This window comes from Kineothrix sp. MSJ-39 (assembly GCF_018917935.1).
Classification (GTDB): Bacteria; Bacillota; Clostridia; order Lachnospirales; family Lachnospiraceae; genus CAG-194.
The window spans coordinates 1-57,671 of sequence record NZ_JAHLPN010000011.1 but is presented as its reverse complement, the minus strand read 5'-3'; the positions used below and the strand labels follow the sequence as shown (position 1 = coordinate 57,671).

The following is a 57,671-nucleotide window of genomic DNA, read 5'->3' as shown; positions in this document are numbered from 1 at the left end:
GGGTAAAATTTTTTTCTTCCGCAACAGCCTTAAAATACCGAATATGTCTCAGTTCCATCGTATATTCCTCTTTTCTTCCGTACCATATGCTTACGGATTACAACGCTTACACGGATCATCATAGCCTGCTGCCACCGCTTCTTCTCTTGTTGCGAACGGAACCTGATTCTGTGGATCCGGCAGATAACTGCAGGAAGCCTTATGCAGCTTGCCGTTATTGCGGTTACCAATATAATTGCCAGCCTGCGGTGTTTCTTCTACCACAACCGGTTTCTGTTCCTGTGCTGGAAGTGTTACTGCATCTGATTGCTGCGTTGCAGGCGTATCCTGCACAGCTGCAGTATCTGTCTCCTGCATGGTTGTCTCATTTGCTGGCTGTATTTCAGCCTCTTCTGCACCGGTCTGCGCATTTTTAGTCCGTTCTCCTGCCTGCCATGTCTCGGAAGGTGCACAGTTCCATGTGATCTCGGTTCCATCGCTCTTAGCTACCACAGATCCCTGCTCGTCTGTCCGGAATACCTGAATGCCCATGCTGCGGAACCGGTTCAATACTTCCGCATGCGGATGTCCGTAGCTGTTTCCTTCGCCGCAGCTGATCACTGCATAAGTCGGGCTGACTGCATCCATAAGTATCTGTGATGATGCCGTGTCACTACCATGATGGCCTGCCAGATAGACGTCTGCCTGCAGGTCTGCCTGAGACGCCACCATATCCGCTTCTGCTTCTGACTCACAATCTCCCGTAAATAAAAATCTGTTATTTCCGTTTTGTACCATAAGTGCAACGGATGCATTATTGGAATCCGCATATTCTTTTACAGGTCCAAGGATCGTAAAAGAAGCATTTCCAAGTGCAAATGTATCTCCAACCTTATAATCCGCTGCTGTCAGATTTTTATACTGCATGGCATCATTGACCTTTTGTATTGTCTGATTGTCCTTCTCATAATTGGAAAGGAAAATCTGTCCGATATCATATTTTGTGATAATGACCGGTGCACCGCCGATATGATCCGCATCCGGATGCGTCAGTACAAGATAATCCAGATTTTCCACACCCTGTTTTGTCAGATAAAGCTGTACCTTCGTACCCTGATTACTGTTGCCCGCATCAACAAGCATGGCATGTCTGCCGCTCTTGAGCAGAATCGCATTTCCCTGTCCGACGTCTATGTAGTGCACCTCCAGAGGCTCCTGCCCCTGATCGGCTGCATCTGTTTTTTCTTCTTCTGCATCCCCGGAAGGCTGCATAAGTGCATCTCCTGCAAGCTGTCCATCCTGTGCACTGGATTGTGACTGTTCTGTCACAGCCGCCTGTTCTGTCTGCGCAGCCGGCTGTGACGTATCTGCCTGTTTTGTATCGCTGCCCTGCGAGCTGCATGCTGCCAGCAATATGATCAGTGCCAGGATCGGTGCCAGTAACCTGCCGTTTTGCTTCTTTCTCTTCTTCATAAGTTTCCCCCGTTTCCGTATTTTTTCTTCAGACACATTGGTACTTTCTAGTGTAAGCTATTTTTCGGATAATTTCTATAACTTTCCGTCTTATTCTCCGCTTTTACAGGCTTGCCCTGCTCCGGAGCCTGCCCAGTGTTTTCTTCTCCATCCTGCTTACCTGTACCTGACTGATCCCCATTCTTTTTGCTGTTTCTACCTGCGTCAGATTATCATAATAACGGTACCGGATCAGATCCTGCTCCTCCTCAGACAGTTTTTGCAACAAATCCTGCAAAAACACATGATTGACGAGCTGCTGCATATCATCCCTTTCATCTGCCAGCTTTTCATACAGACATATCTCATTGCCATCTCCCTGATAGACAGTCCGCGACAACGATTCCACCTCGATTTCTGCCTCCATTGCCTGTACGATCTCTTCCACAGACAATTCTGTCTGTCTGGCAATCTCATCCACAGTCGGTTCTCTTCCGAGCTTTGCCTCCAGCATTGACCTCGTCTGTCTGATCCGCCAGCCGTTTTCCTTCAGGCTTCTGGAAACCTTGATCATGCCATTATCCCGCAAAAAACGCTTGATCTCCCCCATGATCATGGGCACGGCATAAGTTGAAAATTTCACATCATATCCGGTATCAAAATGATCTACCGCCTTCATCAGCCCGATACAGCCGATCTGGAACAATTCTTCCGCATCATATCCCCTGTTTAAAAAACGCTTTACAATATGGTGCACAAGCCCCATATTTTCCTCTATGATCGTATCTCTGCTCTGTTTGTCCCCCTGCCTTGCCTGCTGTATGAGCGTCAGCCAGTCCATAGGCTAGTCCTCCAGCCGGGCAAAACCTATTGCCTTTTCCATGATGATCGTCGTGCCTTTTCCGGGCTGCGACCAGACCTTCAGTTCATCCATAAAAGCTTCCATAAAGGCAAATCCCATACCGGATCGTTCCTGCTCCGGCTTTGTTGTATACAGAGGTTCCATCGCCTTCTGGATATCCGCGATCCCAACGCCGTGATCTTCGATCTCCACATGAAAAATATCTTTTTCGCATCTGCATGTTATGTAAACTTTTCCATCCGCAGGCGTTCCATGTATGATCGCATTGGTGATCGCCTCCGACACGGCTGTTTTTACATCCTCCAGTTCCTCCAGTGTCGGATGGAGTCTTGTCAGGAACGTCGCAATACAGATCCTGCCGAGTGCTTCATTTTCCGATATGGCATCCATACTCAGTTTCATTTCATTTTTCATCATTTTCACTCCTTTATATTTCATCCATGATACATACCTGATCCTGCAGACCGGCGATCTGCAATAATTTCCGGATCCTGGTATTAGCATTGATCACGATCGTTCTGCCGCCAAAGCAGGTTATTTTGGCATTTCTGCCTGATAACAGTCCGATCCCGGAGCTGTCCATAAACATCGTGTCCGCAAAATCAAATACGATCTGCTGCACCCTGTTATCGAGCAGATAATGATCTGCCAGACGCCGGATCGACTTTGTCGTATGATGATCCACCTCCTCAGGCATGTGCACCAGAAGACAATTCTCCCTGATCTCAAAAATTCCCGTTTCTTCCATTTTTCCCATCCTTTCTACTTTTTATGCAACAGAGACGAAACACGCTTCGCGAGTTTCGCTCTGATTAGCGGTCGTCAAATGCACCGCATAAATGCATGCATTTTCCTCGTCGCCATAACAAAAAAGAGAACCTGGAATTTCCATGTTCTCTTTCGTAAAATATCTGATTCAGTTTTCGCTGCCGCTACTGTGTCTGCTGATCTGCCTGTCCATCAACCGGCTGCTGGTCCGCGGTCTGTGTATCCGCTGCCTGCTGATCTGCCTGTCCATCAACCGGCTGCTGGTCCGCGGTCTGTGTATCCGCTGCCTGCTGATCCGCCTGCTGATCAGTTGTTGTATTTGTATCTGCCACATTCTGATTATCGCTGCCATCTCCAAGCTCTGTCAGACGCTCTGACGCCTTACCCGCCGTCTGCGACTCTGCATACTCCTGCAGGATCTGATTATAGGCTTCCTTCGCCTTATCGGTCTCACCCGCCATCTGATATGCCTGCGCCAGCTCATATAATACTTCCGGATCCGGCGTTTCCATATTCTGGGTAAAGTACCATGCCTTCTGCAGCGTGGAAATTGCTGTCGTATAATCACTCTGGTTGATCGCCGCACTGCCATCCTTGTACATCTGATCCGCCACCTGACTGCCTACAAGCTCCATCAATTTGTTATAGAGCTGCTTATAAGCATCTGTCGCAGAATTCTGCACATAATCGGTATCTACATTATAAAGGGTATCTGCTATCGCCTCATAATCCTGCGGATTATTCAGATAATCGGTCGCAGTCTGCAACAGGCTTTCTACCTTGTGGCTTTCTCCGTTGACACCGGTATACCCATCCACTGCATCCTGCAGATCCTTTTTTTCCTGCTGCAGATCAGATACTGTCTGCTCCAGCTCTGAGATCCGTGCGGATTTGACATCTGCATTCTCACTGACTACCTTCAGCTCATCTTTCATCTGGTTGCGCACAACCTGCACACGCGCAGGCAAAATCAGGAAATACGATGCTGCAATACCGATCAGTACACCGATCACAATATTCAAAATAGAGGCAGTTCCTCTCGGTTCTTTGACATTTAACGGCTGAATGATCGTCTCATTGCCGCTCTGGTAGGTAATTGCCTCTTCCGCTACCGCTTTTTTCTTTTTCGCAGAGCTTCCTGCAGCTTCTTCCCCGATACCAAGCATTCTGTTGACTTCTTTTAAGTAGGTCAGCGTTGTCGTGTTATTTGCATCGATCTTACTGCACTTTACAAGCTCTTTTCTTGCCTTTTCCCATTCCTCCGCATCCATATAAAGAAGTGCCAGAAGCTGGTGTCCCTGCACCAGGCGCGGATTTAAAGAAAGAACCTTTTTCAACTGGATGATCGCCAGATCTTTGCTGTCCTGCTGACAGTAGCGCAGTGCCAGATTGTATTTCTTGACGGTCTGGTTGATCGTATCAAGACGCGTCGGATTGCTCTGGATCGCATCGATATAATCATCTGCCAGATTTTTCTTGGCACGCAGATTTTTGCTGATGACCCATTCACTGAGCGCAGCAACTACTTCACCCATCTCAAAATAAACAAGTCCTAACAGATTTCTGGCTTCTATATTATTTTTGTTAAATTTTAAACTCTGTCTCAGGCTGACGATCGCACCGGAAAGATCTCTGACATTTGCCTTTTCCAGTCCGTCATTATAATACCGGTTGGAAATATGCATGATTTTTTTATACAGTCCGACATCAGCACCACAGCCCGTACAAAAGTCTTTCTCAGACAATTCACAGCCACAATTAAAACATTTCATGGTTTCACCCTTATCCTATTCTTCTTCCTTTGCTTCCTTCAGCATACCTACGAGAACATCTGCCATGTCCGTCAGATCCTGGTTATATATCGCATCTGCTGCATCCTCGATCTCCAGACTCGGATGAAACTTCTTTAATTCTTCTTCAAAGTTGATCATTTTTTCCTCCTTCGGCTTCCTCCAGACAGGCTTTGATCTCCCCTGCCAGATACAAGGAGCCTACAATAAACACCGCATCCTCCGGCCTTTTTCGTAAAAGCGCTGCTGAAAAAGCCGCTGATGCATCCGCAAAGTCATATACCTGCTCTGCGCTGTACTTTGTAAATATATCTCGAAGCTGCCGATCGTCCACACCTCTTTTATCGTGGATACCGGCGATCATATATGTCGTAAATAATCTTGCACTGACCAGCTCATGGATCATCTCTGTATAAGCCTTATCGTTGACAACGGAAAAAACAAGGATCCGTTCTCCCTTTACCGGCAGATGACGCACACTGTCAAGGAACGCTTCTATGCCGTCCGCATTGTGTGCACCGTCCAAATACACCCGGTCAGCGATCTCTTCCATTCGTCCTTCCCAGATGCTCTCTGCGACCGCCTGCTGCATGACAGAAGGCTGCACCTTTTCTTTTGGTAATAAATGCTCCAGTGCCAGAAGCGAAGCTGATGCATTTTCCATCTGATAGATGGCATGTGTGGATAAATGGAAACTAATAGTATTATAATACCTAGATTTATAGGAAAAATCAATGCCTTTATCGGTTATATTTGTTTCCATAAAAAGACTTTTATCGACCGCAAATGCCTCTGCTTTCTTCTCTTTTGCCGTATCCAGCAGTACCTTTTCAGTCTCCGGATCCCGTCTGACATAGACCAGAGGAACGTCTTCTTGTATAATGCCTGCCTTTTCCGCCGCGATCTTTTCTTTGGTATCACCCAGATACTGACAGTGATCCAGACCGATCTCTGTAATTATAGTTAGCGCAGGCTTACTAAAAACATTCGTTGCATCCAGTCTGCCGCCAAGCCCTGTTTCCAGCACCAGATAATCCGGCATTTTTTCTTTATAAACATACATCGCCATTAGAAACAGGAATTCAAAGAAAGTCGGATGATACCAGGCTTCCTGTCCGGTATGTGCATCGATCACCTGTCTGACGGCTTCGTAAGCCGTGACAAACTCTGCCTCTGAGATCATCCGGTTGTCCAGGCGGATCCGCTCCCGCATATGGACAAGATGTGGTGAGATAAAGGTACCCACATGAAACCCTTCCGCCAGAAGAAGGTTCGTCAGATAATTACAGACAGAGCCTTTTCCGTTTGTCCCCGCCACATGGACGATGCGTCCGGCAAAGGTTTCTTCGTCTATGCCCAGTGCCTGCAGATACATACGGGTGTGGGATAAAGTATTCTTTTTTGCAAATTTCTGGATCTCATTGATATATTGTTCTGCTTCGGTGTATGGTTGATTCATTTGAATTTCCTTCGATGCACGACAAGAGCCATCAGTCATACTTTTGTACAACTGATGGCTGTGTGATTTATTGCTGTGTTCTTTTATTTTAACTGTGCCAGACGCTCCTGTACTTTTTCCAGCATCTGTGTATACTTCGTCAGTTTTTCACGTTCTTCTTCTACCTTCTGTGCAGGTGCTTTACTCGTGAACTTCTCGTTGTTCAGCATACCGTTTGCTCTGGCGATCTCGCCGCCAAGTCTCTTTTCTTCTTTTTCCAGTCGTTCGATCTCCTGCTTGATATCAACAAGCTCTGCAAACGGAATGTACAGTGTTGCACCGTCGATCACAACGCTGACCGCATCATCAGCGATGCCTGTCTTGTCTGCCTGAATCAGAACTTCTGATGCATAAGCAAGCGGTGCAAAGAACAGCTTACCATTCTCGAAAATCGCTCTGATATCTGCATTTTCTGAAACAACATATACGGATGCCTTGCGGGAAGGTGCTACATTCATGGATGTTCTGACATTACGGATGCCACGGACAGCTTCCTTCATTGTCTCGATCTCTTTTTCTTCCTTTGCAAATGCATATTCTTCTTTATATACAGGCCATGCAGAGATCATGATGGATTCCTCTTCGCTCTGCAGTGTACAGAAGATCTCTTCTGTGATAAACGGCATGTATGGATGCAACAGCTTCAGTGCGTCGATCAGAACATGCTTGAGTGTCCAGAGTGCTGCATTCTGGCTGTCCGCATTGTCTGAATTGTACAGACGCGGTTTTACCATTTCGATATACCAGTCACAGAATTCATCCCAGATGAAGTCATATACCTTCTGAACGGCAATACCAAGCTCGAAGTTTTCCATATTGTCTGTCACTTCTTTGATCAGACTGTTGAGCTTGGATAAGATCCACTTATCAACCGGCTCAAGGGCAGGCTGCTCTGTAATCTCCTTGCCTTCCATATTCATCATAATGAAACGGGAAGCATTCCATACCTTATTGGCAAAATTTCTGCTTGCTTCTACACGCTCAATGTAGAAACGCATATCGTTACCCGGTGCATTACCGGTGATGAGTGTCAGACGAAGTGCATCTGCACCGTATTTATCGATGATCTCCAGCGGATCGATACCATTACCCAGAGATTTACTCATCTTTCTACCCTGTGAATCACGTACCAGACCATGGAACAATACTGTCTTGAACGGCTTTTCACCCATCTGCTCATAACCGGAGAAGATCATACGGATAACCCAGAAGAAGATGATATCATATCCGGTTACAAGCACGTCAGTCGGATAGAAGTATTTCAGATCCTCTGTCTGCTCCGGCCAGCCCAGTGTAGAGAACGGCCAAAGCGCGGATGAGAACCAGGTATCGAGTGTATCCGGATCCTGTGTGAAATGGCTGCCACCGCATTTCGGGCAGATCTTCGGCATTTCTTTGGCAACAACTGTTTCACCGCAGTCATCACAATAATAAGCCGGGATTCTGTGTCCCCACCAGAGCTGTCTGGAAATACACCAGTCTCTGATATTGTCTGTCCAGTTAAAGTATGTCTTTTCCATACGTTCCGGAACCAGCTTGATCTCGCCCTCTTTGACAGCTTTCACTGCCGGTTTGATCAGCTCGTCCATCTTAACGAACCACTGCTTTTTGATCATTGGCTCTACCGTTGTCTTACAACGGTCATGCGTACCAACATTGTGGCTGTAGTCCTCAATGCGGACAAGTAAGCCTTCTTTATCCAGTTCTTTTACGATCGCTTCTCTTGCTTCATAGCGATCCATGCCTTCGTAAATACCACCGTTTTTGTTGATCGTGGCATCATCGTTTAAGATATTGATCTCAGGCAGGTTGTGACGCTTACCGACTTCAAAGTCGTTCGGGTCATGTGCAGGTGTGATCTTTACAACACCTGTTCCGAATTCCATATCAACATAGCTGTCTTCTACAACCGGGATCGGCTTGTTCACGATTGGAAGCCAAACCTGTCTGCCATGCAGATACGTGTATCTTTCATCAGCCGGATTGACAGCAACTGCTGTATCACCGAGCATTGTCTCCGGTCTTGTCGTTGCAAACTCAAGGAACTCTGTCTTACTCGGCTGTCCGTTCTCATCTACGAGCGGATATTTGATATGCCAGAAATGTCCCTGCTGTTCTTCATACTGTACTTCCGCATCGGAAATAGAAGTATTGCAGACCGGACACCAGTTTACGATACGGGAACCCTTGTAGATCCAGCCTTTTTCATGCATCTTACAGAATACTTCCGTAACTGCTTTATTACAGCCTTCATCCATGGTAAATCTTTCTCTGTCCCAGTCACAGGAAGAACCCATTTTCTTCAGCTGTTCAATGATACGTCCGCCGTATTCCTTCTTCCAGTCCCAGGCACGTGCAAGGAAGCCTTCACGTCCGAGATCTTCTTTATCGATGCCCTCTTCTTTCAGCTTTTCAATGATCTTAACCTCTGTTGCAATGGAGGCATGATCTGTACCGGGCTGCCATAATGCATTATATCCCTGCATTCTCTTGAAACGGATCAGAATATCCTGCATGGTATTGTCGAGTGCATGTCCCATGTGGAGCTGTCCTGTGATATTTGGCGGTGGAATGACGATGGTAAAAGGTGTTTTACTGTGGTCTACCTCCGCATGAAAATATTTTTTATCCAACCACTTCTGGTAGATTCGGTCTTCCATTCCGTGGGGATCATAGGTTTTCGCTAACTCTTTACTCATGATCTGTCTCCTTTTGCTGTACAAATTTCCTGTCATATAAAAAGCCCTCTACCGCGTCTGTCAGTAAAGGGCATTTTATGCTACTGCATACGTATTTATATAATAGTATTGCAGCTTTTATTTGTCAAGATTGCCGCACAGGCAGGCGGATCTCAAAACACGGTCTCATCAAATATCCGAATTGACATTTTCTATATATTATAGTACTATCATATAGAAGAAATGGGTTTTTGTCGTGTACAGTCTTATGACTCAATCGGGGTGCTCGTTTCTTTTTTTATATCCAGAATATCATATAAGTATAATTTTTCATCTTCAGAATGTCTGACAATCAGTGATGCATGAAATACATTATACCTTTCTATCTCTCCATCCTTACCATAAACCGGTAATGCGAATCTTGAATCATATCTATACCAACCATATTTTGCATTTCTCCAATGTTTATCCGCGTTATTTTCACGAAAATGTTTTCCGACAGCAATCTCTATTAATTCAGGAATTCCTTGTGCTGCATTTGCTTTTGCCTTAGCATTGGCTCCTTTTATACTATGCGTATACTGGGAACCGCTATATTCATTCGGCAGATCTGCCCCAATGTAAATTGCATCCCCTGTAGCCGTAATTGTATAAAATTCTCCAACAAATTCTTTTAAATATTCCCTGACTTCTTTCCAGTTAATAGACCTTTTTCCCTTAAATCTAATATCATGAATTACTACAATATTATTTCCATCAACATCCTGAATAACCGAGACTTCTCTCTTTGTTTTCTTTAAATCATCATTAATCTCTCTGCATATCCTTACCAGATCAAAATAGCTGACCATTCTTTTTTTGCTTTCATAATCTGATGTTTTAAATAACTCAAGAATGTATTTTTCATCAATGAATCTATCCATTGCCATTCGTTCAGCATCATTTTCATCATCGCAAAGCAAATCCACAAGTGACATATCAAGTGCTTTACATATCGCTACCAGTTTATCAGCCTGTGGATTAATCTGCTTCTTTCTCCAGTCACTAATTGTACTGGTAGCAATGCCTGTTCTACGTGACAATTCAAGCTGGCTCATATGCAATTCTTCAAGTCTGGCAAAGATTTTTTCATATATATTCATGTATAATATCCCTCTCACATTTCCGATTATTCGGATATTTTAACATGAACCAGAAAAAGATACATCTATAATTCGCGGCCAGTAAACTGCAATGCTTAAATTTCATCCGCGTTTGGAATAATCGCCGCTGCAATAAAATAAACAAGCAGCCCGGTTCCTGTGCAGCCGAATATGGCAAACAGCAGACGAATGATCGTCGGATCCACACCGAAATACTCGCCAAGTCCGCCGCATACCCCACAGATCATTCTGTGTTCTCTTGATCTTGTCAGTTTCTTCATATTATTATCGTTCATCTTGATACACTCCTTTTCTTCTATTTATCTGAGGAAATCCACATTGACACTTCCCATGCCACAATCGATCTCCAGCTTTTTACCTGTTCCCTTGTCTTTGGTATATTCCTGTGATAGGCCACTGAAGTCATGGGAACCGCACTTTACATCACCGGCTCCGACAGATATATCTGTATCATAGTCCTCTTCACTGCCATTTACCGTAAGGTCTGCTTCTCCCATACCAACATCCACTGTCAGTTTTTGGGAGGCATCCACTGCAGTTTCAAGTGTTCCCATGCCTACTTCCAGTTCCACCTTTTCAGCCTGCAGCGTCATTTCTGATACGGCAGTTCCGGCTCCGATGGAAACTGCAATCTTTTTGTACGCCTGATCCGGCAGATAGATCGTTGCACTGCCTGCATTTGTGTCATGTACACCAAACAAGGTTATCGTCTTTGTTTTTGTCTGGATACTGAGCATGCCATTCTGTTTTTTAAACTGTAATCTGCTTTCGCCGGCATAACTTGCATAAAAGGAATTGTCCCCGCTTGGCTTAATCGTAAACTCTCCTGCATCAAGTGCCAGATCGATTTTTTCGATCTGATCGCTTTCGGAAGCTATCATTGTTTTTCCCGATTCTTCTGTGTCATCCCATGCATCATCTGTGGCTTCATCCGAATCGTCATCGGAAGCATCGTCGGATTCATTATCTGACGCTTCTTCAGCATCATCTTCATCCTCGTCCATATCATTCCAGTCCTCATCATCTACCATGCTGACATTGAGTCCTCCGTTTCCTGCACTTAGGCGGAGTTTTAAGCTGTGTGGAAACAGCACAACCGATACCTCTCCGTTTTCCCTGACATATTCCCTGTACTGTTTGTTACCGCCAAGCGCAACACTGATCAGTATCAGGAAGATTCCCACTGCGGCTAAAACCGCTGCGGTGATCAATACAATTTTTGTTGATTTTTTCATGCTTTATGCGCCTCCTTTTCGCGAAATAGCATACCGATCAGATGAATGCAGCCTTTGATCACTGCCGGTACAACGACCGCACAGAGCTTGATCAGTCCCCAGCCGCAAAGCAGGAACAGTCCCGCGCACAGGAAGGAGATGCCGATCATCATCAGTCCGACAAGCGGAAGTCCCATATTGGATATTCCCACTACAAACAAAAGGATCGCTGCTACAAAGAAAGCTGCTACGATACTGACAACCGCTACAACCACGCTTACGATCAATGCAACAATACATGCCAGAACCGCGATCACAACTGCCAGCAGTGCAATACCGATCGGAATCACTATCGGTGATACAAGCACACATACCAGAACGATAAATGCGATCTGCCAGCCGTTTCTTTCCTTTTTCTGTTTCTTCTCCGCCTGATAAGGTACAATGCCTTTGTCAGCCAGCTCTTTATGGATCGTCTCTGCTACCGTCTCAGGCGTTCCCAGTTCGCGGATCACTTCAGCTTCCCGCTCCGGTCCTGCCTCTTCAAAATATTCCACATAATACTCCATCGCTTCCCGGCGTTCGTCTTCCGGCAGATCCGATAGCAAGTATTCTAATTTTCGTAAATATTGATCTTTATTCATCCTTCTTGCCTCCCTCAAAAATCGAAGTTATTTTTTCGGCATATCCCAGCCATTCTTTCCTGTACTCGGAAAGCTGCGCCTTACCGATCGCTGTCGTCTTATAATACCGTCGGTTCCTGCCTGCACATTCTCTGTCATAAACTTCCAGAAATCCGCTTTTCTGCAACCGCCTCAGAACCGGATACAACGTGGATTCTGATATCTCGAGTACCTGACGGACATCCTGTGTGATCCGGTAGCCATAGGTACCGATCTCTTCTTTATCTACAACAGCAAGCACGATCGCATCTAAAAGCGCTGCTCCTGTATTGAATACCATATGCATTACTCCTTTCCATGTAGTATTATATCTTTTGTAATACTATACGTCATATAATATTATTTGTCAACACTATATTATATATTTAGTAAAAATTACGGATCACGCTGACAAAGTACTCTTTCTCATACACAGAGACGAGATACACTCTTCGAATCTCGCTCTGATTAGCGGTCGCCAAATGCATCGCATAAATGCGTGCATTTTCCTCGTCTCCATAACAAAAAGAGCACCTGTCTATCGACAGGTGCTCTCAAACACTTCTTATTTCTATTTCCTATTTTACCTTTTAAAGCTGCATGGAATCTACGAGACGCTTTTTCTCTTCATCGAACTCTGCCTGAGAAATAATACCGTTGTCCAGTAAGATCTTCAGCTTCATGGCTGCCTTCTGGAATTCATCCAATGACATTGTCTTTCCTGCGCCATCAGATGTAGATGCACTCTTGGCTGCTGCCTGTGATGCTGCTGCAGCAGCGGCTGCAGCTGCGGCTGCAGATGCGGTCTGCTGTGGTTTCTCGGCAGGAGCCGGAGCAGGTGCAGGAGCCGGTTTTGGCTGTGCCTGCGGCTGTCCCTGTTTCATGGCTGCTACTGCTGCGGCTGCGGCTGCATCTACTGTTTTAGCAGGTTCCTGTGCAGGAGCCTGACCCTGTGCTGCTGCCTTTGCAGCTGCTGCCTGCTGTTGTCTCTTTGCTTCTTCTTCATATTTGCGGAACTGAAGTGCTTCTGCTGCTTTTCTTGCCTTCTCAGCAGCTTCTGCCTTTTCTCTTGCTTCCTGTTCCTTGCGGCGTTTTTCTTCTTCTATTCTACGCTTTTCTGCTTCTTCTGCTTCTCTCTTTGCGCGCTCTTCTGCTTCTTTACGTGCTTTCTCTTCTGCTGCCAGTCTTGCCTTTTCTTCCTCTGCACGACGGATCTTCTCTTCTTCCATCTTTACAATAGCATCCTTGGCAAACTTCAAAGCTGCAGCAGATGCTTCTTTCTGAACATACTCTTCTACTGCACGTACATTCTTGGCATCCTCAGCCTTAGCTGCTTCCACTTCTTTTGCTCTTGCATCTGTGCCTGCCTTTGTCACTGCTGCTTCTACTGCAGCTGCTGCCTGCTCTTCTGCCTTCTTGCGTGTATCAGCAACCTGCTTCTGCGCTTCTTCTTCTGCCTTTGCCTTTGCAGCTTCCACCATTTTCTTGGCTTCTTCCTGTGCTTTACGCAGTGCTTCATCTACCATCTTCTTGGCATCTGCTTCTGCCTGCTGTACCTTCTCTGTTACCGTCTGCTTTGCTTTCAGATCAGCAGCTTTGACAGTTGCTTCTACAGCCTGCTTGCCTTCTGCCTCTGTCTTTTTGGCAACTTCTTCTTTCAGCTTCTTTACACGCTCATCAGATTGCTTTGCAAACTCCTGTGCTTTCTTGATATTCTCTTCGGAAAGCTTTCGGGCTGTTTCCTCTGCGATCTTTCTTGTGTGCTCACTGGCTGCTTTACGGATTGTCTCTTCTTCCAACGCTCTTCTTGTCGGATCTTTCTCGGAAGAAGTACTTTCTGTTACATCATGTGCTGCCTTTCTTGCTGCCTCATCCGCAATTCTGAAAGCGGACTCGATCGCTGCTTTCTTTGCATTCAGTCCGGCAGTCTGTCTGATCGCGTCCTCTGCTGATTTAATGCTGTTATCATCACCCGCAGCCTGTTCTTTCTTTGGTGCAGCCTGCTCCGGTGTATTTTTAATTGCTGCTGCAGCCGCCTTTCTTGCTGCTTCTTCTGCTGCTTTTCTTGCAGCTTCCATTCCTACATTTTCCTGCATGTCATTCGCCCCTATTTCCAGTATTTGTATTAACTGTCTCACAAAGAAATCTGCCTGTGGAAGTTTTACACTATTCAAAATACAGTATACCATAACATTTTAGAGATTTCTACTAATGAACAGAAACTTCTTTCGTACTTTTTTATGAAAATTTCATACATTTTTTGTGCATCTCGTCCTAGATACACTGTTTTTCCTTTCAAAATTCACAAGAAAGCTTGTTCGCAGCGACATCTACTGAAAACTTCATACATTTTCGCCGCGTCTTGCATTTTGAGGCGAAATATTCTTTTCAGCATTCAGCAAATTCATCCTTATACTACTATTTTCCCTCTTTTGGGCGAAATTTCCCCACACATGACAAATTACCCCGGAAAAAGAAAGAAACGACACCCAAGAAGTGTCGTTTCTTTCAGCCACGTATTGCGGTAACGCTGCTTAGCAGCCCGCCGCAGCCATGCACAACTTTCTACAGCTTCCAGATATCGCGATTGTATTCCGCGATCGTTCTGTCGGATGAGAAGAATCCTGCTTTTGCCGTATTGATGAGCATCTTCTTTGCCCATGCCATGCGGTCTTCGTAGTCTGTAAGCATCTGTTCTTTCTTTGCAATATAGTCTTTGATATCAAGAAGTGTCATAAACCAGTCTTTGTTGCAAAGCTCTTTGTATAAACGGCCCAGATTTTCAGGATCGCCGATCCGGATCAGCTCCTTGCTGACAATGAAATCTACCAGCTCTGCGATCTCAGGATCTGCATAGTAGTCCTGTGGATGATAGCCTGCTGTATCATACAGACGGATGACTTCTTCACTGGACTTACCGAAGATGTAAATATTGTCCTCGCCGACCAGATCATGGATCTCCACGTTTGCACCGTCCATCGTACCAAGTGTCACAGCGCCGTTTAACATGAATTTCATGTTGCCTGTTCCGCTTGCTTCCTTACTTGCCAGGGAGATCTGCTCGGAAATATCACAGGCAGGGATCAGGTGCTCTGCCTTTGTCACATTGTAGTTCTCTACCATGACAACCTTCAGATACGGGCTTACCTCAGGATCGTTGTCGATCAGCTCCTGCAGGCAGAGGATCAGATGGATGATGTCCTTTGCCAGGATATAGGCAGGTGCTGCCTTTGCGCCAAAGATCATGGTCACAGGTGTTTTCGGCTTTTTGCCCGCCTTGATCTCCTTATATTTATGAATGATATACAGCGCATTCATCTGCTGTCTCTTATACTCATGCAGTCTCTTGATCTGGATATCAAATACGGAATCTGCCGGGATATCAATGTTCTGTGTTTCTTTCAGGTAATTTTTCAGATCTGCTTTCTTTCCGTTCTTGATCTCTATAAAGCGGGCAAGTACCTTTTCATCCGCCTGAAAATCCAGCAGCTTTTCAAGTTCTGTCGCATCCTTCTTCCAGCCGTCACCGATCAGCTCCGTGATATAGGCAGCCAGTTCCGGATTGCAGTGCAGCAGCCAGCGGCGGAATGTAATACCGTTTGTCTTGTTGTTAAACTTTTCAGGATAAATATCATAAAACGGCTTGAGTTCAGAATTCTTCAGAATCTCTGTATGCAGCGCAGCAACACCGTTTACGGAGAAGCCGTAATGCATATCCATATGTGCCATATGAACTCTGTTTTCTTTGTCAATGATCGCTACACGCTCATCCTGATATTTTGCTTTTGCCATTTCATCCAGTTTGCGGATGATCGGCATCAGCTGCGGAACCACTTCCTCCAGATAAGAAACCGGCCATTTTTCCAGTGCTTCCGCGAGGATCGTATGATTGGTGTAAGCACAGGTTTTGGCTACGATCTGTGCAGCCTCTTCAAAGTCTACCCCCTTCTCCTGCAATAAACGGATCAGTTCCGGGATAACCATGGAAGGATGGGTGTCATTGATCTGGATCACCACATGATCACTTAAAGATCTGACATCATACCCTTTGTCTGCCAGTTCCTTTAAGATGAGCTGTGCACCGCTGCTTACCATAAAATACTGCTGGTAAATACGCAGAAGCTGACCTGCCTTATCACTGTCGTCCGGGTATAAGAAAAGCGTCAGGTTCTTTTTCACATCGCTCTTATCAAAGGAAATACCGTCTTTGACAAGTGATTCATCTACTGTATCGATATCAAATAAATGCAGTTTGTTGACACCACTGTCATATCCAGGTACATCAATGTCATATAATGTGGATTCTACTGTAAAGTCCTTAAACTGTACCGGAAAATGCAGGTCTGTCTTTGTGAGCCAGCTTTCCTTTTCGATCCACGGATTCTTTTCTTCGCGCTGCTTGTGATCCACAAATTTCTGCTGGAACAGTCCATAATGATAATTCAGTCCGATGCCTTCTCCATTCAGCCCAAGTGTGGCAATGGAATCGATAAAGCAGGCTGCCAGTCTGCCCAGTCCGCCGTTTCCAAGTGACGGTTCCGGCTCGATTTCCTCGATCTGTGCAAGTGACTTGCCGTTTTCGGCAAGCAGCGTCTTCACTTCCTCATAGACGCCAAGATTGATCAGATTGTTGGATAACAGTTTTCCGATCAGAAATTCTGCTGATATATAATAAACCTTTCTGTCTCCTTCATTTGGCTTCTTTTTGCTGCAAAGCTCTTTTGTCAGTCCGAGCAGAGCGTAGTAAAGTGCCTTGTCATCCGCTCCGGCGATCGTTGTGCCCAGGCGGTTTTCGATAGTTGTCTTTAAATCCATGCGTGCCTCCTCTTTTTCTGTTATTTTGCAGATTACCTCTGCAGTGTTATTCTTTCCCTGTTATTTCTGCTGTGTTATCTTTCTAATGTATCCTTTGTTGTTTTTGTTTCTTTCACTTCTTTGTCTTCTGTCTCTGCCTTCTGCTCCTTTGGCAGCCGTGCACAGATCTCCGTCAGTCGTCTGATTTTCTTTATCCTTGCCTCATCAAATGTCTTTTTCGGTAATCTGTACACCCAGTTCCCGCCAAGTGTGGATGGTGTATTGATCCGCGCTTCTTTTCCGAGTCCCAGATAATCCTGCACCGGAATGATACACGTATCTGCCACGCTGCGCATGGCAAGCGCAATGTAATCCCAGTAGATTTCCTTTTTCGGTGTATATCCGTTATGCAGATAATCAACCGCCAGCTTTTTATCCTCCGGTGTCAGTTCCTCATACCAGCCCATCACGGTGTTGTTATCATGTGTGCCTGTATATACCACACAGTTTCTCTCGTAATTATGCGGCAGATAATCGCTTTCCTCCCTGGAGTCAAAAGCAAATTGCAGCACCTTCATGCCCGGATATCCGCTTTCCGCAAGCATCCTTCTCACACTGTCTGTCAGAAAACCGAGATCTTCTGCAATAATCGGCAGATCGCCAAACTGCTTTCTGACCGTTTGAAACAGATCCATTCCCGGACCCTGCTGCCATTTTCCGTTTCTTGCTGTTTTCTCTCCGTAAGGAATTGCATAATATTCGTCAAAACCTCTGAAATGATCAATCCTGACGATATCATACAGCGAAAAGCAATGTGCGATCCGCCGCATCCACCACGCGTATCCTGTCTGTTTATGATAGTCCCAGTCGTAGAGTGGATTGCCCCAGAGCTGTCCATCTGCAGAAAAGCCGTCCGGCGGACAGCCTGCCACTGCAACCGGCAGATTGTCTACATCCAGCTGGAACTGTCTTGTGTCACTCCATGTATCCGCACTGTCAAATGCCACGTAGATCGGAATATCGCCGATGATCTGTATGCCCTGCGCATTTGCATACCCCTTCAGGGCATCCCACTGTCTGAAAAACTCATACTGTACAAATTCATAGAAACCAATGTCTACCTGCAGTTTCTGACGTGCCTCTTCCATGGCTTCCGGTTTCCGATCCCGGATCCCTTCTTCCCACTCACTCCAGCTCTTTCCGTGATTGGCATCTTTCAGTGCCATGAACAGTGCGTAATCAGGCAGCCAGCTCTCATGCTGTTTCACAAAATGCAGATATTCCTCTTTTTCGGTGATCCCGTTTTTTACAGCCCGCTGATATGCCATATGCAGGATCCGGTATCTGGTATGAAACATTTTTTCATAATCTATGGTGTTTCCTGTCCCAAAATCCGCACCTTCACATTCCAGTCTGCCTAACAGTCCGTCCTTGATCAGTGTTTCCAGATCGATAAAATACGGATTTCCCGCGAAAGTGGAAAATGACTGGTACGGCGAATCCCCGTAACCGGTCGGCCCCAGTGGCAGGATCTGCCACAGGGACTGCCCGCATTCTTTTAAAATATCTACAAATTCATATGCTTCCTTTGAAAAACAGCCGATCCCATAATTGGAAGGCAGGGCTGATATCGGTAAAAGCATTCCGCTAAGTCTCATTTCGTTATCCTTTCCCTAAAGAGCGCTTAGCCTTTGACTGCACCGTCAGCTACGCCCTTGATAATATATTTCTGTCCGAACAGGTATACAATGATGATTGGAATGACAGTCAGCATGATACTTGCCATCATCGGTCCCATTTCTACCTTTCCGTAGCTGCCTCTGAAATACTGGATCAGCATTGGGATCGTTTTGTATTTCTTGATATCCAGTACAAGTGTCGGCAGAAGGTAATCGTTCCATACCCACATCGCTTCGAGGACTCCGACAGAGATCATTGTCGGCTTTAAGATCGGAACAACCACAAGGAAGAAGGTCTGCAGTGGATTGCAGCCGTCGATCATGGCAGCTTCCTCGATCTCGATCGGAATGGATTTTACAAAACCGCAGAACATGAATACCGCAAGTCCCGCACCGAATCCGAGGTAAATCACCCAGATATTAAACGGTGTGTTCAGCTTCAGCTTATCTGCTGTCTGGGACAGGGTAAACATAACCATCTGGAACGGTACGACCATGGAAAGGACGCACATATAATAGATGATCTTGGAAAAAATACCGTTCAGTCTTGTGATGCACCATGCACACATGGAGCAGCAGATCAGAATGGCTGCTACTGAAGTAAGCGTAATCAGTGTACTGTAGCCAAGGCTCTTTAAAAATCCCTGGGATGTCAGAGAGCTTACATAGTTTGAAATACCTGCAAAAGTTTCTGACGTTGGCAGCGTAAATGCCGTACTTGTGCTGATCGCCGTCTCTTTCTTCAAAGAGTTAAACAGGATCATTACGATCGGGTATAACCAGAGAAGAGAGGCAACTGTCAATACTGTGATCCAGATGATATTGGATATTTTTCTTTTCTGTTTCATTACTGCTGCACCTCCTTAGATTTGGTAAGCTTCAACTGAAGCATGGAAATCGCAATGACTAAAATACAGAATATAACTGCCTTTGCCTGTCCGTAGCCCTTAAAGAGTGCACCTGCACGCGCATAGAACGTCTGATAGATGTTCAGGGCAAGCATTTCTGTGGAGTGGTTCGGATCACCGCCTGTGAGGGCCAGGTTCTGGTCGAACAGCTTAAAGGAGTTCGTCAGTGTCAGGAAGACACAGATCGTAACGGATGACATAACCATCGGTAATTTGATCTTCCATAAGATATCCCATGCGTTTGCACCATCGATTTCAGCTGCTTCCACAAGATCGGACGGTACATTCTGCAGACCCGCAATGTAGATGATCATCATGTATCCGATCTGCTGCCAGCACATCAGAATGATAAGTCCCCAGTAACCGGCTGAAGAATTCAGTGCCAGAAGCGGTTTACTTGCAAGTGACAGGATACAGTTGATCAGGATCTGCCAGATGTAACCAAGTACGATACCGCCGATCAGGTTTGGCATGAAAAATACTGTACGGAAAATATTGGTTCCACGCAGTTCCTTTGTCAGCAGGAGTGCCAGACCAAAGGCAATCACATTGATGAGTACAATGGATACCACTGCGAATACTATTGTAAATTTGAAAGAATTTAAGAATGAAGCATCCTTCAGGATGACATTATAGTTTGCAAATCCAACCCACTGTGCATTATCTACTGTTGTGAATTTACAAAAGGAAAGATACAATCCCTGTGCAAACGGAATGATGAATCCGATGATAAACGCAAGCAGTGTCGGCAGGACAAAAATGGGTGAATAACGTTTTAACGCTTTATGCATAGTACCTACCTCCAAAAAAGGGGCAGGCAGCTTATCCTGCCTGCCCTTTATTAACAATCTCTTATTCCTGAGAAACTAATTCGTATTCTGACTTCCAGCCGTCTACGAATGCAGATCTGACTGCTTCCCAGTTGTCATCTGTCTGATCAGCCGCATAAGCTGTCAGAGCCTGACCTACGCCGTTTTTCCACTCTTCTGATGGCATTGTAGGGAAGTTCCATGAAACAGGAGTCTTGCCTTCTGCTGTCATTTCCTTATCCTGCTTTACAAACAGGTTCTGAGATTCTACAGCGTTCTTGAAAGGAATAACGAATCCCATATCTTCGCCCATTGCCTTTGTGCCTTCGTCAGATGTTACACACCAGTCCATGAAATCAAGTGTTGCCTGGATGTCTGCTGCGTCTGCATCTTTGTTAACACACCAGTAGTTTTCTGTACCTGTGCAGAGACCCTGGTTTGCTTCGTCGCCTACACCGATGTAGATCGGGATCATAGCAAGATCATCATCCGTAAATGTACCGTCTGCTGTCAGATTGCCATATTCCCAGGAACCGTTCTGGAAGAATACTGCCTGGCTTGCTAAGAATTCATTTCTGGAGTCATCACCTGTCTTTGCTGCAAGTTCTGAAGGATCACATGTGCTGTTATTGATGTACAGATCCCAGATGTCACGATAGTTGTTAAGGTATGTTCCTTTGATCTCTTTTGTTGTGCCGATTCCGTCTGCCTGATATTCAAAGTAGATCGGAAGGTTTGCAAGGTGTGTCTTGAATCTCCAGTCGGAAGATCCGTCCATACCTGCTGATGTAAATGCTGCAAATCCAAGTTCATCTTTGCGGGCTGTGATATCTTCTGCAACCTTCTTTAAGTCTGCGAAAGACTTGATATCATCTACGGAATAACCTGCTTTGTCAAGTAATGTCTTGTTTGTGATAAGACCGTATGATTCGATAACGTATGCGATACCTGCAACTGCGTCGCCATCCTTTAATGCGAAATCATCGCTTGTCAGCTCGCCGTATACTGCGGAATCCTTGAGGTCGTAGCAGTAATCTTTCCAGTTTGCAAGACCTACAGGACCGTTTACCTGGAACATGGTAGGAGCACCGCTCTTGCCCATTTCACTCATCAGTGTTGTTTCATATTCGCCGGATGCTGCAGTTACAACTGTTACATCTACGCCTGTTTCCTCTGTGTATTTTGCTGCCAGATCCTGCCACTGCTGATCCTGCTCCGGTTTGAAGTTTAAGTAGTAAACAGAGCCGCCTTCTGCGCTTGCCTCTGTATCAGCCGCTGTATCTGCAGCAGCGTCTGTTGCATCTGTCTTTGCATCTGCATCTGCAGCTCCGTCATTGCTGCTGCCGCAGCCTGTCAGCATGGAAGCTGTCATGGTAACTGCAAGTCCGAGTGCCAGTAATTTTTTTACGTTTTTCATAAACTCATCTCTCCTTTTCTTATCTTTCAGAACTCTGTGTTCTTGTTGATGAACTTATCTTAGCAGAGAAGTTCCGGGGAGCATTAGCAATTTAAAAACGTAAACTATCAAAAATCATACATGCCCATCTATTCTTTTTTATACTTCTGTTTCTATTCCTCTTTCTTCGATTCCGTCACGCTTTCTCCAAGCATTCTGACAAAATCCGCCTGTGTGATCTTTTTCTGTGCCAGTGCGGGAAGCGCTTCTCCCAGCGTGCGCTCCTGCAGCACGGAATTCCATTTTACCTGATAATTCGGTACGATCTGTGGCTGCCCGCGATATGCCCGGATATAGTCCTGCAGCAGTCTGGATGCATCCGTATCCCGTGCGAACAGTTCTTCCTTCAATTTCTGGTTTTCTGCCGTACGGAATTTCAAAAACTCGATCGCACCCTGCTTCACTTCCTCGCTGTAGCTGTCCACAACCGCCCAGCCAAAAGTTTCCGGGGAAGAGACGAGTTTATTGCCCGGGAACGGGGAAAATCTGACTTTCTCCCTGAATTCCTCCGGGAGCTGGTCGATCATCCAGTAGCCGTTTGCGACCATAGCCACCTTTCCCGCCACAAAATTGTTATATGCCACGTCAAAATCCGCATTCATGGCATCCTTTGTCGTATATTTATAAAGCCTCTGCAGTGTATCTGCCATATGATAGATGCAGTCATTCTGATAGCTGCTCGGATACAGCTCATTCATAAAGGCTGCGCCTTCCTCACTGTCTGCCATTTCCGCAGTTGCCAAAAGCATCGCCGACCAGCCGGTTCCTTCCGTGTGCAGACCGAGCGGTGTGATTGCTTTTGCCTGCAGCTTTTCACAGCAGCTCCAGAACTCCTCCCATGTCTGTGGGAATTCCTCGATCCCCGCCTGTGCAAACAGTTCTTCGTTCCAGAAAATACCGGAGCAGGAAAACGCCGCGGTACTGATCGGACTTAAATAAACACTGCCGTCCGGCTCACTGCAGCCGTCAAGCACGACCGGTTCGATCATCTGCTTCCATTCCGGATCCGCCTCAATATAAGGTGCCAGATCCACGATCCGGTGGTCCTCGATCATCAGTCGGTAATAAGAAGGCAGCATACGCAGGTCTGTGATCACTGCCGGCAGTTTATCCGTCACATTGAGCCGCTTCAGATTCTGTCTGTATTCTTCTTCCGTTTCCATGATCCATTCCACCGCAATATGGTATTTTCCCTGATATGCCGTGTTAAACGCGTCTACCACATCCTGCTCGCTTTTCTTTCCGCTGGAAGGACTGACCGTCAGGATCATGGGAATCTCGACTGTCTCATCCGCCTGCGCCATTTCCTCTGGCTGTTTCTGCCCACAGCCGGTCAGCAGTAGTACAGGCAGCAGTATACACAACAACATATAAGCAATCTGACTTTGTCTTTTTTTCATGTCCTGTCTCCTTTATACCTGTCTTGGGATCCTGATCACAAAGGTCGTTCCGTCTTCTTTGCTGATCACATAGAAGGAAAGCTGATCTTCATAAGTCAGTCTGAGCCTTGTCAGCACATTGACGATACCATAGCCGTTTTTCCGGCTCTGGAAGCTGTTCTTCATATCTGCGATCGGCAGTTGCATCAATCCGTTGATCTTTTCGCAGGCATCCGGTGTGATCGGCGTTCCACTGTTGTAAACGGACAGCACCAGTTCTTCTTTTTCCCGCCGGATTGTAATCTCGATCCGGTAATGCTCCTGGCTGTCAAAGCCATACTTGATCGCATTTTCCACCAGCGGCTGCAGGATCAGCTTCAGCATTCTCTCCTGCTGCGTCTCTTCATCGCAATGTATCTCATACCGGAACAGATCCGCATTTCGGATCTGCTGGATCTCCATATAGCTTTTGACATTTTCCAGCTCGTCCGCAACCGTTACGATCTCCTCTCCCTTACTTAAAGAAAGCCGCAGGTATTTGGAAAGTGCCTGGATCATACGCATCGTCGTCTCTTCCTTATTGATGCGCGCCAGCATATAGATCGTATCCAGTGTATTATACAAAAAGTGCGGGTTCATCTGATTTAAGAGCATATTGACCTCGACCGTCCGCAGTTCTTTTTCCTGCGACTTCACCTCTGTCACAAGCTGCTCGATATTACCCAGCATTTCATTATAAGAATGTCCGATCTGATCCAGCTCTGTTCTGGTATGCAGTTCCTCCATCCGTGTATAGTCATTTCCGTGAAAACCTGCCATCTTTTTACTGATCTTCTGAATAGGCAGGGAAAGGCGCTTCGAAAAATAAACGCTTAATATAACAGCAAACAGCATAACAAGCAGGAAGATCATAACCAGTACCGTTAGAATCTTTCCCATGCCTGCATACAGTACAAAATCCGGTACAAAGATCGAGATCGTCATACCACTGTCCTTCTGGCGGTAAGCACACAGCATTCCGTTTCCTGTCTTCTCCCGGCTGATGATCATACCGGTTCCTTTCGCAGCACTGATCCGTTCCTGCACATACGAAAGTGTATTTTTTGATTCTGTTTTTGTTCCGCTCTGAAAACACACCGCTCCGTCCGCATCCGTGATCTGCATCAGAACGCCCGGATCCAGATTTTTCTCACTTCCGGCGATCTCCTGCAGAAATGCCGGGTCCATCTTCAGAAAGAGCATGCCCGGCTCATGCACATAATCCATGTTATGCACATATCGGCCCACAAAAAGAGCTTCCTGCCCTGTGCCGAACAGCGTATCCTCTGTCCAGAACCACTTTGTTGTGGCATAGGAGCCTTTCAGAAACTGCTCCATCCCGCTTTCCCGGAATGCATGAAAGGTCAGCTTGGAGTATGATTTTGTATACACGTTCTTTTTATTGTCCACATAACAGTATTCCGCCACATCATCCAGATTGATATAGGCAAAATATTTACTCAGTGCACTTCTCTGTGTCCCGCTCATGGCAGAGGAACGCAGGCTTTTCTGCACACTGTCATACGTGATACAGTCTGCCGTTACCTCATCTGTTTTTTCATATAAAAGATCTAAAGAAGCCCCCAGATTTTCACACATCGTATTGTAGGTGTCCATCATGACGGTTTCCTGGTTTTTCTGTACGACCCAACTGACGCCGCCACAGGACAAAAGCAGGGCGAGCAGCAACAGTGCTACCGTATATTTGATGTATTTTCTCTGGATACCCGATCTCGTCTTTTGTTTTTTCATGCCTCAAATTCCTTTTTGTAATCGCTTGGCAGCATACCGGCATACTGCTTGAACAAGTGCGTAAAATAAGAAGGATTGCTGATCCCGACCGTTTCACAGATCGTGCTGATGCTGACATCCCCTTCCTGCAGCATCTTCTTCGCCTTCTCCATGCACTGCTGCAGCAGATACTTTTTGAAGGTCATCTGCATAGCATTTTTGAACACTCTGCCGAAATACACCGGATTCAGATAGACATGCGAAGCCACCGATACGATCGACAGATCTTCATCACGCAGATTTTCCGCAATATAGCTGAGTGCTTCCGCCATATATTTCTCCGTGGAGCCGCCGTCCTCTCCCGCTGCGATCTCCTGTCTGTCATGGATCGCTTCCAGCAGGATCTTATAGCACACATCCACTGCTCTGGCAGGGCTTAAATTCTGCAGATTCTGGTAATATCTGCTGATTTTATCTCGCAGGCGGTCTGTCATGCCATAGGTTTCCATCAGCATATCATCCGCATGGATCATCAGGTAATGAATGTAGCTGCACTGTTTTTCCTCTTCCGGCGGCAGTTGGTAAATAAAGGAAACAAACGCATTTTTCAGATCCGCATCCGCATTTTTGCGGACTGCACCAAGGATCGCCGTGATCGATTCCATCATCTCTCTCTGTTTGAAATCCTCTTCCGGCTTCTGCATGGCAAAAATGCCTTCTCCGTTTTCTCCCGCCTGCAACAGGATCTGATCCGCTTCCTGACAGCATTTCTGCAGCCCTTCAATTCCCTTGTACGGTCTGGAAACCGCAGCCGCAACCGGTCTGTCGATCGCTTTTCCCGCCTGATCAAGTACCTGTCTTGCCGCCTGCACCGCGCTGTTGTCCTCTGTATGCAGGATATAGATCAAAACACCCGATCTTCCGACAAAGTGGAAGCATGGATACAGTGGCAGCAGCTCTGTTTCCAGATACTGTGCCAGAAGCTGTCTGCTTTTTTCAAAATCTGCCGGTGCGGTGATCTGATAAACAAGATCGATATCCGCAAATACAGCAATATATTTTTCATTGGGCTGTGGCATCTCCTCGAGCGTCTCAAAAATTTCCAGCATCTGCTCCGGCAGAAGTTCTCCGCGGATATATTTTTGCACCATAACCTGCAGGAAATTATTTTCATCCCTGCGCAGGATATCTTCCATCTTATGCAGCTTCTTTGTTTCCCGGATCTTTTTCATGCACTGCTCATAAGCACCCGTCATCGTTTCCGTCAGCTTATCATCCTCGATCGGCTTTAAAAGATAAGCGTACGCACCCATATCGCAGGCTTTCTGTGCATATTCAAAATCCCTGTAAGCACTGAGCACAATAAACAGGCAGTCAATACCTCTTTTTGACATTTCCTCCATGACCATCAGACCACTGATCTGCCGCATCCTGATATCCGTCAGCACAACATCGGGCCGCTCTTGTTCAATTACCCCGATCGCCTGCTCGCCGCTCATGGCACTTCCGACAACACGAAAGCCCATCTGCTCCCAGTCATAAGTCTGCAAAAGTCCCTGCAGTAGAATTGCCTCATCATCCACGATCACCAGTTTTAATAATTCCATGCCCTGCCTTCCTTTCTGTTCATCGCCCACAAAAGGGCAGACTGTGGCAGTTTATCTATCTTCTTACATTTATTGTACCCGTTTTCCCGCCGGGCAGGTATCATTTTTTATAGATGCACTGTTAAAAATAATACCAGACAATACTGTATGATATGAAAAAAGACCATTTTTCGGATGGTCTTTTCTCTCTATAAGTATGTTATCACCATTTCTATTCTGTACGGATCGCAGCCAGCGGACTTAATTTCATCGCCCGCAGGGATGGGAAAAAGCCTGCGACCATACCGACCAGTACCGCAAACACGATCGAAAGCGCAGCCAGCCACAATGGGATATAGGAAAGCCCCACGCTGGCACTGACCGCTTCATCCACACCGAGATCAACCGTCTTGACCACAGAGTTGATCACCGCCGACAAGCCATAGCTGAGCTCCAGACCGATTGCACCGCCGATCAGACCGATATAGCCCGCTTCCATCAGGAACATGCTCTGGATATTACGCATATCACAACCGAGCACCTTCATAATACCGATCTCCTTTGTCCGTTCATAAATCGACATCATCATCGTATTGGCAATGCCGATCGCCGCAACAAACAGAGAGACTGCACCGATCCCACCAAGTGCCAGTTGGATATATTTATACTGTCCCTGCATGGAGGCAACCCACTCTGCATTTGAAGTCGCCTGATAGCCCATGTCATTGATCTCATTTTGGACCTGTTGGACATAATCCATATTATCGACATTCACGATAATGCTTGTATAGTAAATATCTTTATAGGCTTTTCCATTTGCCGTTGTAGGCTGACCGGGGATCACAGAACCCCTGAATTCCTTTCGCAGAAGTGTTTTAAGCTGTTCCAGATCACAGAATACATAACTACTGTTACTGTTGTAATCCTCCATGCCGCCGGCCACGACGCCCGCGGTATCCACTACATATTTCTTTGGCATGGTAACTGCCTGTCCTTTGTCATCCGTACCGCCCCAGATCGCATTATAGTAGCGGTCCACATCAAAAACATATAAAATCGTATCTGTCATCAGGTCGATATCCGGCAGTGTGCCGTTATACCAGTAGCCTTCTCCGGTCTTGTCATTATAGAAATCGCCCAGTACCATATTGCCGTATACAACGGAAAGCTGCCCCTCTCCCGGCTGTGGGAGGCTTCCTCTTCCCAGATTCAGCTGCAGATTCTGCATTTTATCCGCCGCCACACCTCTGATCTGAATATTTGCCTGAAAACCGCCGGAAATAGCAAGCGCATCCGTATCCAGCACCGGATAGGCATCCTTCACATGATCCAGCTGCAAAATATTATCCACAAGATCATCATCCAGATGCTCCACTGTCTGCGACTGGGAAGCAGCTCCGGTAATAGAGGAATCCACCGTATAAGAATCCTGTTCAGTTACGGTAACAGTTGTTATTCCACCATATTTTTCAATTTCAGCCATAGATGCTCTGGAAAGCCCCAGTCCGAGTGAGATCATGACCACAATAGATGCGGTACCGATCACAACACCAAGCACGGTCAGAAACGTCCGCACTTTCCGTTTCCACAGACTGCTTAAGCTCATGCGAAGCATATCACGAAATTTCATCCGCGTCGTCCTTTCCGTTTTCGTCCTTTTCTCCGTCAGCTGCAGCATCTGTTTCGTCTTCATCCTCTTCCAACAGATCGAGCTCTTCCGCAAGCATCTTTTTCGCTTTACGCTTTTTCAGAAGAATTATAATAACAGTTGCTATCACAAGCAGGATGACAACAATCAATGTAATAATTACAGCCTTTTTGCTGCTTCCCGTGGAGTCGTTGTATTCTATTTCCTCCATATCCCAGTCATCCATACCGGACAAGCCTGTATCTTCCGTTACCATCAGAGTCATTTCCTGTTCATAGCTGGATTCATTGCCCGCTTCATCTTCATAAGTGATAACTGCCTTGATCGTTCCGTCGTCTTTTGTGGCAGCCTGCCCGGTCACAAGTGCGTCTACCGTTCCGGTACCGCCTGCCTCGATTTTACCGATAAAACTTTCACCACCGGTAATGGAATCACCTTCAAATTTTACCTGTACATTATACAATGTCGTTTTTCCTGTATTGTAAATGCTGAACATGATATCAGCTTCGTTTCCGACCGAGATCGTAGCCGGCAGGATCTCCGGTGTACTGAGTTCGAATTTTGCTGCCTGATGGATCGGAATCGATACATCTGCTGTAGACGTATATGCCGTATAAGAATCATCTTCATAATCCATTGTCACATCAAGCTGATACGGCTTCTGCGATAGATCGGATTTTGCTGTCATTTCTATTGAAAGATCTGTTGTGGCATTTTTGCCGATAGAGCTGATATAAGCTGTATTAGAACCGGATGTCGGCAGAAAAGCAGCATACGTATTTTCCGTATCACTGCCTTCCGACGGTGCGGTAAAATTAACAAGCATATTGGATACTGCCGTTCTCTTGGATGTATTTTTCAAATGCAGTGTCAGCGTAAAGGTATCTCCCGCATTGACCTCCGCCGGATCGGTCGTAAATCCTGTTACAATGACACGCGGCGTCGAACTGCCGCTTCCCTCTGACTCGATATTACCACTGCCCGGTGCACCGACAACCTTGACATAAGTAGTCAGTGTCGCACTTTCCGCTTCCGTTCCCACATAATATAAAGCGGTAAACTGCAGCTTGTAATAGCCTGACGGCGCATCCTCTCTTGTTTTCAGCGTCCAGGTCAGCTCCCGTCTTCTGTCCATATCACTCTGTCCGTTGCCTTTTCCCGGCAGATCTGTGATCGTCTGCGTATAACCGCTGGTTTCGATCTCAAACGGCCATTCTGTTACCGCATTTGAAATAACAGGCGTTACAGATATATTTGCAAGGTTCACACTGCCCATATTGACAACCGGAAGCACAATATTGACATTCTGTCCGTAGGTTGCAACCGGTGTGACCCAGTCACCTCCCACCATCACAAAGTCACTTGTGGAGGATGGATTCACATTCGTATCATCCTGACCACTGTTATCATCGCCTGCTACAAGTGCATCGATCGCTGCCTTTGCACTTGAGACGCAATCCTCAATGCTGGCAGAAGTGGAAAGTCCCGATTTATTCTTATCCTTATCCGCCGTTCCGATCAGCTCCTGATATTTGGCAACAAGATCATCTATCTTTTTTGCTGTCTCTGCATCGGTCTTCAGCTTTGTAATACTGCCATAGTCCCCAATCTCTTTTACTGCATCTTCTTTTTCTTCCTGCAATGTATCTGTCTTTGTCGTCTGCTGTGTTCCTGATGTTTGTGTTGCCATAACAGGCGTTACATTTCCCAGAACAAGCATTGCTGTCAGAAGTGCAATTCCTGCTTTTTTCAATTTCATAGTCATGAAACGAACTCCTCCTTTATTTCATGCGCTGTCTACTCTATTATTGTTCTCTTCCTGCTTCAATACTGACGATCTTACCATCCGAGATCCGGAAGATCCGGTCTGCAAAGCCTGCCAGATGATCATCATGCGTTACCATAACAAGTGTCTGGTTTTGTTCATGGATAATCCTCCTGATCAGTTCCATGACCTCCGCCGAGGTATGGGAATCCAGATTTCCCGTCGGCTCATCCGCAAAAATGATCTGTGGATTCACAACGAGTGCCCTGGCAATACCGACCCTTTGCTGCTGACCGCCTGACATCTGTGTCGGTTTGTGATCCTTATGCTTGGAAAGTCCTACCAAATCCAGTACCTGTGCTGCTTTTTCCAATCGTTTTGCTTTATCCATTCCCTGAAAAGTAAGCGGCAGTGCCACATTTTCCACGGCACTTAAAGCCGGCAGAAGATTAAACGACTGAAAGATAAAGCCGATATGCTCTCTTCTGAATTTAACAAGCTGATTCTCGCTTTTCTTTTCAATATGTTCTCCCGCGATCACGATCTGTCCCTTTGTTGGCTTTTCAAGGCCTGCCAGCATATTCAGCAGAGTAGACTTACCGGAACCGGATGTACCCACGATGGAACAGAATTCGCCCTTTTGTATCGTAAAATCCACGCCGTTGAGCGCCTTTACCTTACTGTCGCCGACACGGTATACTTTATAGAGGTCTTTTACACGGATAACTGTTTTACCTGCCATTTATCGCTCCGTTTTCCAAAATGCCGCACTGTACGGTGCCAGCTCGCTGCCACCGCCGAAATCATGTGTATCACCTGTTATTAAATCAACAGCCTGTCCACAGCCAGCATCAAAATGTGCTGTATAGCTGTTTTCATCCGCATTGATCGCCACAAAAACTCTTTCATTTGCTGTTTCTCTTGCAAAGATGCACTGTCTGTTTGTCAGTACCACACTGCGGAAGCTGCCATAGTTCAGTGCTTCGCTGTTCTTCTTTGCTTCTGCCAGCTTTGTGATGAAAGCAGACAGTTCATTATAGACAGGTGCGTCAAAGCTTGCCCTAAGTGCCGGATCGCCCTCGCTCTTATTTGCCTTTGCGCCCCATTCGCTTCCGTAATAAACACATGGGATACCCGGCATACCGAACATCATGGCATAGATGAGTGGCAGATGCTTTTCGTTTGTCAGATTGCTTGCAATTCTCGAAACATCATGGTTATCTACAAATGATAACAGATGTTTCCCTTTATATAACGTCCAATTCTCCGGTCCAAACTGACGCAGCAGAGAATGAACGATCTCAAACATATTCATGCTGTTGAAGCTGGAGAACAAGCCTTTGTAGCACTCGTAATTCGTTACGGAGTGGAACATCTGGTCATTCATCATTCTGTTATAATCACCGTGCAGCATTTCTCCTACTAAGAAGAAGTCCTGCTTCTGACTGTCACAGAAGCTCCGCAGACGTCTTGCGAAGTCTTCGTCCAGACAATATGCCACATCCAGACGCAGTCCATCGATATCAAATTCTTCGATCCAGCCCTTGATCGCACTGAAAATGTGCTGTACCACCTCTTCGTTTCTGAGGTTTAACTTGACCAGATCATAGTTGCCTTCCCAGCCTTCATACCAGAGCCCGTCATTATAATTGGAATTGCCACCGAAATCGATCCGGGCAAACCAGTCTTTATACCGGGAATTCTCACGATTCTGCAAAACATCCTGAAATGCCCAGAATCCTCTACCCACATGATTGAACACACCGTCCAGCACCACACGGATACCTTCCTTATGTAATGCAGCACATACTTTAGCAAAATCTGCATTTGTGCCAAGGCGCTTATCGATCTTTGTATAATCTCTTGTGTTATAGCCATGCGTATCAGATTCAAATACCGGCGAGAAGTAGATCGCATTTGCTCCCAGCTTTTTGATGTGCGGGATCCAGTCGATCACTTTCTGGATTCTGTTTACTTCCACACCGTCGTTTTCAAACGGTGCCCCGCAAAAGCCCAGCGGATAAATCTGATAAAACACGCTTTCATATGCCCACATAATTTCATTCCTCTTTTCTGAAGTTTGTTTTCCTTATCTTGTTTTTCTTTGGTGCTCATTATGTATTTGCTCACAAATCCGTGCTATCGCACTCCACATCCTGCTACGGTATCCCTTGCAGGATATTCGTTCGCTAATGGCGCCAGAAAAACAAATGCCACCTGTCATGAACCACTGCTCATGCATAATCGTCTACGACGATGAGCCGTGGCTACATCATGCATCTTCGATGCATGACAGTTGTCGCTTGTTTTTCTTTAGCGCTCATTATTATATCACACTCCGGCGGCAAAACCAAGATACGGCTCCGGATTCCATGCATGGAATATGTGAAATATCTGTGTCATCCGGCATTTCCTCTCTTATTTTACACATCCTGTTATTTTATACGAAGCCGATTCTCATAGTTGACATAAGCACAATTCACCGGTCGTCACATTTTGCAAGATGTCTTGCAGGCCTTTTCCCCTCCCTGCAAAAGCCGGATTTGGGATAAGTTATCCCCTTTTCCCGAGAAATCCACACTTTCCACATAGTTATCCACACATTATGACAAGCCTGTCTTCTCCGAAATTTGCTGTCTAAAATTGCAAAAAATGCATGTCATAATTGATTTTTCGAGATTTTTCGACATTTTATCAATTTCATAACATGCATTTTCCTTTTTCTTTTATGTCAACTCTTTTGTGTGGATATCTTTTGATATCTTACGTTATTTATCTGTTTCTGTGTTTTTCCAGAAGTTATCCACCGCCTCTGCGCAGCTCTCTCCGGTGACGCGCCGATAAGACTGCCACTCCCGTGGGAACAGTTTCTGATACCCGGTCTGCAAAAAGCGGTCATCTAAAAGTGCCACGATCCCGCGATCTGTTTCGCTTCTGATCACCCTGCCTGCTGCCTGCTGCACCTTATTCATGCCCGGATACCGATAAGCAAAATCAAATCCGTTTTTTCCTTCCGCATCAAAGTAGTCCTTCAACATTTCCCGTTCAAAGCAGACCTGCGGCAGACCGGTTCCGACGATGATCGCACCGATCAGACTTTCCCCCTTCAGATCGATTCCTTCCGAGAAAATGCCGCCCAGCACACAGAATCCCAACAAACTTTTTTCTTCCTGTTCGATTTCCATATGCACAAGGCTTTCCCAGGAAAGGGCACTGTTTGTTTCAGCTGTATCTGAAACGGATTCTGCTACCGCAAAACGCTTCAGGAACTGTTCTCTGGCCGTTTCGTTCATGTATTCCTGCTGCACGATACATTCCTGTGTTTCTTCTATATAAAAGCGGTCCATATAACAGTTATATACCTGCTCCAAAAACTGGTGGGACGGAAAGAAAATCATGTAATTGCCGCTTCTCTGCGTCACAATATTGGAAATATAGGCAGCGATATGATAGTATTCCAGCTCGCAGCGTCTTGTATAACGGCTTGTGACATCACTTGCCAGAAGCAGCTGCATCTGTTCCTTATGGAACGCAGAGCTTGCATACACTTCAAAATCTTCCTTTGTTCCACCCAAAAGCTGCTTATAATACTGGATTGGCAGAAATGTCGCCGAAAACAGGATTGAAGCCACACCTTCGTCCATACATTCCTGCAGACGTAAAGAAGGGTCGATACAGTATTCCCGGATCAGAAAGCTGCCATCTTCTCTGAGGCGCGTATAGATCCGGTAATGCTCGTCCAGCCGTTCACTGACATCGAGAAACCGTCCGGCTTCAAAATAAAACTGCAGGATCTCCTCCCGCACCGGGCTGTCCTCATGATCCTCCAGATAAGTCCCGATCGCGCTGTGCAATCTTGACAACTGCATCGTAAAACTGCCTGCAGACTCCACGACCATATCGCACTTCTCTTTTTTAAGGGCAAGCAGTTCCTTATTGCAGCGGTCAATATACTTATCCAGTCCCGTCTTGTATTCCTTAATCGTCTTTTTCAAAGCAAGAAAATCTTCTTTCACAAGCTGTGCACTATACATTTCCCGTCCACGTTCCACAAGATTGTGTGCTTCATCAATCAAAAACAGATACGGACCTTTGATCCCCTCCGTAAAAAAGCGTTTTAAATGTACATACGGATCAAACAGATAGTTGTAATCGCAGATCACCGCATCCGAAAACAGGCTCATATCCAGCGACATTTCAAACGGGCAGACACAAAACTGCTCCGCATACGCCAGCACCGTATCCCTGTCAAAACAGTCCCGTTCCTGCAAAAGTGCATAAATTGCATCATTGATCCTGCTGAAATGTCCTTTCGCATAAGGGCAGTCCACCGGATTACAGCTGCACTCCTCCAACGGACAGATTTTTTCCTTTGCCGTCAGCAGCACCGTTTTATAGCAGAGCCCTTTCTCTGCCAGAATAGAAAAGGCTTCCTTTGCCACCGTTCTGGTAATCGTTTTTGCCGTCAGATAAAAGATCTTATCCGCCTTTTCCTCTCCGACCGCCTTCACCGCCGGAAAGATCGTCGAGATCGTCTTTCCCACGCCGGTCGGTGCCTGAATGAACAACTTCTTTTTGTGGCAGATCGTCTGATACACATGTCCGACCAGTTCTTTCTGTCCCGCCCGGTACGCAAACGGAAAGGCAAGTGCATGGATGCTCTCCTGCCGCTTCTGATGCCATTCATAAGTGAAATCTGCCCATTTTTTATATTGATCCATAAGATCCCAGAACCAATTTCGAACTTCCACTCTGGTATAGGTTTCATGGAAATATTTGATCTCCTCCGTATCCATATTGCAATATGTCATACGGACACCGATCTCCCGCAGATCTTCTTTTTCCGCCACAATAAACGCATAACAGAGTGCCTGCATCAGGTGGACTTTCTTAGGTTCCTTGATATGCTTCAGATCCTGATAGGTGCCCTTGATCTCGTCCACGATCACCTGCCCGTTTTCCCGGTGGATCACGCCATCCGCACGCCCCTCGATCTGGATCCGATAGTTCTCATAGGGCACCGTATACCGAAGAGGCACCTCCGCTTCATACTCCAGCCCCATACGCTTCTGGATCATCCTGTGGATCCTGCTGCCGTCCTGCATGGCATCCGGCGAAGCCGCATGTCTGTTATCAATATCACCTTCCCGGAAAATAAATTCCACAAGATTCCGCACTGAAATCTGAATATCCACATTGGCACCTCCTTTCTGTTTTCTCTGCCTGTGTTTTCTGTCTGTATCTTTATCTGTATTTGCTGCCTGCCGTTATCTGTATTTGCTGCCTGTGTTTTCTGTATTTGCTGCCTGTATTTCCTGTCTATTTTCTATATTGCCTGACTCCTCTGTCAGGATTCATATATAGGACCTTTCTTATTGTCTCCCACTGCATGGGAGGTGTCAAGTCTCGTATGCAGGTTATGGATGGCGGCTTGCCTATTTTCATCCATCTTTGTTATTTTTATCGATTTTGGATGAATCTTAATTTGCCCTTCTGGGATAAATTCATCCATTTGCATCAATTGTCCTAAAAAAGGCGAAAAATCACAGCAAATTTTCCATCACATTCTCGCTTTCTTTCATTTTATGCCTTATTCTTCATACTTTTTTTGCTTTAATCTTTATTTAGGACGAATCCTGCCTTTTAGCCCCTGCTGTCATTCATACATATTTGCTGAAAATCATTATTTTGTATGAATGACAATACAGCCCCCAGCAAAACAGAGACAAGATACTCTCTGCGAATCTCGCTCTGATCAGCGGTCGTCAAATGCACCGCATAAATGCGTGCATTTTCCTCATCGCCATAACAAAAACACCCCCGACGTTGTCGGGGGTGTTTCGTCTGTTCCTGCCATATACTTAGCAAGCCATTGCGTACTTACCAAGATATTTTTCAAAGCCTTCATCATAGCCATGACAGCAAACTGTCAATGCCTGTCTGAAATCCAGAGCTAATACGCCTAAAATGGATTTTGCGTCTACTGTATAGTGATTATAAGAAATGTCAATGTCAAAATCGCATGCGGATGCTCTCTTTACAAATTCTTTTACTTCATCATGTCTTAAAAAAATCTTGTGTTGTGTCATAGAAATTACCACCTTTCTTACTATGCCAGAATACTGATTTTTTGTTTCATTGTTTGCATTATACCCAATTTGCGCAAAAAGTAAAGTATTTATTTTAATACAATTTTGCTTTTGGGCATTTTCCGTGCAATCCTGCACAGTGCATTCATTTTGCTTCAGTCATCCTTGTAAAAAAGTCACTAATGAAACACCTGATCCATTCATTTTTTTGCACATTTTTCTTATAATTTACGTCATTTTTTCCTTTTCGTATCCAAATTGAAGTATTTTTTACTGAACATACAGATTGGAGTAGCCCATCAGACTCTCATCTACTTCACGTGCGCATTCGCGTCCCTGTCTGATCGCTTTGACAACCAGGGATTGTCCTGTGTGCATATCGCCCGCTGCAAAGACATTTTTCACGTTTGTTTTAAAACTATCTTGCTCTGTCTTCACATTGGTTCTTGGCGTCAGTTCTACCTTGAACGCATCTGTGACGTATTTCTGTGCCCCCAGAAAGCCTGCAGCAATGAGTACAAGCTCGCAGTCCATGATCTTTTCACTTCCTGCTACTTCTTTACTATTCATTCTGCCTGTCTGAGGATCCTTTTCCCATGCAAGTTTTACGATCTTAACCGCTTTCAGCCTGCCGTTTTTATCTTTGATGAACTCTTTTACGGTAGATTCATAAATACGCGGATCATGCCCGAATACAGCGATCGCCTCTTCCTGACCGTAATCTGTCTTACAGATCTTCGGCCATTCCGGCCATGGGTTGTTTGCCGCACGTTTATCCGGTGCTTTTGGCATCATTTCAATCTGTGTCACAGATTTGCAGCCATGTCGCATACAAGTACCGACACAGTCATTTCCGGTATCACCGCCACCGATGATGATCACGTTTTTGCCCTTTGCGCTGACATAGTTTCCATCCTTGAAATCAGAATCCAGAAGGGATTTTGTATTCCGGCTCAGGAAATCAACCGCAAAGTAAATGCCCTCCGCATCTCTGCCCGGTGCTGTAATGTCACGCGGGTTGGAAGAACCGCAGCAGAGCACCACACGGTCAAAGTCCGCCAGCAGCTTTGCAGGCTTGATATCTTTACCGATATCTGTGTTTGTCACAAATGTAACACCCTCTGCCTTCATCACATCGATCTTCCGGTCGATGATCCTCTTTTCCAGCTTCATATTCGGAATACCGTACATAAGCAGTCCGCCGATCCGGTCATGTCTTTCAAATACCGTTACCAAATGTCCCCGCTTATTGAGCTGGTCCGCAACCGCCAGTCCGCTTGGGCCGCTGCCGACAACCGCCACCTTTTTACCGGTTCTGACCTTCGGCGGGTTCGGTGCTGCATAGCCTTTTTCATAGGCATTTTCGATGATGGCATATTCATTTTCCTTGGTTGCCACCGGATCCCCGTAAAGTCCGCACGTACATGCATTTTCGCAAAGTGCCGGGCAGACGCGGGAAGTAAATTCCGGGAAGTTATTCGTCTTTTTCAGTCTGTTATATGCCTGCTGCCAGTTTCCGGTGTATACCAGATCGTTCCATTCCGGAACGAGGTTATGCAGCGGACATCCGCTCGTCATACCGCACAGATCCATGCCTGCCTGACAGAACGGTACACCGCATTCCATACATCTTGCACCCTGCAGCTGCTGTTTTTCTTTCGGAAGGTGCGTATGGAATTCGTTAAAATGTTTGATTCTCTCTTTCGGTTCCTCGGCTATTGAAACCTGTCTTTCATACTCCATAAAGCCTGTTGGTTTTCCCATGCTGCCACCTCCTACTTATTTTTGTTGGCATAAAATGCCTCGATCTGTGCCTGTTCTGCGGAAAGTCCCTTTTCCTCCATCTGCACGATCGCTTTCAGCATACGTTCATAGTCATGTGGGATGATCTTCTTGAACTTCGGCAGATATTCTCCGAAGTTATCGAGGATCTGTTTGCCCTTTTCGGAGTTTGTATAGGCAACATGCTCCTTGATCATATCCTTCAGCTCCAGTACATCATATTTGGATGTAATTTCGGAAGAAGAAACCATATCTTTGTTGACCTTTGTATACAGATCATTGTTTTCATCGAGTACATAAGCAATACCGCCGCTCATACCGGCTGCAAAGTTCTTGCCGACACAGCCCAGGATGACTGCACGGCCGCCTGTCATATATTCACAGCCGTGATCACCGACACCTTCCACAACAGCGATCGCGCCGGAGTTACGAACGCAGAAACGTTCTCCCGCCACACCGTTGATAAAGGCTTTACCGCTTGTTGCACCGTACAATGCCACGTTACCGATGATAATGTTCTCATCCTGCTTGAACTTGCTGCCCTTCGGTGGATATACGATCAGCTTACCGCCGGAAAGACCTTTGCCGAAGTAGTCATTGGAATCACCGACAAGCTCCAGTGTCAGTCCCTTCGGAATGAAAGCACCAAAGCTCTGACCGCCCGCGCCGTTACAAAGTACACGGTAGGTGTCCTCAGGTAACGTATTGTAGAAACGCTTCGTGATCTCTGCACCGAGGATCGTACCAAATGCACGGTCTGTGTTGGTAACATCCACTTCTATGCTTCTCTTTGCACCTGTTTCGAGCGCCTTGCCAAGCTGCTTTAAGAGTACCTTTTCATCTTTTGTCTTTTCCAGATGGAAATCATATGCCTGTTTCGGATCAAAAGTTACCTTTTCCTTACTTCCTGCATATGGGTTATTTAAAATATTGCTCAGGTCGATACGTTCATATCTGGCATCCAGACCCTCGCGTACCTTCAGAAGATCGGTACGTCCAACCAGTTCATCGATCGTACGGATACCAAGCTGTGCCATATATTCACGCATTTCTTCAGCGATAAAACGCATGAAGTTTTCGACATATTCCGGTTTACCGCGGAAACGCTTACGAAGCTCCGGGTTCTGGGTTGCAATACCGACCGGACAGGTATCCAGGTTGCAGACACGCATCATCACACAGCCCATGGTAACAAGCGGTGCTGTTGCAAAACCGTATTCCTCAGCGCCGAGCAGTGCTGCGATCACAACGTCACGTCCGCTCATCAGCTTACCGTCTGTCTCGATAATGACTTTGTTTCTCAGTCCGTTCATGATCAGTGTCTGATGTGTCTCGGCAAGACCAAGCTCCCACGGAAGACCCGCATTGTGGATGGAGTTACGCGGTGCAGCACCTGTACCACCGTCATAACCGGAAACAAGGACTACCTGCGCACCGGCTTTTGCAACACCTGCTGCGACTGTTCCGACACCGGATTCTGATACGAGCTTCACAGAAATACGGGCATCTTTATTGGCATTTTTCAGATCGTAAATGAGCTGCGCCAGATCTTCGATTGAATAAATATCATGATGTGGTGGCGGGGAGATCAGACCGACACCCGGTGTGGAATGACGGGTCTTTGCGATCCACGGATATACCTTACCTGCCGGCAGATGTCCGCCTTCACCCGGTTTTGCCCCCTGTGCCATCTTGATCTGGATTTCCTTTGCACTGGTCAGATATTTACTTGTTACACCGAAACGACCACTCGCTACCTGCTTGATTGCAGAGCATTTGTTCAGTCCGTCCGGTCCGATGGAAAGCCGCTCCAAATCCTCGCCGCCTTCACCGGTATTGGATTTACCGCCTAAGTTGTTCATGGCTACCGCCAGACATTCATGTGCTTCCTGTGAAATGGAACCATAGGACATTGCACCTGTCTTGAATCGTTTTACGATAGAATCCACACTCTCCACTTCTTCAAGCGGAATGCCCTTCTTCGGATACTTGAAATCCATCAGTCCACGCAGTGTCTTGATGCTTGTTTCATCATTCACGCAGGCTGTATACTGCTTGAACATTTCATAATCGCCACGTCTTGTTGCTTCCTGCAGCAGATGGATCGTCTTTGGATTGTACAGATGTTCATCACCGCCGGAACGCATCTTATGATGACCCGGGCTGTCAAGTGTCAGGTCTGTTGCAAGCTCCAGCGGATCAAATGCCAGAGAATGCAGCTCATCTACCTGCTGCTCGATATCCTTCATTGTAATACCGCCGACGCGGCAGACTGTATCTGTAAAGTATTTGTTGATCACATCATAATCGATACCGATCGCTTCAAAGATCTTGGAACCCTGGTAGGACTGGATCGTGGAGATACCCATCTTGGAGGCAATCTTGACGATACCGCTCAGTACCGCATGGTTGTAATCATCTACTGCCGCATAGTAGTCCTTATCCAGCATATGGTTGTCGATCAGCTCCTTGATGGACTCCTGTGCCAGATACGGGTTGATCGCGCAGGCACCAAAGCCTAACAGCGTTGCAAAGTGATGTACCTCTCTCGGCTCTGCACTTTCCAGAATGATCGCAACACTTGTACGTTTCTTTGTGGTAACCAGATGCTGCTGCAGAGCGGATACTGCAAGCAATGACGGGATTGCCACATGGTTTTCATCCACACCTCTGTCGGACAGGATGATAATATTGACACCATCACGGAATGCTCTGTCCACTTCCACGAATAATCTGTCGATCGCTTTCTCCAGACTTGTATTTTTATAGTAGGTAATCGGAACGGTTTCTACCTTGAAGCCTTCCGCCTTCATGCTCTTGATCTTCATCAGATCGGTATTGGTCAGGATCGGATTGTTGACCTGCAGCACATTACAGTTTTTCGGTGATTCTTCAAGCAGGTTACCGTCTGTTCCGATATAAGTCGTTGTAGAAGTAACGACCTCCTCACGGATCGCATCGATTGGAGGGTTCGTTACCTGTGCGAACAGCTGTTTGAAATAGTGGAACAGCGGATGTTTTGCTTTGCTGAGTACCGGAAGCGGGGTATCCACACCCATGGCTGCGATCGCTTCACCGCCATTTTTTGCCATCGGCAGAATGCTCTGCTTCAGCTCATCATACGTGTAACCGAATGCTTTCTGCATACGCTGTCTTTCTTCATAAGTAAATTCCGGAACACGCTCATTCGGGATCTTTAAGGAATGCAGCTCTACCAGGTTGGAATCCAGCCATTCACCATATGGTTCTTTGCCTGCATAGGCATCCTTGATCTCATCATCATCAATGACACGGCCTTTTACCGTATCTACTAAAAGCATCTTGCCCGGACGGAGCCTTTCTTTCTTCACGATCTTTGTCGGATCGATCGGCAGAACACCGACCTCGGAAGAGAGGATCAGCTGATCATCATCCGTAATAAAGTATCTGGAAGGACGCAGACCGTTACGGTCAAGTACCGCACCCATTACATCACCGTCTGAAAACAGGATAGAAGCCGGTCCGTCCCATGGCTCCATCATCGTTGCATAATAATGATAGAAATCCTTCTTCTTCTGGGACATTGTCTTATTATTTGCCCATGGCTCCGGAATCGTGATCATGACTGCCAGTGGCAGATCCATACCACTCATGACAAGGAATTCCAGTGTATTGTCAAGCATCGCGGAATCGGAACCGGATGCATTGATCACAGGCAGGATCTTGTGCAGTTCTCCATGCAGATGCTCGGATTCCATATTTTCTTCACGGGCAAGCATCTTATCTGCATTACCGCGGATCGTGTTGATCTCGCCGTTGTGCACGATGAACCGGTTTGGATGTGCTCTTTCCCAGCTCGGGTTTGTGTTTGTGGAGAAACGGGAATGTACGATCGCGATCGCTGACTCGTAATCCTCATCCTGCAGATCCTTAAAGAAGGTACGAAGCTGTCCGACCAGGAACATACCTTTATAAACGATCGTACGGCTGCTCAGGGATACCACATAAGTCACATCTGTAGACTGCTCAAAGACACGTCTGACAATATAAAGTTTGCGGTCGAAATCAAGTCCCTTTGCCACATCATCAGGCTTTTTGATAAATGCCTGCATGATATAAGGCATACATTCGATTGCCTTATGGCCAAGCACGGACGGATAAGTCGGTACTTCTCTCCAGCCTAAAAACTCCATGCCTTCCTTTTCCACAATGATCTCAAACATCTTTTTCGCCTGGTTACGCTGCAGCTCATCCTGTGGGAAGAAGAACATACCTACTCCGTATTCTCTCTCCTTACCAATAGAAAAGCCGAGGGTATTTGTGACCTTTGAGAAGAACTTGTGCGATACCTGTGTCAGGATACCTACTCCGTCTCCGGTCTTACCCTCGGCGTCTTTGCCGGCTCTGTGTTCAAGATTTTCTACAATTCTAAGTGCGTTTTCTACGGTCGCCCTGCTCTTTTGTCCTTTGATATTTACGCAGGCACCGATACCGCAGTTGTCATGCTCAAACGATGACCGATATAACGGTGGTCGTTTGGCAGATGGTTGTGCGTCAAACATGATCTGACTCCTTTCCCTGTCTGCTGCCAGTCGGTTTTCTTTTGTTAGAGAAACTATACCTCTATTTTTTTCATTTGTAAATAGTAACTTTTCGGCAAGTTGTCAGATTATTTGAATATTTGATTATTTTCATATTATTGTTTGAATATTGTATCTGTTTTTTGTCATATAAATCCTTTCACATACAATTATTCAACATATCTTTCGTGTTTTCTTTCCGATTTTACAGTCCCAATCCGTATCCCTTTAAAAATAATTGTTCCGGTTCTTCCTTTTGCCAAAAATACCATTATCTTGCCTGCCTGTAAAATTTCCGGTACAAAAGCAGGCTGACCGTCGTTGTGATGATCTCCGTGCAAGGGAAGGTCAGCCAGAACCAGTCAAGCCCCAGACGGGAAAAGGCATAGCCCAGCGGTACGAATAAGCACACCGTACGAAGCACCGTCAGAAACGAGCTCTTGAAAAACGAACCGATCGCCTGAAAAAAAACAGGGAATGTCAGAGAACTGACGAGCGGAAGGAAGGATAGTCCAATGATATGGAATGCGTTAACACCGATCCGGATCACTTCCTCATCTCTTGAAAAAACACGCAGCATTGGTCCCGGAATCGTTTCAAAGCAGAGCACACCTGTTACCAGCATAAAGCCCATGCCAAATAAAAGTGCCTCCATGACAGTCTTATGGCATCTTTTCCTGTCACCTGCGCCATAGTTATAGCTGATGACAGGAACGATACAGGTCTGCATCGCACCAAGCGGGATAAAGAAGATCGTCTGCCACTTGTAATACAGTCCCAGCGTCGTCACTGCCTGATCGGAGAAGCCCTTTAAGATCATGTTCAGACCGAAAATATAAAAGGTATATGCAGACTGCATCAATATATTCGGAAAACCCAGATAATAGATACGTTTGATATAATTTTTCCATGTAGAAACCGCAGGCATTTTCCGATAGCCCTTCGGCATAACGATGAGAGCTGCTGCGATCTGTCCTGCCACGGTCGCAACCGCTGCACCCGCAATGCCCATTTTCGGCACAAAGCCAAGCCCAAAGATCAGCACCGGATCCAGCACGATATTAACAACCGCACCCACGATCTGTGCCACCATCGGCAGACGCATATCGCCTTCCGCCTGCAAGACCTTTGTCCAGCCGCTTTCCAGAAACAGCCCTATGCTGCATACACAGACGATCCGTCCGTACACGATGACTTCCCGGATGATCGCATCGGAATGTGTCGAGATTCGGGCATAAGCTGGCATCCCCACAAAACAAAGCAGGGCAAATATGACCCATGACAAAAGGGCAAGCGGCATCGCAAGTCCCGCCGTTTCCTGGCTTTCCCTTTCTCTTCCCAGACCGCTGAAATGTGCCATCAGCGTATTGATCCCGACGCCTGTCCCTACAGCCAGTGCGATCATCAACAGCTGCAGCGGATATACGATAGAAAGTGCTGTCAGTCCGCTCTCCGAATTGCGTCCCACAAAAAAACTGTCCACAATGTTGTACAATGCCTGAATGAGCTGTGCCAGCATGACCGGCGGCGCAAGGCGGAATAATATCTTTGCGATCGGATCTTTTCCGAAATCCACTGCCTGTTTTTCTCTTTTCACTTTGCTCTGCTCCATTTCGCAGTTCCTCCCGGCTTAAAAAGCATCCTTGTAAATTTCCTGTGCCAGCTCCATAAAGCATTTCATCGCTCTTGACACATGGCGGTTTTTCCGATATGCCACAAATACATCACGTTTGAGCAATTCAGGATCTTCTGTCTTACATTTGAAATAAGAAACATTACGGTTCTCACTGTAACGGACAAGGGAATCCGAAACAAGAGAGATGCCAAAGCCCTGCTTCGTCAGGTTATAAGAAGTCAGAAGCTGGTTTAAATGCATGTCCGAAATGGGAACAAAACCACGTTCCCCGCAAAGCGCCATTGCTCTCTGATGCAGGTCATGCTCCTTTTTCAAAAGCAGGAACGGGAGCTTCTGAAATACGGCGATATCCACGCTTCTGTCATGCCCTGACAAGTGTCTGCCAGCTTTGATCTCATCGCCTGTAAATGCCAGATTTTTGACGGAAACGGGAACCATTTCATTTGGAACCGCCAGAATGATATTCTCCCGGTATAACACAAGCTTTTCAAAATGCTCTGTATCACAGATGCCCGCATCGATGATCAGATCCAGATTACGGTCGTCCGCCATCTTATATAAAAGAAGGGAGTCCGACTCTTCAAATGCCAGATTGATGTGCTCGTATCGTCTCCGGTATTCCTTTACCACCGGCGGGATAATATAAGAAGAAAAAAAGGCAGTTCCTGCCAGCACAAGACTTCCTGTCTTCAGCTCAGACAGATCGTCAAGCTTCACTTTCAGCTCTTCCTCCAGATCCATGATCTTTCTTGCTGTTTCTATGTAGGCTTCTCCCTCCTTTGTGATTTCCAAAGAAGTGGTCGTCCGTTCAAACAACTGGCAGCCAAGCCGTTCCTCTATTTTCTTGATCGTCGCACTCAGCGCAGGCTGGGAAACATACAGATTTTTCGCCGCCTTTGAAAAGCTGTGTGCCTTATAAATTTCATAAACATATTGATATTCCTGCATTTTTCTGCCCCTATAAATTTTTGTAATAAGTCCTATCATTTATATCTATTTGATTATAGGCGGATTCTTTCTTACAATCAAGTACATAAAATATGACAATTTGATACTCCCGATTGCCAGAAGAAAGGAAGTAAGAATATGGATCTTTTAACAGAAAAATTCTCCCGCCTCGGTGTAGACAATGCTCCGGGACAGGAAAGCTTACAGAAAAAAAGTACACTCAATCTGATCGGTGAAAAACTGCCGGGCACAGTCGTTGATTTCTCACACGGAGATGTTGATGCATTTCCGCCGCTGCCGGGCAGTCTGGAGGCCTTTACAGAAGGCTTTCAGGTCGGCGGCAAACAGGCTTATACCGAATACAGAGGCAAGAAGACAATGCGTGAGGAGCTGGCCAAAAAGCTGTCCGCATTCACAGGTGCTTCCATCGAACCTGCCAAAAACATTATCTTAACGCCCGGTACACAAGGGGCATTGTTCCTTGCGATCGGCTCTATGGCTGCCCGCGGAGACAGAGTTGCCATCGTGGAACCGGACTACTTTGCCAACAGAAAGCTGGCAGAATTTTTTGAATGCACGCCTGTTCCCGTTCCGATGCATTATTTTGAGAGCAAAGACGGTTCCGGTATCGATCTGACCTATTTAGAGCAGGTATTCAAAGAGGGCTGCAGACTGTTCCTCTTCTCTAACCCGAACAACCCGACCGGTGCTGTATATTCCTCTGACGAGGTAAAACAGATCGCCGCACTGGCAAAGAAATACGGCGTTTCCCTGATCGTCGATGAGCTTTACTCCCGCCAGATCTTTGATGGCAGAGATTATGCCCATTTATGTGCACTCGATGAACTGCCGGACGAAATGGTAACGATCATCGGGCCTTCCAAGACCGAATCATTAAGCGGTTTCCGTCTCGGTGTTGCCTTCGGCAGTGAGACTGTCATTACCAGAATGGAAAAACTGCAGGCGATCGTTTCCCTGCGCTGCGCCGGTTACTGTCAGGCAGTATTCAAAACGTGGTTTTCCGAGCCGGAAGGCTTTATGGCAGACCGTATCCTGGCTCATCAGAAGATCCGTGACGACCTTGTAGCGCTGTTAAGACAGACCGAAGGGGTTAGCGTCAGACCAACCGATGCAGGCAGCTATCTGTTCCCGAAACTTCCGCCTCTGACTGTTTCCATCGATGAATTTGCTAAGATCGTCCGTGAGCTTGCAGGTGTCACGATTACACCGGGAACAGAATTTGGCGCCCACTGCACAGACAGCTTCCGTGTCAACTTCTCACAGGATCACGACGCAGCAGTTGATGCCATGAAACGGATCCTTGCCATCATGGAACGCTACAGAGCATAGGAACGCTATCAATACAAATCAGGATAAGAAAGTGGTATCCAATGGATACTGACGAGGACAATCATAAATGAAAAAAGTAGGATTTTTAGGCTGTGGCAAAATCGGAAAAGCACTTGCAAAGCATCTGATCGAATCAAAAGAAGGTGAAATTACCTTCGTACAGGATCCGGGCTTTGTCAACGATCTGGATCTCTCCTGCCCTGTCCTTTCCCAGGCAGATGAATCGCTGCTTGCACAGACAGACCTTGTCATCGAATGTGCAACGGCAAACGTCTTAAAGGCAAATCTGGAGCTGATCTTAAAGCACTGTGACCTGATGCTGTTTTCCGTGACAACCTTCAGCGAAAAAGAAACAGAAGAAAAAATCCGTACTCTCTGCAAAGAGTACGGACATAAAGTATATATTCCACATGGTGCCATTTTAGGCATTGACGGTATCTTTGACGGTCATAAGATCTGGAACGAAGTCCACATCACCACGACAAAGAGCCCAAAGAGCCTTGGCAGAACAGATACGGAGAGAACACTTGTCTATGACGGCCCGACCAGAGCTGTGTGCAGTCTGTATCCGCGCAACGTCAATGTCCATGCCTGTATCGCACTTGCCGGTATCGGTTTTGACAAGACACACTCTACGATCATATCGGATCCGGCTGTTTCCACCAACGCGCATCTGATCACCTTAAAAGGCGATGGCATGGATATCACGCTTGATATTTCCAGCTATGCCAACGGGGCTGTGACCGGTGCTTACACCCCACACTCCGCCTGTGGCAGCTTAGACCGTGTCCTTGCCGCAGAAGGCGCGCTGCGCTTCGTCTGAGCTATGCAGCATTGTTACCTGCCTGCAACATTTTTTCAGATTTTCTGACACAATGTATGCAGGTAGGCACAATATAAAAGCAGGCAGAAAGCCAGGCAGTCTGATCCGCGAAACAAATAGCGGTATAACCAAATGTACCTACAAATCCCAGACTGACTATTGTTCTTGCCAGCATTTCCGTCACACCGGAAAATACCGTTCTTCCGGAATATCCCAGTCCTTGTGTGACCATTCTCGCCACATTTAAAATTCCAAGACTCCAGTAGAAATATCCCATACAGCGCAGATATTTTGCGGATGCGTCAAGTACTGCCACCGCATCCTTCTTAACGAAGATCAGCGACAACGGTCTGCCGAGGAAGATCAGTACCAGTCCTGCCAGTAAGCCATAGGCAACTGCCACCAGCATACCTTCCGCCAATCCCTTTTTGATACGGTCTGCTTTCCCCGCCCCCAGATTCTGGCTGCAGAAAACAGAGGTTGCTGTTCCGAAGGCATCAAACGGACACATCGTAAACTGCTTGATCCGCATCCCTGCCGTAAAACCGGAAACGCACGTACTGCCCAGCCCGTTGTTGGCAGACTGCATGACCATACTGCCGATCGCCGTGATGGAAAACTGCAGTCCGGTCGGAAGCCCCATCAGGAGCAGTTCCTTCTCCACATCGCCGCGGCATTTGCGGTTTTCCTGTTCCAGATGCAGCAGCGGCATTTTCTTTTTAATAAATACAAGGCACAATATTCCGCTGATCGCCTGCGCCGTAATCGTCGCTATGGCAGCGCCCATACAGCCCCAGTGCAGGACAGCAATGCAGAACAGATCCAGAACGATGTTCAGGCAGGCGGAAAACGCCAGAAACAGAAACGGTGTCCTGCTGTCTCCCACGGAACGGAGCACGCTGGAGAGATAGTTATACATCAGCGTGAACGGAATGCCCAGAAAGATCACGATCAGGTACTCGTAAGCACCTGTATAAATATCAGACGGTACTGACAGAATATGTAATATAAAATGGCATAAAAGTGCACAGGCGGTTGTCAGTATGACTGCGATCGCTGCTGTTAATACAGCACCGTTAAACACACAATCACGCATCTTTTTCTGATCGCCTGCGCCAAAATATTTTGCGATCGGAACACCAAATCCCGCACAGCTTCCCATACAGAAGCCCAGTACCAGAAACTGTACACTGCTGCTGGCACCTACACTGGCAAGTGCGGAAGCTCCCAGGATCTGTCCTACGATCGCAGCATCAATGATATTATAGGTCTGCTGTAACAGATTCCCGATCAGAAGCGGCAATGCAAAACGGAGCATAAGCTTCAGCGGGCTTCCCTTTACCATAGATGTTGACATTTTATCACCTTCCTTTTTCTTTCGCGTGTCTATTCTAGTAAAATCCCACTCATTTTTCAAGAGGAATTTTCTGTTTTTATAAGGAAGGTTCTTTTCTTTATTTTTTACAGCCGGATAATGTTTTCAAGCTCTTTTCCGCTGTTGTAGTTCTCGATATTCCGCATGATAAGCTGTCCAATAAAGTATGTCCAGCTGTCTCCCATACCGGCTTTATGCGGTGACATATACAGGTTATCGATGTCCCATAACGGGCTTTCCGCCGGAAGCGGCTCCGTCTCAAACACATCGAGGGCTGCTGCCTGTATTTTCTTCTGCTTCAGTGCCTCGATCAGTGCTTCCGTATCCACGATCGGTCCGCGTGCCACGTTCAAAAAGATCGCAGACTCTTTCATGCTGTCAAACGCCTCTGTGCTGATCATATGTCTTGTATGCTCGTTCAGCGGCAGACTCAGCACAATGTAATCGCAGCTTGCATAGAAAGCGGAAAGCTCACCTTCGCCGACAAAGCACTTGTCCACATACGGATGCTCGATCTTTGCAATATCATAGACCTGTACGTTCATTTCAAAAGCCTTGGCACGCTTTGCGATCTCACTGCCGATCGAACCGAAGCCCATAATACCGATCGTCTTGCCGTACAGATCCGCGTAGCAGGTGCACATCCACTGATCCTGTCCGAACATTTCCCACACGTGTGCTTTCTTATCGGCTTCGATCGTGCGCATTTTACGGGAAAGGAACAGCATCTTGGAAAAAATATCCTCCGCAATGGAAATGCTCATGACGCCTCTTGTATTCGTCAACACAAGACCACGTTTTTTCACTTCCTCCACATCCACTCTGTCATAGCCTGCCCCTGTGATCTGCACCCATTTCAGATTGGGCATTCTGTCCAGAAATGCTTTGTTCACGTAAAAAGGCTGCATGATCATGCCTTCCACATCCGAAAGATCAATGCCCTCGGCGCAGGCATCACACTGCTCGTTTGTCAGATACAGCACCTGCTCCTCCAGGGAAGGATCTAATAAATGTTTGTATAATGTATTACAGATAAATTTCATATTAAATGGCTCCTCTCTCCTTTAAAATCTGCTCAATGCCCACAAGGCATGCCACATCGGAAAACATCGTAACTGCCTTTGTCAGATCCTCGATCGGCGGATACGTCGGTGCCAGTCTGATATTCGTATCATGCGGATCCTTGTGATACGGATAAGTAGAACCTGCCGTGGCGACCATAACGCCTGCCTGCTGCATTCTGGAAAGGATCTCCTTTGCACAGCCCTCAAAGCTGTCTACCGTGATAAAGTATCCGCCGTCCGGCTTAAACCAGGTATACAGATCATCATACAGCCTGTGCTCTGTGAGGATACGATCCACAAGGTCAAACCGCGGGCGCAGGATTTTTGCAATATCTTTCATATGTGCCTTGATCGTCTCCGGGTCTTTCAGATATCTGACATGACGGAGTTGGTTGATCTTATCGTGGCTGAAGATCTGAAGCTTCAACAGCCTCTTGATCTCAGCGATGCCTTCCTCTCCTGTTGCCACCAGACAGACACCGGAGCCCGGGAAGGTGATCTTTGCGGTAGAGAAGAAATATAAGATCCTGTTTTCCGTTCCGTACTTTTCGGCTTCTTTCATGATATCTTTTACAATATTTTCTTTATAAATATGATGGACTGCATAAGCGTTATCCCAGAAGATCCTGAAATCCGGCGCAGCCGTCTTCATTTTTGCAAGCCGCTCCACCGTTTCATCACTGTACACATAACCGCTCGGATTGGTATACTGCGGAACGCACCAGATGCCCTTGATCGTCGGATCCTCCGCTACCAGCTTTTCGATCAGATCCATATCCGGGCCATCCTTTGTCATCGGAATGTTGATCATTTCAAAACCAAGTGCTTCCGTCAAATTGAAATGACAGTCATATCCCGGTACCGGGCAGAGCCATTTGAGCTTACCCTGCTGGCTCCACGGCTTTTCTCCGAGTGTTCCGAATGCATAATAGCGCAGGAACTGATCGTACATCAGATTCAGGCTGGATTCTCCGCCAAGTACGATACGATCCTCCGGAATATGTAACAGCTCCGAAAACAGGCGGATACATTCCGGCAGACCATACATCACACCGTATTGTCTGACATCCGTTCCGTCCTCTGCCACACAGTTTGTTTCATCCACTACATGAAACATTTCTTTGTTCAGTTCGAGCTGCTCCTTGCAGGGCAGTCCGCGGCTGATATTTAAAGACAATCCTTCTGCCTGATATGCTTCATATTTTTTCTGTAATGCTTCTCTTTGCTCCAGGAGCTTTTCTGTTGTTTCCTCTGTTGCTTTCATATATTTCCCTGCCTTACTTTTTGCTATGCTTCTGCTTTATTTGGCGTTACGAGTGTTCCGTATGCCTTTGCCTTTTCATCTACGATGCCATCCTGCATGATCCTTCTGCCTCTGACAAAGGTATTGGTAAGCTGGCACTGCAGTCTCCAGCCGTCATACGGAATCGCGATCTCTCTTGCCTGTGAATAGCATTTATTTTTATCCACGATCGTCTCATGATCAAAATTAAAGCTGACAAGATCCGCATCCGCACCGACTCTGATCTCACCCTTCTGTGGATAGATATTGAAGATCTTTGCCGGATTCTTGCAGAGCAGTTCAATGACACGCGGCAGTGATACTTTTCCTTTTGTCACCGCATCCAGCATCAGGGGCAGACGCAGATCTGCGCCCGGGAAACCGGAATTTGCCTTGAAGATATTGTCGAGTCCTCTCGTCTTTTCTTCCAGTAAAAAAGGACTGTGATCGCTGCCGATATAATCCACACTGCCATCGTTGATATAATCCCAGAGCTTTTCCTGTAACTCTTTTTTCCGCAGCGGCGGATTGCATTTTGCATACGGTCCGAGCTTTGCCTGATCCTCTTCATCCAGAAACAGATAATGCGGACAGGTTTCAATATACACATCCTGTCCCTCTGCCCTTGCTTTACAGATCAGCTCCATTGCCTGCGGTGTAGAAACATGGGCGATCTCCACTCTGGCACCTGTCTCCTTTGCAAAACGCAGCACACGTTCAACGGACTGCACCTCTGTGATGACCGGTCTGGACAGAGAATGATCACGGAAGCCTACACGACCTTCTTCCTGAAATTTCTTGCTGTAATAATTGATCAGATCATTGTTTTCCGCATGGAATGCACAGATCAGACCTGTTTTGGCAAGCTCTGTCATACCGACCAAAAGCTCTGCATCATCCGCCATTGTCAGACCTTTGAATTCCTCATATCTGCCCTGCGGTGCTGTATGTAAAAAGGACTTAAATGCCACGATCCTGCCATCCGCAGCCAGCTTTGTGATCTCCTCCGGGAATTCTGCACCTGCTGCACCGTAAAAGCAGAAATCCACAACACACTGATCCTCGGCGCGTTTGATCCGGTTTTCCAGGATCTCCACATTATACTGCGGCGGAACACTGATCGGATGCTCCATGATCGTTGTCACACCGCCTGCGGCTGCACACATCGTTTCAGTAAAGAAATTACCACGCTCCACATGACCGGGATCGCGGACATGCATATGGGTATCGATCGTTCCGGGGATCAGATACTGCCCCGTCAAATCCAGCACTTCCTTTGCCTCCGGCATACAATCCGCCTGACTGATCACAGCGATCTTTCCGTCCTTTACTCCTACATCTACCTGACAAAAACTGTCTCCTACAAATACGGTTGCGTTTTTTAATACAAGATCCAGCATTTTGACTCCTCCTTCTGTTCTCTTATTCCGCCTGCCCCAGTCTGAGCAGTGTCTCATACAATACAGAAATACCAAGTGCGATATCGTCCCAGTCCGTCGCTTCTTCTTTGCAATGGCTCAGTCCGTTTTTACTTGGTACAAATAACATGCCGATCGGCATTTTCTTCGCGAAGCTGTTCCCGTCATGGGTCGCACCGCTTGGCATGTCCTGATATGCGATTTTTCTTTCCCGGCAGATGCCTTCCATCGTCTGCACGATCTTTGGATCACAGTCCACCGGATCCTTCTGCACCAGACAGCCGATCGTACCATGCAGTTTTTCCAGCAGCTCTTCTGCTGCCCGGATCAGTTCCCGCATCCGTTCTTTTTTCTGGTTTCTGCACTCCAGCACCATGGAAACCTGTCTGTTGATGACTGCCAGTACATTCGGTTCTACCGAAAGTCTGCTGCACGTACAGACGAGCCTGTCGCCGATCTCTCTCGCTTTCTGATCCATTGCTGTAATGAACTTTCCAGCCTTAACAAGTGCATCATCTCTGTACTCCATCATCGTTGTGCCCGCATGGTTGCTCTGTCCGTCTATTGTCACATTGTAACGTTCCAGTCCGACGATGCCTGTAACGACACCGATCTGTCTGTGCTCCTTTTCCAGCAGATTGCCCTGCTCGATATGCAGCTCCAGATAGCACATGCAGCGGCTTGTATCATACAGTGCCTGCGCAAGTTTTTCTTTTGTATAGCCATACTTTTCTGCCAGCGCATAAAACGCTGCCGTCTCAGGCAGCATACCCATCATGGCACGTCCGCCGAATGTACCGCCGAGTTCATTGCCTTCCTCGCCGTTTGTCGCGATCACATGCACATCCACAAAAAGCTCTCTGCCTTCTTCCTGCAGCCTTCTGACACATTCGATCCCTGCCATGACACCAAGCAGCCCGTCAAAGACGCCGCCGTGCAATACCGTATCCAGATGGGAGGCTATCAATATTTCCTTTGCATGTTCCTGCCTGCAGCGATAGATCCCATGCACATTACCGACACTGTCTATGTAGCTTTCCATACCCGATGCCTGCATATATGCCTGCATTTCTTTTGCAGCCTCTTCATAGGCATCGGAACCGAATACGCGGCTGATACTGCCATCTGCTTCCTGTCCGATCTGTGCAATATGCAGCATTCTGTCCTTCAAACTTTCTGTCTCCATCCTCTGCCTCCGTATCTCGCCTTTTTCAAACCATTATTTGTCTAATCCTTCATACTCGGATGAGCTCCGATCTCCAGCTTCTTGCGGATGATCTCGGCAAGTGCCTGTGCGGTTCCTTTTGTCCCAAGAAGTCCGCTGTTGATCATGATGTCCTGATGATTTTCATCATTTGGCAGATACCCTGCATAACGGGTATGGTAGGAATCTCTCGCCCGGTCAACATCCTTGATCATACGTTTTGCTTCCTGCGGTTCCAGATGCAGCACCTCAACACAGTTTTTCATACGCTGTTCTTCACTGGCGAAAATATAAATATGGATACACTGTTCATGATCTTTCAGAACATAATCGGAGCATCTGCCGACAATGATACAGTCCTCTCTTGCCGCAATATCCTGAATGATGTTTTTCTGTACCTCAAAAATATGATCCTGTACCATCCGTGTTTCCGAAATGATCGGGAATTTCATTTTCCAGAAGCTGTTGCTTGCCACCTCTTCATTGTTGCTGATCTCGGAAACACTGAGGTTTGTTTTCTGTGCCACACTTTCCACAATATCTCTGTCGTAATAATTGATACCCAGCTCTTCTGCCAGCTCTCTGGCGATCGGTCTTCCCAGACTGCCAAACTGTCTTGTGATCGTGATTGCATAATGACTCATTTTACTACCACCTTTCCCTTATTGCCGTGCATCTCTATTGCCCTCATGATCGTGGATAACAGCAGGTTGATAATAAAGTAAACCGCTGCTGCCGCACCGAATATAATGAAAGCATCCATCGCACCAATACCATGTCCTGTATATTTGTTAGCAGTACCAAGCAGCTTTCTGGAGCAGTATAAAAATTCCATAATGGCAACCTGTCCAAAAAATGAAGTATCCTTGAATACTGAAATTGTCTGATTGATCAAATTCGGAACCACTCTTCGCAGACACTGCGGCAGAATGATCGCATAGATGATCTGCAGTCTGCTGAGTCCCTGGCTCTTTCCTGCTTCGATCTGTCCTTTTCCGATGGAATTCAGACCACCTCTTACAATCTCACAGATCGTAGCGGTAGAAGCAAGGAAAAGTCCTGCCGAAGCTCTGATATATTGGTTACCTACAGGTAACGCTATAAAACAAACCGTGATCCAGAAAAGGATCGGCGTATTTCTGAAAATTTCCACATAGGCTGTAACGACCGCTCCTATGATCTTACCTGCATAGGTTTTCAGAAGTGCAAGTATCGTGCCCGCAACCAGACTTGCCAGTAATATGCCGCCTGCGAGCTTGAAAGAAAGCAAAAGTCCGTTTAAGAGCGGTGGCACTGTAACACTTGTAAAAAGTAATCTGCATTCATTTATTATTTCCATTTACAACACCTCTCCTCTGTCAACTTCCATTTTTTTCTCATACTTTCTTGCCGTATGTGTGATCGGGAAACATATAATAAAGAAGATAATACCGGTTACCAGATAAGCCGGTCCGTAACTGAGCGTTCCGTTACATGCCCAGTTCTTTGTCACATAAAGCAGATCGCCGCCTGCAATGATGGACAAAACAGAAGTATCCAGCACAAGCCATGCAAGCTGTGTGCCCAGCGGTGGCAGGATGATCTTGATCGTCTGCGGCAGGATGATCCTTGTCATTGTCTGGAAGTAATTCAGCCCCTGTGAGAAAGCTGCATCGTACTGCCCTCTCGGTACTGCATTCAGACCGCCTCTTACGATCTCCGCTATAAATGCTCCGGAACAGATCCCCAGTCCGACGATTCCGACTGTCAGTGTCGATATTTTAATGCCGCCGTAAACACAGCCGTAATAGAAAAACATAACCTGCAGTGTCAGTGGGATATTTCTGAAAAGCTCAACATAAATTCTTGTAAGTGCCCTGACAAAGCGGGAAGAAGTCGTTGCCAGGATTCCTACTAAAAATCCAAGAATAAGTGCCAGGATCAGGCCGCCTACAGCCAGTTCCACTGTGACACCGAATGCCTTTACAAACAGCATTCTGTCTTCCCATAATTTCTGCCATCTCCATAATGCAAACATATCTGCCATAATCCCTTACCTTACTTTCTATCATTTACCGGAGAGCCCTGAAAGCTCTCCGGTGGTTACAACTTTTGTCAAATCTTATTCTGCTGCCTCATCTGTTGCTTCGTCAGTAGCTGCATCTGTTGCCTCTGCTGCCGGCTCTTCAGTAGCTGCGTCTGTTGCTTCTGCTGCAGGTTCTTCAGTAGCTGCTGGCTCTTCATAAGAAGGCTGGATACCGTTCTTCTCGATCAGTCCGTCGATCGTGCCATCCTCTAACCATTTCTGTACAAGCTCATTGACATAAGCTGACAGGTCAGAACCTTTCTTTGTTGCAATACCATATGGCTGTGGGCTGAATTTTGTTTCGATGAATTCTGTATCATCATCTACATAAGACTGTAAAATGGAACTATCAGCTGCAAAGCCGTCTACTGTACCGGCTGTCAGTGCCAGTTTTGCTTCAGAGAAATCTGCGAATTCCACAAATTCAATATTGGCATCTGTAATAGCGGAAATAGAATCTTTTTCTGTACCGCCCGCGCTCATGGCAATCTTCTTACCATCGAAATCATCAATTGTTTTCAGGCCGGAATCTTTATTGACAAGCACACTCTGTGCATCTACGTAATAAGGCTCTGTAAAGTCATATGACTGTTTTCTTTCATCTGTGATCGTGAATGTAGCTGCTACCATATCCACATCACCGGAATCAATGAGCGGACCTCTTGTATTGGTCACAACTGTTGTAAACTCTACATCGACACCAAGCTCCTGTGCGATCAGTCTGCCAAGATCGGCTTCCAGACCTTCATATTCATTTGTTTCAGGATTCAGATAGCCAAAGCCAAGCGCTGAATCTTCTGTACCATAATGTAATACGCCGCGTGCTTTGATCGCTTCTACGGCTGATCCTGCATCTGATGCATCAGTTGCTGCATCATCTGTCGCTGCATCTGTTTCGGCTGACGATGCATCTGACGCGCTGTCTGCTGCAGGTTCAGAAGAAGAACCACAGCCTGTCAGCATGCCTGCTGTCATTGCCATTGCCAGTGTCATCACACCCATTTTTTTCATCCATTCCAGTTTCTTCATAATGTTATTCCTCCTTGTTGTGTAAAACTATATCGAAACCCGCAAGGGGTATTCTCCTATTGTCTGTTTATAAGATCTTACTTAAAAATTCTCTGGTACGCTTATTCTGTGCATTTGTAAAGAAATGCTCCGGTGTTCCTTCCTCAGCGATCCTGCCATCGTCCATGAAAACGATCCTGTCTGCCACTTCTCTTGCAAATCCCATTTCATGTGTCACAACGACCATCGTGATATTTTCTTTGGAAAGTCTTATCATAACCTCCAGTACTTCCTGTACCATTTCCGGATCTAAGGCACTTGTCGGCTCATCAAACAGGATGATCTTTGACTTCATGCAAAGTGCTCTGGCGATCGCCACTCTCTGCTGCTGTCCACCGGAAAGCTGTGTCGGATAGGCATCTGCCTTATTTTTCAGTCCGACAACCTCCAGATATTTATAAGCGGTTTCCTCTGCTTCCTGTTTACTTGCCAGCTTCAGCATGACAGGTGCCAGTGTCAGGTTTTTAAGTACCGTCATGTGCGGATACAGATTAAACTGCTGGAATACCATGGATACATTTTCCCGGATCAGCCTTGTGCAGTTTTTATGTGTCATTTTTTCTCCTGCAATATAAACATCACCGCTTGTCGGGCGTTCCAGAAAGTTCATGCACCGGATCGATGTTGATTTTCCGGAACCGGACGGACCGATGATAACAAGTTTTTCTCCTTCCTTCACGCTCAGATTCACATCCTTCAGCACGTGAAGATCTCCAAAGCTCTTGTTTACATTGACTAATCTGATCATATCGTTTTCTTTTTCTTCCATTGCTCCGCACCTCGTATCTAATGTGTATTTTTGTTGTATACAAGTTGTTTCCTTTTTTGAACCCCGGTTCCTGCATAATCTGCTTTGCAGATGAACCGAGGCTGCATCACATATCTTCGATACATGACATTTCATAAAAAATAGCGCTTACACAATCTGTGTAAGCGCCTTTGCTTTTCTTGCTTTGTTTTATTTATTCGGATTATATGACACCCTCCGGGAACTGTCAATACGATTTCCCAAATCACTTATCAGGATTCTGTAGGGTTACAATTGATGTGACACCTACCACTATACAAAAACGGTTGAGTCCTATAGAATTTTAATCGCCAAACCAAAACTCCAATGAAAAGGATTCTCAACCGCCATGAATACAATA

Annotated in this window: 45 protein-coding genes (1 of these 45 running past the window's edge); 2 read left to right on the top strand and 43 right to left on the bottom strand. The window is 46.4% G+C overall.

Features of this window, described 5'->3' with window-relative positions; all coding sequences use genetic code 11:
* From KQI22_RS08535 to KQI22_RS08375, 33 genes are all read right to left on the bottom strand, one after another.
* On the bottom strand, positions 1–58 hold the 5' portion of the coding sequence (locus KQI22_RS08535) for a LysR family transcriptional regulator (RefSeq protein ID WP_216551660.1). The gene continues 836 nt to the left of window position 1, outside the view; only the first 58 of its 894 coding nucleotides appear in the window; its start codon is at positions 56–58; the stop codon falls past the left edge of the window.
* A 32-nt stretch (positions 59–90) separates the two neighbouring features.
* The gene (locus KQI22_RS08530) at positions 91–1,452 is read right to left on the bottom strand and encodes a ComEC/Rec2 family competence protein (protein WP_216551659.1); all 1,362 of its coding nucleotides are present in this window, start codon (positions 1,450–1,452) and stop codon (positions 91–93) included.
* A 103-nt stretch (positions 1,453–1,555) separates the two neighbouring features.
* Positions 1,556–2,272, bottom strand: a complete 717-nt coding sequence (locus KQI22_RS08525) for a SigF/SigG family RNA polymerase sporulation sigma factor (protein WP_216551658.1) — start codon at positions 2,270–2,272, stop codon at positions 1,556–1,558.
* A 3-nt stretch (positions 2,273–2,275) separates the two neighbouring features.
* A complete protein-coding gene (gene spoIIAB, locus KQI22_RS08520; protein WP_216551657.1) occupies positions 2,276–2,707 on the bottom strand; it encodes an anti-sigma F factor in 432 nt (143 codons plus the stop codon).
* Between the two features lie 13 nt (positions 2,708–2,720).
* Positions 2,721–3,050, bottom strand: a complete 330-nt coding sequence (locus KQI22_RS08515; RefSeq protein ID WP_216551656.1) for an anti-sigma factor antagonist — start codon at positions 3,048–3,050, stop codon at positions 2,721–2,723.
* A gap of 175 nt (positions 3,051–3,225) precedes the next feature.
* A complete protein-coding gene (locus KQI22_RS08510) occupies positions 3,226–4,833 on the bottom strand; it encodes a tetratricopeptide repeat protein (RefSeq protein WP_216551655.1) in 1,608 nt (535 codons plus the stop codon).
* A gap of 15 nt (positions 4,834–4,848) precedes the next feature.
* On the bottom strand, positions 4,849–4,992 hold the full coding sequence (locus KQI22_RS08505) for a hypothetical protein (RefSeq protein WP_022004599.1): 144 nt from the start codon (positions 4,990–4,992) through the stop codon (positions 4,849–4,851).
* Entirely contained in the window at positions 4,979–6,310 is a 1,332-nt protein-coding gene (locus KQI22_RS08500; protein WP_216551654.1) for a bifunctional folylpolyglutamate synthase/dihydrofolate synthase, read from the bottom strand. The genes KQI22_RS08505 and KQI22_RS08500 overlap by 14 nt, the downstream gene beginning before the upstream one ends.
* Before the next feature lie 83 nt (positions 6,311–6,393).
* Positions 6,394–9,048 (bottom strand): valine--tRNA ligase, encoded by a 2,655-nt coding sequence (locus tag KQI22_RS08495; RefSeq protein ID WP_216551653.1) that lies wholly within the window; start codon positions 9,046–9,048, stop codon positions 6,394–6,396.
* Between the two features lie 245 nt (positions 9,049–9,293).
* Positions 9,294–10,169, bottom strand: a complete 876-nt coding sequence (locus tag KQI22_RS08490) for a helix-turn-helix domain-containing protein (protein ID WP_216551652.1) — start codon at positions 10,167–10,169, stop codon at positions 9,294–9,296.
* Positions 10,170–10,264: 95 nt separating this feature from the next.
* The gene (locus tag KQI22_RS08485; protein ID WP_022004604.1) at positions 10,265–10,465 is read right to left on the bottom strand and encodes a PspC domain-containing protein; all 201 of its coding nucleotides are present in this window, start codon (positions 10,463–10,465) and stop codon (positions 10,265–10,267) included.
* Positions 10,466–10,489: 24 nt separating this feature from the next.
* Positions 10,490–11,425, bottom strand: a complete 936-nt coding sequence (locus KQI22_RS08480; RefSeq protein WP_216551651.1) for a DUF4097 domain-containing protein — start codon at positions 11,423–11,425, stop codon at positions 10,490–10,492.
* Positions 11,422–12,048: a DUF1700 domain-containing protein gene (locus tag KQI22_RS08475; protein WP_216551650.1), complete on the bottom strand. Its 627-nt coding sequence runs from the start codon at positions 12,046–12,048 to the stop codon at positions 11,422–11,424. The genes KQI22_RS08480 and KQI22_RS08475 overlap by 4 nt, the downstream gene beginning before the upstream one ends.
* Entirely contained in the window at positions 12,041–12,367 is a 327-nt protein-coding gene (locus KQI22_RS08470; protein ID WP_216551649.1) for a PadR family transcriptional regulator, read from the bottom strand. The genes KQI22_RS08475 and KQI22_RS08470 overlap by 8 nt, the downstream gene beginning before the upstream one ends.
* Positions 12,368–12,656: 289 nt before the next feature.
* Positions 12,657–14,162: a hypothetical protein gene (locus KQI22_RS08465; protein ID WP_216551648.1), complete on the bottom strand. Its 1,506-nt coding sequence runs from the start codon at positions 14,160–14,162 to the stop codon at positions 12,657–12,659.
* Positions 14,163–14,631: 469 nt separating this feature from the next.
* Positions 14,632–16,881 carry a glycogen/starch/alpha-glucan phosphorylase gene (locus KQI22_RS08460; RefSeq protein ID WP_216551647.1) on the bottom strand — a complete coding sequence of 750 codons (2,250 nt, stop codon included), beginning with the start codon at positions 16,879–16,881 and terminating at the stop codon, positions 14,632–14,634.
* Between the two features lie 74 nt (positions 16,882–16,955).
* Positions 16,956–18,518 carry a 4-alpha-glucanotransferase gene (gene malQ, locus KQI22_RS08455; protein ID WP_216551646.1) on the bottom strand — a complete coding sequence of 521 codons (1,563 nt, stop codon included), beginning with the start codon at positions 18,516–18,518 and terminating at the stop codon, positions 16,956–16,958.
* Positions 18,519–18,544: 26 nt separating this feature from the next.
* Positions 18,545–19,387: a carbohydrate ABC transporter permease gene (locus KQI22_RS08450; protein ID WP_216551645.1), complete on the bottom strand. Its 843-nt coding sequence runs from the start codon at positions 19,385–19,387 to the stop codon at positions 18,545–18,547.
* Entirely contained in the window at positions 19,387–20,238 is an 852-nt protein-coding gene (locus KQI22_RS08445; RefSeq protein ID WP_216551644.1) for a carbohydrate ABC transporter permease, read from the bottom strand. Before KQI22_RS08445 ends, KQI22_RS08450 begins: the two co-directional genes overlap by 1 nt.
* Positions 20,239–20,299: 61 nt before the next feature.
* The gene (locus KQI22_RS08440; RefSeq protein ID WP_216551643.1) at positions 20,300–21,673 is read right to left on the bottom strand and encodes an ABC transporter substrate-binding protein; all 1,374 of its coding nucleotides are present in this window, start codon (positions 21,671–21,673) and stop codon (positions 20,300–20,302) included.
* 152 nt (positions 21,674–21,825) lie between these two features.
* Positions 21,826–23,112 carry an ABC transporter substrate-binding protein gene (locus KQI22_RS08435; protein ID WP_216551642.1) on the bottom strand — a complete coding sequence of 429 codons (1,287 nt, stop codon included), beginning with the start codon at positions 23,110–23,112 and terminating at the stop codon, positions 21,826–21,828.
* 12 nt (positions 23,113–23,124) lie between these two features.
* Positions 23,125–24,882 carry a sensor histidine kinase gene (locus KQI22_RS08430; protein WP_216551641.1) on the bottom strand — a complete coding sequence of 586 codons (1,758 nt, stop codon included), beginning with the start codon at positions 24,880–24,882 and terminating at the stop codon, positions 23,125–23,127.
* The gene (locus KQI22_RS08425; RefSeq protein WP_216551640.1) at positions 24,879–26,468 is read right to left on the bottom strand and encodes a response regulator; all 1,590 of its coding nucleotides are present in this window, start codon (positions 26,466–26,468) and stop codon (positions 24,879–24,881) included. Before KQI22_RS08425 ends, KQI22_RS08430 begins: the two co-directional genes overlap by 4 nt.
* A 211-nt stretch (positions 26,469–26,679) precedes the next feature.
* Entirely contained in the window at positions 26,680–28,077 is a 1,398-nt protein-coding gene (locus KQI22_RS08420) for an ABC transporter permease (protein ID WP_216551639.1), read from the bottom strand.
* Positions 28,064–29,860 (bottom strand): COG1361 S-layer family protein, encoded by a 1,797-nt coding sequence (locus KQI22_RS08415; protein ID WP_216551638.1) that lies wholly within the window; start codon positions 29,858–29,860, stop codon positions 28,064–28,066. Before KQI22_RS08415 ends, KQI22_RS08420 begins: the two co-directional genes overlap by 14 nt.
* Before the next feature lie 40 nt (positions 29,861–29,900).
* Positions 29,901–30,602: an ABC transporter ATP-binding protein gene (locus tag KQI22_RS08410; RefSeq protein ID WP_216551637.1), complete on the bottom strand. Its 702-nt coding sequence runs from the start codon at positions 30,600–30,602 to the stop codon at positions 29,901–29,903.
* Positions 30,603–31,916 carry an alpha-amylase family glycosyl hydrolase gene (locus KQI22_RS08405; protein WP_216551636.1) on the bottom strand — a complete coding sequence of 438 codons (1,314 nt, stop codon included), beginning with the start codon at positions 31,914–31,916 and terminating at the stop codon, positions 30,603–30,605.
* Positions 31,917–32,628: 712 nt separating this feature from the next.
* A complete protein-coding gene (locus KQI22_RS08400; RefSeq protein WP_330623313.1) occupies positions 32,629–35,055 on the bottom strand; it encodes a helicase C-terminal domain-containing protein in 2,427 nt (808 codons plus the stop codon).
* A gap of 666 nt (positions 35,056–35,721) precedes the next feature.
* The gene (locus KQI22_RS08395) at positions 35,722–35,949 is read right to left on the bottom strand and encodes an HPr family phosphocarrier protein (protein WP_022004622.1); all 228 of its coding nucleotides are present in this window, start codon (positions 35,947–35,949) and stop codon (positions 35,722–35,724) included.
* A gap of 270 nt (positions 35,950–36,219) precedes the next feature.
* Positions 36,220–37,713 carry a glutamate synthase subunit beta gene (locus KQI22_RS08390; RefSeq protein ID WP_216551635.1) on the bottom strand — a complete coding sequence of 498 codons (1,494 nt, stop codon included), beginning with the start codon at positions 37,711–37,713 and terminating at the stop codon, positions 36,220–36,222.
* 11 nt (positions 37,714–37,724) lie between these two features.
* Positions 37,725–42,272 (bottom strand): glutamate synthase large subunit, encoded by a 4,548-nt coding sequence (gltB, locus tag KQI22_RS08385; protein ID WP_216551634.1) that lies wholly within the window; start codon positions 42,270–42,272, stop codon positions 37,725–37,727.
* Between the two features lie 289 nt (positions 42,273–42,561).
* A complete protein-coding gene (locus tag KQI22_RS08380; protein ID WP_216551633.1) occupies positions 42,562–43,902 on the bottom strand; it encodes an MATE family efflux transporter in 1,341 nt (446 codons plus the stop codon).
* Between the two features lie 18 nt (positions 43,903–43,920).
* Positions 43,921–44,874 carry a LysR family transcriptional regulator gene (locus tag KQI22_RS08375; RefSeq protein ID WP_216551632.1) on the bottom strand — a complete coding sequence of 318 codons (954 nt, stop codon included), beginning with the start codon at positions 44,872–44,874 and terminating at the stop codon, positions 43,921–43,923.
* A 138-nt stretch (positions 44,875–45,012) separates the two neighbouring features.
* Between KQI22_RS08375 and KQI22_RS08370 the strand changes: the two genes are divergently transcribed.
* Positions 45,013–46,224: a pyridoxal phosphate-dependent aminotransferase gene (locus KQI22_RS08370; protein WP_216551631.1), complete on the top strand. Its 1,212-nt coding sequence runs from the start codon at positions 45,013–45,015 to the stop codon at positions 46,222–46,224.
* A 67-nt stretch (positions 46,225–46,291) separates the two neighbouring features.
* Entirely contained in the window at positions 46,292–47,047 is a 756-nt protein-coding gene (locus tag KQI22_RS08365; protein WP_216551630.1) for an aspartate dehydrogenase domain-containing protein, read from the top strand.
* A 1-nt stretch (position 47,048) separates the two neighbouring features.
* Here KQI22_RS08365 and KQI22_RS08360 read toward each other — a convergent pair whose 3' ends face one another.
* The 10 genes from KQI22_RS08360 to KQI22_RS08315 all read right to left on the bottom strand — a co-directional run bounded on the left by KQI22_RS08360 (position 47,049) and on the right by KQI22_RS08315 (position 57,292).
* Positions 47,049–48,404 (bottom strand): MATE family efflux transporter, encoded by a 1,356-nt coding sequence (locus KQI22_RS08360; protein WP_216551629.1) that lies wholly within the window; start codon positions 48,402–48,404, stop codon positions 47,049–47,051.
* 104 nt (positions 48,405–48,508) lie between these two features.
* Positions 48,509–49,465, bottom strand: a complete 957-nt coding sequence (locus tag KQI22_RS08355) for an NAD(P)-dependent oxidoreductase (protein ID WP_216551628.1) — start codon at positions 49,463–49,465, stop codon at positions 48,509–48,511.
* Position 49,466: 1 nt separating this feature from the next.
* Positions 49,467–50,750, bottom strand: coding sequence for an aminotransferase class I/II-fold pyridoxal phosphate-dependent enzyme (locus KQI22_RS08350; RefSeq protein WP_216551627.1), 1,284 nt, complete (start codon positions 50,748–50,750; stop codon positions 49,467–49,469).
* A gap of 23 nt (positions 50,751–50,773) precedes the next feature.
* Positions 50,774–52,168: an allantoinase AllB gene (gene allB / locus KQI22_RS08345; RefSeq protein WP_216551626.1), complete on the bottom strand. Its 1,395-nt coding sequence runs from the start codon at positions 52,166–52,168 to the stop codon at positions 50,774–50,776.
* Between the two features lie 22 nt (positions 52,169–52,190).
* Positions 52,191–53,372 carry a hydantoinase/carbamoylase family amidase gene (locus tag KQI22_RS08340; protein WP_216551625.1) on the bottom strand — a complete coding sequence of 394 codons (1,182 nt, stop codon included), beginning with the start codon at positions 53,370–53,372 and terminating at the stop codon, positions 52,191–52,193.
* A gap of 41 nt (positions 53,373–53,413) precedes the next feature.
* Entirely contained in the window at positions 53,414–54,034 is a 621-nt protein-coding gene (locus KQI22_RS08335) for a cytidylate kinase-like family protein (protein WP_216551624.1), read from the bottom strand.
* A complete protein-coding gene (locus tag KQI22_RS08330) occupies positions 54,031–54,729 on the bottom strand; it encodes an amino acid ABC transporter permease (RefSeq protein ID WP_216551623.1) in 699 nt (232 codons plus the stop codon). The genes KQI22_RS08335 and KQI22_RS08330 overlap by 4 nt, the downstream gene beginning before the upstream one ends.
* Complete coding sequence (locus KQI22_RS08325; protein WP_216551622.1) at positions 54,730–55,416, bottom strand: amino acid ABC transporter permease; 687 nt, start codon at positions 55,414–55,416, stop codon at positions 54,730–54,732.
* 75 nt (positions 55,417–55,491) lie between these two features.
* Complete coding sequence (locus tag KQI22_RS08320) at positions 55,492–56,484, bottom strand: transporter substrate-binding domain-containing protein (RefSeq protein WP_216551621.1); 993 nt, start codon at positions 56,482–56,484, stop codon at positions 55,492–55,494.
* 67 nt (positions 56,485–56,551) lie between these two features.
* A complete protein-coding gene (locus KQI22_RS08315; RefSeq protein WP_330623312.1) occupies positions 56,552–57,292 on the bottom strand; it encodes an amino acid ABC transporter ATP-binding protein in 741 nt (246 codons plus the stop codon).
* Positions 57,293–57,671: the final 379 nt, after the last annotated feature.

Coding starts and splice junctions, on each gene's coding strand:
- KQI22_RS08530 (WP_216551659.1), bottom strand. CDS start 1,452: ATGAAGAAGAGAAAGAAGCAAAACGGCAGGTTACTGGCACCGATCCTG.
- KQI22_RS08525 (WP_216551658.1), bottom strand. CDS start 2,272: ATGGACTGGCTGACGCTCATACAGCAGGCAAGGCAGGGGGACAAACAG.
- spoIIAB (WP_216551657.1), bottom strand. CDS start 2,707: ATGAAAAATGAAATGAAACTGAGTATGGATGCCATATCGGAAAATGAA.
- KQI22_RS08515 (WP_216551656.1), bottom strand. CDS start 3,050: ATGGGAAAAATGGAAGAAACGGGAATTTTTGAGATCAGGGAGAATTGT.
- KQI22_RS08510 (WP_216551655.1), bottom strand. CDS start 4,833: ATGAAATGTTTTAATTGTGGCTGTGAATTGTCTGAGAAAGACTTTTGT.
- KQI22_RS08505 (WP_022004599.1), bottom strand. CDS start 4,992: ATGATCAACTTTGAAGAAGAATTAAAGAAGTTTCATCCGAGTCTGGAG.
- KQI22_RS08500 (WP_216551654.1), bottom strand. CDS start 6,310: ATGAATCAACCATACACCGAAGCAGAACAATATATCAATGAGATCCAG.
- KQI22_RS08495 (WP_216551653.1), bottom strand. CDS start 9,048: ATGAGTAAAGAGTTAGCGAAAACCTATGATCCCCACGGAATGGAAGAC.
- KQI22_RS08490 (WP_216551652.1), bottom strand. CDS start 10,169: ATGAATATATATGAAAAAATCTTTGCCAGACTTGAAGAATTGCATATG.
- KQI22_RS08485 (WP_022004604.1), bottom strand. CDS start 10,465: ATGAACGATAATAATATGAAGAAACTGACAAGATCAAGAGAACACAGA.
- KQI22_RS08480 (WP_216551651.1), bottom strand. CDS start 11,425: ATGAAAAAATCAACAAAAATTGTATTGATCACCGCAGCGGTTTTAGCC.
- KQI22_RS08475 (WP_216551650.1), bottom strand. CDS start 12,048: ATGAATAAAGATCAATATTTACGAAAATTAGAATACTTGCTATCGGAT.
- KQI22_RS08470 (WP_216551649.1), bottom strand. CDS start 12,367: ATGGTATTCAATACAGGAGCAGCGCTTTTAGATGCGATCGTGCTTGCT.
- KQI22_RS08465 (WP_216551648.1), bottom strand. CDS start 14,162: ATGCAGGAAAATGTAGGAATGGAAGCTGCAAGAAAAGCAGCAGAAGAA.
- KQI22_RS08460 (WP_216551647.1), bottom strand. CDS start 16,881: ATGGATTTAAAGACAACTATCGAAAACCGCCTGGGCACAACGATCGCC.
- malQ (WP_216551646.1), bottom strand. CDS start 18,518: ATGAGACTTAGCGGAATGCTTTTACCGATATCAGCCCTGCCTTCCAAT.
- KQI22_RS08450 (WP_216551645.1), bottom strand. CDS start 19,387: ATGAAACAGAAAAGAAAAATATCCAATATCATCTGGATCACAGTATTG.
- KQI22_RS08445 (WP_216551644.1), bottom strand. CDS start 20,238: ATGCATAAAGCGTTAAAACGTTATTCACCCATTTTTGTCCTGCCGACA.
- KQI22_RS08440 (WP_216551643.1), bottom strand. CDS start 21,673: ATGAAAAACGTAAAAAAATTACTGGCACTCGGACTTGCAGTTACCATG.
- KQI22_RS08435 (WP_216551642.1), bottom strand. CDS start 23,112: ATGAAAAAAAGACAAAGTCAGATTGCTTATATGTTGTTGTGTATACTG.
- KQI22_RS08430 (WP_216551641.1), bottom strand. CDS start 24,882: ATGAAAAAACAAAAGACGAGATCGGGTATCCAGAGAAAATACATCAAA.
- KQI22_RS08425 (WP_216551640.1), bottom strand. CDS start 26,468: ATGGAATTATTAAAACTGGTGATCGTGGATGATGAGGCAATTCTACTG.
- KQI22_RS08420 (WP_216551639.1), bottom strand. CDS start 28,077: ATGAAATTTCGTGATATGCTTCGCATGAGCTTAAGCAGTCTGTGGAAA.
- KQI22_RS08415 (WP_216551638.1), bottom strand. CDS start 29,860: ATGACTATGAAATTGAAAAAAGCAGGAATTGCACTTCTGACAGCAATG.
- KQI22_RS08410 (WP_216551637.1), bottom strand. CDS start 30,602: ATGGCAGGTAAAACAGTTATCCGTGTAAAAGACCTCTATAAAGTATAC.
- KQI22_RS08405 (WP_216551636.1), bottom strand. CDS start 31,916: ATGTGGGCATATGAAAGCGTGTTTTATCAGATTTATCCGCTGGGCTTT.
- KQI22_RS08395 (WP_022004622.1), bottom strand. CDS start 35,949: ATGACACAACACAAGATTTTTTTAAGACATGATGAAGTAAAAGAATTT.
- KQI22_RS08390 (WP_216551635.1), bottom strand. CDS start 37,713: ATGGGAAAACCAACAGGCTTTATGGAGTATGAAAGACAGGTTTCAATA.
- gltB (WP_216551634.1), bottom strand. CDS start 42,272: ATGTTTGACGCACAACCATCTGCCAAACGACCACCGTTATATCGGTCA.
- KQI22_RS08380 (WP_216551633.1), bottom strand. CDS start 43,902: ATGGAGCAGAGCAAAGTGAAAAGAGAAAAACAGGCAGTGGATTTCGGA.
- KQI22_RS08375 (WP_216551632.1), bottom strand. CDS start 44,874: ATGCAGGAATATCAATATGTTTATGAAATTTATAAGGCACACAGCTTT.
- KQI22_RS08370 (WP_216551631.1), top strand. CDS start 45,013: ATGGATCTTTTAACAGAAAAATTCTCCCGCCTCGGTGTAGACAATGCT.
- KQI22_RS08365 (WP_216551630.1), top strand. CDS start 46,292: ATGAAAAAAGTAGGATTTTTAGGCTGTGGCAAAATCGGAAAAGCACTT.
- KQI22_RS08360 (WP_216551629.1), bottom strand. CDS start 48,404: ATGTCAACATCTATGGTAAAGGGAAGCCCGCTGAAGCTTATGCTCCGT.
- KQI22_RS08355 (WP_216551628.1), bottom strand. CDS start 49,465: ATGAAATTTATCTGTAATACATTATACAAACATTTATTAGATCCTTCC.
- KQI22_RS08350 (WP_216551627.1), bottom strand. CDS start 50,750: ATGAAAGCAACAGAGGAAACAACAGAAAAGCTCCTGGAGCAAAGAGAA.
- allB (WP_216551626.1), bottom strand. CDS start 52,168: ATGCTGGATCTTGTATTAAAAAACGCAACCGTATTTGTAGGAGACAGT.
- KQI22_RS08340 (WP_216551625.1), bottom strand. CDS start 53,372: ATGGAGACAGAAAGTTTGAAGGACAGAATGCTGCATATTGCACAGATC.
- KQI22_RS08335 (WP_216551624.1), bottom strand. CDS start 54,034: ATGAGTCATTATGCAATCACGATCACAAGACAGTTTGGCAGTCTGGGA.
- KQI22_RS08330 (WP_216551623.1), bottom strand. CDS start 54,729: ATGGAAATAATAAATGAATGCAGATTACTTTTTACAAGTGTTACAGTG.
- KQI22_RS08325 (WP_216551622.1), bottom strand. CDS start 55,416: ATGGCAGATATGTTTGCATTATGGAGATGGCAGAAATTATGGGAAGAC.
- KQI22_RS08320 (WP_216551621.1), bottom strand. CDS start 56,484: ATGAAGAAACTGGAATGGATGAAAAAAATGGGTGTGATGACACTGGCA.
- KQI22_RS08315 (WP_330623312.1), bottom strand. CDS start 57,292: ATGGAAGAAAAAGAAAACGATATGATCAGATTAGTCAATGTAAACAAG.